Raw genomic sequence first — 51678 nt, 5'->3', positions numbered from 1 at the left:
GGGCGGGGGCGGGGGGCCCGGAGGGGGTGGAGATGGTGGTGGCGGGCCGCGCCCCGAGCACCTCGCCCGAGGCCGCACCGGCCACCGCCAGGGTGACGGCGAGTGCGGCGAGCGGGGTGCGGGTGGAGCCGCCCTGGGTCTCGTGGCGGGAGACGGCGGTGACGGCGTAGGTGTGCGCCCCGAGCAGGGCGGCGGACGGCAGGGCGTGGAGGGCCCGGTGGTGGGGTCCGCGGTTCCCGCCCGTGGAGGCCGTCGCGCCCAGGAGGAGGTCGAGGGCGCGGGCCGTGGCCATGGTGCCGGGGCCCGCCGGGGTGTGTTTCAGGCCGAGGTCGTAGGCCCAGACCGTGGCGGCGAGGGCGGTGGCGACCGCGAGGGGCGGGCGGCCCGCGCGGGAGGCCAGGGCCAGGCCCGCCGCCGTCAGGGCCGCCGAGGCGGCGAGGGCGGCGCTCGGGGCGATGCGTCCGGAGGGCAGGGGGCGGTGGGGGCGTTCTGCGGCGTCCTCGGCCCGGTCGGCCCAGTCGTTGAGGGCCATCCCCGCCTCGTACAGGCAGAGCGAGGCGCCGATGGCGCAGAGCGTGCCCCGGCCGGGGCGTACTCCGGCCGCCGCGGCGCCCGCGAGGGCGTCGCCGGGCACCGAGAACAGGGCCGATACGCGCAGGAGTTCCGCCCAGGCCTGCGCCCGGCCGGTGCGCCGCCGCGTCATCGGGCCGTCCCCGTCCGCGCCTGTCCCGACCCGGTGTCTCCCGGGTCCGCGTCCGCCGGCTCCGCGTCCGTCGGCCCCGCGTCCGGCGTTCCCGCGTCCAGCGACCCCGCGTCCGCCGTCTCCGCGTCTGTCGGCCCCGGGTGGTCGCCCAGGGTGCGGCCGAAGGTCAGCAGGCGGTCGTACTGGTCCGCCAGTGCGGCCGGTGGGGTGCCTTCCGGGTCCTTGAAGTAGAAGGCGAGGTCCTCCAGGGGTCCTGTGACGCCCTTCTCGTGGGCGCGGGCCGTGAGGCGTGCGAGGTCGAGGACGAGGGGGGCCGCGAGGGCGGAGTCGCAGCCCTGCCAGAGGGTCTGGAGGATCATGCGGGTGCCGAGGAAGCCGTCGAAGGCGATGTGGTCCCAGGCGGTCTTCCACTCCCCCATCGCGGGGACGTCGTCGATGTGGACCTGGCCTTCGACTCCGTGGCCGAGGGTGTCGGTGAGGACGCGTTCCTTCCCGGCGTTCTTGGCGGCCGCGGCCGCCGGGTCGGCGAGGGCGGCTCCGTCGCCGCCGCCGAGGAGGTTGCTGCCGGACCAGGCGCGTACGGTCAGGGCGCGCTGGCGGAACATCGGGGCGAGGACGGCGCGGAGCAGGGTCTGGCCGGTCTTGCCGTCGCGGCCCGCGTGCGGGAGCCGGCTCGCGGCGAGCGGGGCGGCGAGGGCGGGGTGGCGGATGCCGGTGGACGGGGTGAAGTTGACGTACGGGCATCCGGCGCGCAGTGCGGCGGCGGCGTACAGGGTGCTGGGTGGGAGCCCGACGCCCCCCGACGCCGGCTCCGTGGATGCCACATTGACGACCACGACGCGGTCCAGGCCAATGCGGCGGCGGAAGTCCGTCAGGTCGTGGGTGAAGGCGGTGATGAGCTGTTCGTCGGTGCGGGTGTCGCCGGGGGCGGGGCCGCCTGGGCGGATCTCGCGGTCGGCGGCCTCGAGCTCGCGGGTGACGGTCCGGGTGAGGCCGTACGGGAGGACGCCGGCGGTGGTGAGTTGTTCGGCGCGTTTGGGGAGCGGGCAGTCGGTGGTGTCGTGTCCGCCGAAGACGAGGTGGGCGAGTGGGGGCAGGCCGGCGTCGGCGAGTTCGGGGGTTTCGGTGGCCATGCCGGTGGGTGGGTGGAGTCCGGCGACGAGAGCGGCGCAGCCGACCATGGTGGTGGTGGCGACGGAGCCTCTCGCGCCTATGAGCCAGATTCCGGTGCGGGGTGCGTGGGTCATGGCGTCGGCCTCCCTGCTCGTCCAGCGGAATGCGGGGTGGGGGTGGTGGGGGTGGTGACGGTGGGCGGGGGGTACGGCGCCGCCCCGCCCACCGTCGTGCGGGGGCTCCCGTCAGCCGGGTGCGGGAGCCGGTCGGGGGAGCTCCGTCAGGAGGGGAGTTCCTTGAGTCGGATGTCGCGGAAGGCGGCCTGGTCGGCGGCTCCGTGGTTCTGGATGCCGATGTGGCCGCTGGTGAGGCTGCGGGCGGGGTCGGTGTTGGTGAAGTCGTTGATCTTGATGCCGTTGAGGAAGACCTGGAGGCGTTCGCCCTGGACGCGGATCTCGTAGGTGTTCCATTGGCCGGGCGGCCGGAGGGCCTGGTCGCGGGCCTTGAGGTTGGCGGACTTGAAGCCGTAGACGGCTCCGGTGGTGCGGTCGGCGGCGTCCGTGGCGTCGATCTGGATCTCGTAGCCGTTGTTCACGGCGGACCAGGGGTCGTCGCTTGCGGGGAAGCCGACGAAGACGCCGGAGTTGGAGTCGCCGGTGAGTTTCCAGTCGAGGGTGAGGGAGTAGGAGCGGAGTTCCTTGGCCTGGTACCAGAGCATGCCCATGCCGCCGGTGGAGTGGAGTTGGCGGTCGGCGATGTCGAAGCCGCCGGGTCCGGCCTGCTTCCAGCCTTCGCGGGTCTCGCCGTTGAAGAGGTCGCGGTAGCCGGTCCGGGGTCGGCAGTCGGCCTTGACCTGGCCGGTGGCGTAGCGGAGGCCGCCCAGCAGGTGTCGGCGGAAGGCGGGCTCGGCGTAGGACTCCTTGGTGTGGCCGCCGCCGGTGTAGAAGGAGCGGCCTCCGCCGTAGGTCTGGCACCAGGCGATGGGGTGGTCGCCCTTCATGGTGCCGCCCTGGTAGGTGGTCTCGTCGAGGGTGGCGAGGACGCGGGCCTGGTCGCGGGGGTTGGTGCGGTAGTTGTACCACTCGTCGGTGCGCTGCCAGGGGCCGTCGATGTGGGCGGTGGCGGGGTGGGTGTGGTCCTCGGCGCGGACGGTGGCGGGCTGGATCTGCGGGTGGGACTGGAAGTAGGCGCCGACGAGTCCGCCGTAGAAGCTCCAGTCGTATTCGGTGTCGGCCGCCGCGTGGACGCCCATGTAGCCGCCGCCGGTGGAGACGTAGTTCTCGAAGGCCTTCTGCTGGTCGGTGTCGAGGACGTCGCCGGTGGTGGAGAGGAAGACGACGGCGTCGTAGCGGGCGAGGTTGCCGGTGGTGAACTGGCGTGGTTCTTCGGTGCTGTCGATCACGATGTTGCTGGTGGCGCCGAGTTCCTTGAGGGCGGTGATGCCGGTGCCGATGGAGTCGTGGCGGAAGCCGGCGGTCTTGGAGAAGACCAGGACGCGTTTGGCGTCGCGGTTCGCGGGGGTGCTGGAGAAGGTGAAGTCGTCGAGGTCGTAGAGGGCGCCGGTGCCGCCCTTGAAGACGAGGAAGAGTTCGGTGGTCTTGCGGGGCAGGTTCCGCAGGGGGACGTCGATGTCCTGGAAGGTCTCCCAGCTTCCGGTGACGGGGACGGGTACGGAGCCGTGGAGGGGTCCGGTGGGTGAGCCGGTGCGGACTTCGAGGAAGCCGCCGTTGCCGCCGGAGGAGATGCGGGCGGTGAGCTTGGTGGCTCCGGTGACGTTGTAGGGCTTGAAGGAGATCCAGTCGCCGTCGTTGATGTCGCCGACGGTGCGGCCGCCGTTGGCCTGGGTCTTGTCGTAGAGGTTGACGCCGTTCTGGGCGTCGAAGTGTTCGGCCTGGCGGTGGCGGGGCTGGAGTTTGGCCTGGTCGTGGGTGGTGAGGGCGGCCTGGCCGCCGCCTCCGCCGTCGGTGTACTCGGCGTCGAAGACGGCGAAGATGTTGGCGTCGTCGTCGTGGCCGCCGTCGGCGGAGGTCTTGATGGTGCCGGTGCAGCCGTTGGCGGTGGTGACGGGGTGGCCGTGGCTGTCGTGGCCGAGGACGTAGGTGACCTTGACCTTGGTGCAGTCGATGGTGCCGTCTTCGGGGTCGGTGACGGTGACCTTGAAGGGGATGTCGTCGCCGAAGGAGAAGAGGGCGCCTTCCGCGGGGAGTTCGAGGGTGACCTTGGGGGCGGTGTTGCCGACGACGACGTGGACGGAGGCGGAGCCGGTGCGGCCGGTGGTGTCCTTGGCCGTCACGGTGGCGGTGTAGGTGCCGTTCTTGCGGTAGGTGTGGGTGGGGTGGGCGGTGGTGGCGGTGCCGCCGTCGCCGAAGTCCCAGGTGTAGGTGAGGGTGTCGCCGTCGCCGTCGGTGGTGCCGGCGGAGGAGAAGGCGACCTTGAGGGGGGCGGTGCCGGAGGTCTTGTTCGCGCTCGCTTCGGCGACCGGGGAGCGTCCGCCGGTGGCGTTCTCGATGCGGTAGAGGCCGGAGTTGTGGTCGCCGCCGAACCAGGCGGTGCCGTAGTCGAGGACGTAGAGGGCTCCGTCGGGGCCGAAGGCCATGTCCATGATCTGGGTGCCGGTCCAGGGGACGTCGTTGATGGAGGCGACGGTGCCGTCGGCGTCCTGGTCGACGCGCTTGATCCAGCGGCGGCCGAACTCGCCGGCGAAGAAGTCGCCGTCGTAGGCCTCGGGGAACTTGACCGGGGAGGGGTTGGCGGGGTCGTAGCGGTAGACCGGGCCGCCCATGGGTGATTCGGAGCCGGTGCCGAACTCGGGTACGGAGCCGCCGTTGTAGGGGATCCAGGCGGGTTCGGCGGGCGGCAGGTCGACGAGTCCGGTGTTGTACGGGGAGTCGTTGGTGAGGGCGGCGCAGTCGTAGCGGGCGCCGGAGGTCTTGGTGGCGAAGTCGTAGTCGACGTAGGGGTCGTTGTCGCCGGTGCAGAAGGGCCAGCCGAAGTTTCCGGGCTTGGTGACGCGGGCGAACTCGACCTGTCCGGCGGGGCCGCGCAGGGGGTCGGCGGCGCCGGCGTCGGGGCCGTAGTCGCCGACGTAGAGGATGCCGGTGGCCTTGTCGACGCTGAAGCGGAAGGGGTTGCGGAAGCCCATGGCGTAGATCTCGGGCCGGGTCTTGGCGGTGCCGGGGGCGAAGAGGTTGCCTTCGGGGACGGTGTAGGTGCCGTCGTCGGCGACCTTGATGCGGAGGATCTTGCCGCGGAGGTCGTTGGTGTTGCCGGAGGTGCGGCGGGCGTCGAAGGCGGGGTTGCGGCCGGGGCGTTCGTCGATGGGGGTGAAGCCGTCGGAGGCGAAGGGGTTGGAGTCGTCGCCGGTGGAGAGGTAGAGGTTGCCCTGGGCGTCGAAGTCGATGTCGCCGCCGACGTGGCAGCAGATCCCGCGGGTGGCGGGGATGTCGATGACCTTCTTCTCGCTGGCGTTGTCGAGGGTGCCGTCGGCCTTCAGGGTGAAGCGGGAGAGGCGGTTGACGCCGTCGTACTGCGCGAAGTCGGCGGCGGTGCCGTTCTCGGGGGCGTCGCCGGCGGGGGTGTCGAGGGGCGGGGCGTAGTAGAGGTAGAGGGCCTTGTTCCGGGCGAAGTCCGGGTCGAGGCCGATGCCCTGGAGGCCTTCCTCGTCGTGGGAGTAGACGGGGACGGTGCCGATGACGGTGGTGTTGCCGGCGGCGTCGGTGCGGCGGAGTTCGCCGTTGCGGGAGGTGTGGAGGACGCTGCGGTCCGGGAGTACGGCGAGGGACATGGGTTCGCCGACTTCCTCGCCGCCCTTGGCGAGGGTGATCTGCTGGAATTCCTCGGCGGCCGAGGCGGCCGAGGCGGCGGAAGCGGCCGGGGCGGCGGATGCGGCGGTTCCGCCGGGGGTGGGGCCTTCGGGTTCGGCGGCGAGGCCCTGGGGGGCGCCGAGGGCGAGCAGTCCGATGGTGAGCAGGGCGAGCGACTTCCTGGCGCGGAGTCGTTTTCTGTGCACGGGTGTCCTCCGGATTCGGGCCGGGTGTGCGGGTGGTCCGGGGACCGGCGTGCGCCGTCACGCTGGTCTCATCTCACTGTTACGCCATGTACACATCAGGGACCGTAGCCGGGTTCGTCCACCACGGAAAGCCCTTGCGCACCAGCGCGGTCGAACTTTTCCCCGCGACAGGACAAAGCCTCTCGCGGGCAGCGCGGACCGGCCGGGCGGCACCTCGCCGCCCGGCACGGACCTGCGCCTTCACCTCAGTCGGCGGTCCCGAAGGCCGCGTCGAAGGAGGCGGCCGGGGGATCGAAGTCGTACCGCTTGAGGAAGGACAGCGCCTCGGGGGCACCGGTCAGCCGGTCCATGCCGGCGTCCTCCCACTCCACGGAGACGGGTCCCGCGTAGCCGATGGACCGGAGCATCCGGAAGACGTCCTCCCAGGGCACGTCGCCGTGTCCCGCTGAGACGAAGTCCCAGCCGCGCCGGGGGTCGCCCCAGGGCAGATGGGAGCCGAGCCGGCCGTTCCGTCCGTCGAGCCGCTTGCGGGCCTCCTTGCAGTCCACGTGGTAGATCCGGTCGCGGAAGTCCCACAGGAAGCCGACGGGGTCGAGGTCCTGCCACACGAAGTGGCTGGGATCGAAGTTGAGCCCGAAGGCGGGACGCCGGTCGACGGCGTCCAGGGCCCGCTGGGTGGTCCAGTAGTCGTAGGCGATCTCGCTGGGGTGGACCTCGTGCGCGAAGCGGACGCCCTCGGCGTCGAAGACGTCGAGGATCGGGTTCCACCGTTCCGCGAAGTCCTCGAAGCCGCGCTCGACCATGCGCTCGGGGACCGGCGGGAACATCGCCACCAGATGCCAGATGGAGGAGCCGGTGAAACCGATGACGGTGTCGACGCCGAGCGCGGCCGCGGCCCGGGCGGTGTCCGCGAGTTCGCGGGCGGCCCGCTGCCGGACGCCCTCGGCGTCGCCGTCGCCCCAGATCCGGGCGGGCACGATCGCCTGGTGGCGCTCGTCGATCGGATGGTCGCAGACGGCCTGCCCCACCAGGTGGTTGGAGATCGCCCAGCACTTCAGCCCGTACGCGTCGAGCAGTTCGCGCCTGCCCTTGACGTACGCCGGGTCGGCGAGGGCCTTGTCGACCTCGAAGTGATCGCCCCAGCAGGCGAGTTCGAGGCCGTCGTAGCCGAAGTCGCGGGCGAGCCGGCAGACCTCCTCCAGGGGCAGGTCGGCCCACTGGCCGGTGAAGAGCGTGAAGGGTCGTGGCACGGTCGGGCGCCTCCTAGCTCGGTACGGATGTGTCGGCGTGCGTCTCGGGCGGCGTCGCGGCTGATCCGTCGGCAGCAGCGTGGACCGGGAAGCCGACCGGGGTGTAGACCGCGTTGCTCCGGGCGCTCTCCTCCACGGCGGCCAGGACCCGCTGGACCTGGAGGCCGTCGGCGAAGGAGGGCGCCGGGGCGATGCCGCTCGCCACGGCGTGGACCAGGTCGCGTGCCTGGTGGGCGAAGGTGTGCTCGTAGCCGAGCGCGTGACCGGGTGGCCACCAGCCGTCCAGGTACGGGTGGTCGGGTTCGGTCACCAGGATGCGGCGGAAGCCCGCCGTGACCGCCGGTTCGGTGTGGTCGTGGAAGGACAGTTCGTTGAGCCGCTCCAGGTCGAAGGCGAGCGAGCCGCGCTCCCCGTTGATCTCCAGCCGTAGCGCGTTCTTGCGGCCGGCGGCCATCCGGGTGGCCTCGAAGGAGGCCAGCGCACCGGAGGCGAGCCGCCCGGTGAACAGGGCCGCGTCGTCGACGGTGACCTGCCCGTACGCCTCCGATCCCGCTCCCCCGGCGAGACCGCCCGCGGTGACGCCCGACAGCAGCGGGCGCTTCCGTACGAAGGTCTCGGTGAGCGCCGAGACGCCGACGAGCGGCTCCCCCGCCAGGTACTGGGCGAGGTCGACGGCGTGCGCCCCCAGGTCTCCGAGCGCGCCGGAGCCGGCGTGTTCTCGTTCCAGGCGCCAGGTGAGCGGGAAGGCGGGGTCGACCAGCCAGTCCTGGAGGTAGCTGACGCGGACGTGCCGGAGGGTGCCGAGGCGGCCGTCGGCGATGAGCTGCCGGGCGTACGAAAGGGCGGGCACGCGGCGGTAGTTGAAGCCGACCATGGCGATCTGGCCGCGGGCGGCGGCCGCTTCGGCGGCCGCCGCCATGGTCTCGGCCTCGGCGACCGAGTTGGCGAGCGGCTTCTCGCACAGCACGTGCTTGCCGGCCTCCAGGGCGGCGACGGCGATCTCCGCATGGCTGTCGCCCGGGGTGCAGACGTCGACGAGCTGGACGTCGTCGCGGGCGATCAGCGCGCGCCAGTCGGTTTCGGCGGCGGCCCAGCCGTGCCGTCGGGCGGCGGCCCGGACGGCGGTGGCGTCACGGCCCGCGACGGCGGCGAGGACGGGTCGCAGCGGCAGGTCGAAGACGCGGCCCGCGGTGCGCCAGCCCTGTGAGTGGGCGGCTCCCATGAACGCGTAGCCGACCATGCCGATGCCGAGCGTCGGCGGTGCGGCCCCGCTCTCCGTCTGTTCCATACGGTTCCTCCGTTTCGTGGTGCGGCGAGTTGCTGCTCCCCGGGGCGGTCGGGCCGCCGGGGACCGGTCCGGCCGGACGGCCCGGGGGGCCGCCCGGGTGCGGGCTGGCGGGACCCGGCGGCCCGGTCGGTCAGCTGAAGCCGGTGGGCAGGTACTCGTCGACGTTCTCCTTGGTGACGACGGCCGAGTAGAGGGTGATCGAGGCGGGGATCTCCAGCTCGGACATGCCGCCGACGCCCTTCTTCTGGCCGAGGGCGCGGGCGAGGTCGATCGCGGAGGCGGCCATGGTCGGCGGGTAGAGGACGGTGGCCTTGAGGACTCCGGTGTCGGCCTTGATGGCGTCCATGGCGGACTTGGCGCCGGCGCCGCCGACCATGAGGAAGTCCTTGCGGCCGGCCTGGGCGACGGCTCGGAGCGCGCCGACGCCCTGGTCGTCGTCGTGGTTCCACAGGGCGTCGAACTTCGACTGGGCCTGGAGGAGTTGGGCCATCTTCGCCTGTCCCGACTCGACGGTGAAGTCGGCGGCCTGGCGGGCGACCTTGCGGATGTTGGGGTAGTTCTTGAGGGCGTCGTCGAAGCCCTGGGTGCGCTGCTTGGTGAGTTCGAGGCTGTCCATGCCGGCGAGTTCGACGACGGTGGCGTTCGGCTTGTCCTTGAGCTGTTCGCCGATGAAGTTGCCGGCGTTGAGGCCCATGCCGTAGTTGTCGCCGCCGATCCAGCAGCGGTAGGCCTGCGGGGAGGCGAAGATCCGGTCGAGGTTGATGACCGGGATGCCGGCCTTCATGGCCTGGAGGCCGATCTGGGTGAGGGCCTTGCCGTCGGCGGGGAGGATGACGAGGACGTCGACCTTCTTGTTGATGAGGGTCTGGACCTGGCCGATCTGGGTGGCGGTGTCGTTGGAGCCCTCGGTGATCTCCAGGGTGACGTCGGAGTACTTCTTGGCGCGCCGCTCGGCGTTGTCGTTGATGGCGTTGAGCCAGCCGTGGTCGGCCTGCGGGCCGGCGAAGCCGATGGTGACGGGGGTGCCGGGCTTGTCGTCGGCGGCCGGCGCGGCGCTCCCGACGGGCGACTGGTTCTTCGGCTCGTTGCTCGTACAGGCCGTGAGCAGGGCGCCGGCGGAGACGGCCGCGCCGCCGAGGAGGAGGTGTCTGCGGCTGGTTTCGGGCATGGCGGTGGATCCCTTCCGAGCGGGTGGTGGTGAAGGGGGTGGTGGTGAGGGGCGGGTTTTCGGCGGTGGTCCGGGGGGTTTTCGGCAGTGGTCCGGGCGGGTTTTCGGCGGTGGTCCGGTCAGGTTCCGTCGCGGACCGTGCGGCGCTGGAGCAGGACGGCGGCGACGATGATCGCGCCCTTGGCGATCTGCTGGACGTCGCTCTGCAGGTTGTTGAGCGCGAAGATGTTGGTGATCGTCGTGAAGACGAGGACGCCGAGGACGGAGCCGACGATGGTGCCCCGGCCGCCGCTGAGGAGGGTGCCGCCGATGATGGCGGCGGCGATCGCGTCCAGCTCGTAGAGGTTGCCGTTGGTGTTCTGGCCGGAGCCGGCGAGCACGATGAGCAGGAAGGCGGCGATGCCGCAGCACAGTCCGGAGAGCAGGTAGAGGAAGAGCCGCTGGCGGCGTACGTCGATGCCGGCGAGGCGGGCGGCCTCCGGGTTTCCGCCGACGGCGATGGTGCGGCGGCCGAAGGTGGTCCGGTTGAGGAGGAGCCAGCCGGCGGCGGTGACGGCCGCGAAGACGAGGACGAGCGGCGGGATGCCGAGGACGTAGGCGTCGGGGAGGCCGAGGTCGAGGACGGAGGGGACGGTGACGATCTGCGTCTTCCCGTCGGTGATCTGGAGGGCGAGGCCGCGTGCCGAGGCCAGCATGGCGAGGGTCGCGATGAACGGGACCATGCCGCCGTACGCGACGAGGACGCCGTTCACGAGGCCGCAGCCGAGTCCGACGGCGACGGCCGTGAAGAGGATGCCGGCGAAGCCGAACTCCTGGGTGGCGAGGGTCGTGGCCCAGACGGAGGCGAGGGCGACGATGGCGCCGACGGAGAGGTCGATGCCGCCGCTGGTGATGACGAAGGTCATGCCGACGGTGACGACGCCGATCACGGAGGCCTGGGTGAGCACGAGTTGGAGGTTGGAGGTGGCGAGGAACTCGGCGGGACGGGTGAGGCCGCCGACGACGATCAGTACGGCGAGGACGCCGAGCAGCGACAGGTTGCGGACGTCGGCCCTGAGGCCGAGGGTGCGCCAACGTCCCTCCCGGGGCGGCGCCTTGGCCGGGGTGGTGAGCGTCATGCCGCAGGGCTCCCTTCCATCACGAGGTCGAGTACGCGGTGTTCGTCGAGGTCACGGGCGGGTGCCTCGTGGACGACCCGGCCCTCGCGGAGGACCAGGACGCGGTCGGCGAGGCCGAGGACCTCGGGGACCTCGCTGGAGACGAGGAGGACGGCGAGGCCGTCGTCGGCGAGCCCGCGGATGACCGCGTACAGCTCGGCGCGGGCGCCGACGTCGACGCCCCGGGTGGGTTCGTCGAGGAGGAGGACGCGGCAGCCCCGGAGGAGCCAGCGGGCGAGCACGGCCTTCTGCTGGTTGCCGCCGGAGAGGGTGCGGACCGGGACGTCCGGGAGGTCGGGGCGCAGGGACAGGGTGCGGGTGGCGGTCCTGGCGGTCTCGCGTTCGGTGGCGCGGTCGATCCAGCCGGCCCGGGAGAAGCGGGCGAGGGAGGAGACGGAGACGTTGCGGGTGACGGATTCGAGCAGGAGCAGGCCCTGGGCCTTGCGTTCCTCGGGGGCGAGGCCGAGTCCGGCGGCGACGGCGGCGGGGACGCTGCCGGGGCGCAGGGGGCGTCCGTCGACGGTGACCCGGCCGGCGGTGGGCTTCCGCGCGCCGTAGACGGTCTCCAGGATCTCGGAGCGGCCGGAGCCGACGAGCCCGGCGAGGCCGACGATCTCGCCGGGGCGGAGTTCGAGGTCGAGGGGTTCGAACTCGCCTTTCCTGGCGAGTCCTTGGACACGGAGTACGGGTTCGCCCGTCGGCGGGCGGGTCGGGCGTTCGGGGAACACGTACGGGACGTCGCGGCCGGTCATGAGGGCGACGACCTCACGGGTCGGAGTGGTGGCGGCGGGCAGTCCGCGGGCGACGGCGCGGCCGTCCTTGAGGACGGTGACGCGGTCGCCGATGCGGCGGATCTCCTCCAGGCGGTGGGAGATGTAGACCACGGCGACGCCGTCGGCGGTGAGGTCGGCGACGATCCGGAAGAGGTTGGCGACCTCGTCGGGGTCGAGGGCGGCGGAGGGTTCGTCCATGACGATGAGGCGGACGTCGTGGGAGAGGGCGCGGGCCATGGAGACGATCTGCTGCTGGGCGGCGGAGAGCGCGCCGACGCGGCGGGCGGGGTCGATCTCGGGGTGGCCGAGGCGTTTCAAGAGGGCGGTGGTGGACTCTCTCACGTCGCGGGTGCGGACGAATCCGGCGGTGGTGGGCTCATGGCCGAGGTGGACGTTCTCGGCGACGGTGAGGCCTTCGACGAGGTCGAGTTCCTGGTAGATGGTGGCGATGCCGAGGCGGACGGCGGCGCTCGGGGAGCGGAGGCGTACGGGTGAGCCGTTCCAGGTGATCCGGCCCTCGTCGGGCTGGTGGGCGCCGGCGAGGACCTTGATGAGGGTGGACTTTCCGGCGCCGTTCTGGCCGAGGAGGCAGTGGACCTCGCCGGGCGCGACGTCCAGGTCCACGCCGTCGAGGGCGCGGACGCCGGGGAAGGACTTGGTGATGCCGGACATGGTGAGGAGGGGCGGGTGCCCTCGGGGTTCTTGTCGTTCCTGGGGCTCTTGGTTCTCTTGAGGCTCTTGAGATTCTTGGGGCTCTAGGGGTTCTTGAGGCATGGCGGAGGTCCCCTCGGCGGGTGCGGGTGGCGCCGGAGCGGGTGGACGTGGGCCCGGCGGTGCGGGCGGGTGGTACGGGCCGGTGGTACGGGCCGGTGGTACGGGCCGGTGGGGGCGTGCGCCCACCCGCTCCGCCCCGGGCGTCCCGGACGGGGTCCGGGGCCCGGGAGGAACGAATGCCGCGCACCGCCGGCGGGAAGCCGACGAGCTGCCCTGAGGTGTTACGCCGGGGAGAACAGGTGGTCGCTGATGAGGCGGGCCGCGCCCGTGACACCGGCCGTCTGGCCCAGTTCGCCGAGGACGATGGGCAGGTTGCCGGTGGCCAGCGGCAGTGACTGCCGGTAGACCTGGGTGCGGACGCTGGCGAGGAGGTTGTGACCGAGGCCGGTCACTCCTCCTCCGATCACCACCAGACCGGGGTTGAAGAAGCTGACGAGTCCGGCGATGACCTGCCCGACCCGGTTTCCGCCCTCACGGATGAGGGCGAGCGAGGTGGCGTCTCCGGCGGCGGCCGCCGCCGCGACGTCGGCGGCGGTGAGGTGGCCCGCCGCGGCGAGCCGGGCGGCGAGCTCCTCCGACCCGCCGCCGCGCGCCGCGTCCTCGGCGTCGCGGGCCAGCGCGGCGCCGCTGAAGTGGGCCTCCAGGCAGCCGTTGTTGCCGCAGGCGCAGGGGCGGCCGTCGGGTTCGACCTGGATGTGTCCGATGTCGCCCGCGCTGCCCGTCGTACCGCGGTAGACCTCTCCGCCGACGACGATGCCGCAGCCGATACCGGTGCCGATCTTGACGCAGAGGAAGTCGCCGACCGAGCGGGCGACGCCGGCGTGCTGCTCCCCCATGGCCATGAGGTTCACGTCGTTGTCGACCATGACGGGGCAGCCGAGTTCCTGGCTGAGTGCCTCCCGTACGGGGAAGCCGTCCCAGCCGGGCATGATCGGCGGCGCGACGGGGACGCCCTCGGGGAAGCGGACGGGGCCGGGGACGCCGATGCCGGCACCGTCGAAGCCTTCGGCGAGCCCGGTGGAGCGGAGCTTCGCCGCCATCGACAGGGCCTGTTCGAAGACGGCGACGGGGCCCTCGCGGACGTCCATGGGGTGGTTGAGGTGCCCGAGCACCTCCAACTCGGCGTTGGTGACGGCGACATCGATGGAGGTGGCGCCGATGTCGATGCCGAGGAAGCGGAGTTCGGGCGCGAGCCGGATGTTGTGCGAGCGGCGGCCGCCCCGGGAGGCGGCGAAGCCGTCGGCGACGACGAGACCGGTCTCCAGGAGCCGGTCGACCTCGACGGCGAGCTTGGAGCGGGAGAGATCGATCTGATCTCCCAGCTGTGCGCGGGAGTTGGGCCCTCCGTCGCGCAGCAGTCTGAGAAGTCGCGCCTGATGCCGGTTGGCAGGTCGTGCCGTCATGCGTCTCACGCGCCCCTCCCTCTCGTACGTGCTCGCCTTCGTGCTTTCGAGGGGAACGTAGCAGCGGTGTACCGGAGTGGGAAGAAGTTGCGCAGGAATCCGCCCCGACTTTTTCCCGGTTGGGGACAAAGAAGGGGGCGTGGGCGGGAGAAGAGTCAGCGGACCTCGACCAGGCGGGCCGAGACCACCACGTTGCCCGCATAGCCGTTCTCCTCGGTGAAGGCGCCGCCGCAGGTGATCAGGCGCAGCTCGGGCGCGCCGGCGTCGCCGTAGACCCGGTCGGCGGGGAAGCCCTCCTTGGGGACGACCTCCACCCCGTACACGGCGAAGACGGCGGTCCTGCCGTCGCGGCGCGCGATCTCCACGCGGTGCCCCTTGCGGAGGGCGCCGAGGTCGTAGAAGACGGCCCGGCCGCCGGGTACGTCGACATGCCCGACGACGACGGCGGTACCGCGCTCGCCGGGGGTGACCGCGCCGGTGAACCAGCCCGCGAGCCGGTTCTCCTCGGGCGGCGGGGCCTCGATCCAGCCGTCGGCGTCGAGCCCGACCTTGGTGACCGGCGCGTCGATCCGGACGGCCGGGACGCGGACCCGCAGCGGGGTCGACGGGGGCAGCGGGTCGGGTGTGGAGGCGGGGACGAGCGCCGCTTCGGCGCGGCTGCCGTCGGGTGCGGCGGCGGAGAGCGGCTGCGGGGGCCCGTCGGCCCGGATCTCGTCCGTGCCGCCGCGCACGAGGTGGACGCCGACGAGGAGGACGACGGCGACGAGCCCCCACGCGCCGTGCCGCCCCGTCGTGTCCGACCGCCCCACGCCCGCTCTCCTCCTCGCGCGTCGTCCGTCCGTCGCCCGTGCCCTGGCTCGCGTGCGTCGCCCGTGCCCTTGGCCGCGTGCTCTGACCGCGTGCTCTGACCGCGTGCTCTGACCGCGTGCCCGGCGGGCGCCCGTGCGCGGGCGCCCGCCGGTTGTGGCGCCCCTCCGTCCCGGACCTCGTCACACCGGGGCGGAGGGGCCGTTTCGGACCTGGCCGGTCCCGGCCGTCAGAGGCGGCCGTCGGTGGCGCGGCGGCGGGTCAGGACGACGGCGGCGCCGAGCGCCCCGACGATGAGCAGCACACCCGTGACCACCTCGGTGACACCGAGGCCGTCGGTGTCCGCGCCGGAGGCGGCCGCGGTGCCGTAGCCGGCCTTCACGCCCTTGTGCGCTCCGGGCGGCGGGCTCTCCTCGTGCCCGGTGGGGTGACCTCCGGTGCCGCCCTGGGAGATGGTGAGGGTGGCGGTGCCCCGCTCGCCCTTGCAGTCGAAGGTGATCTCGTACTGGGCGCCGGCCTTGGCGTCGATGTCCACGGTGGCGTTGCCGGAACGGCCCTCGTTGAGGGTCACGGTGTCGAACACCCCGGAGGTGACGGTCACCGACGGCACTTCGCAGCCGTCGGACTTCAGCGTCACGCTGCCGCCGGGGGCGACGGTCTCGGGACTGACGGAGAAGCCGAACGACGTGACGTTGTGGTCGTCCTCGCCCGCCATGGCGGCCGGCGCGACCGTGGCGACCACGGCGGCGGCGCTCAGCAGGGCGGCGGAAGCGGCACGTATCGCGCGCATGACGGTCCTCCAGATCACGGGAGGGATCGGCCACGGAGCGATTCCGTGCCCGGAATACGACGACCCTCACCGCGATCGAAGCTAGGTCCGCCACCGGCGCGCCGCCAACGGGGCGCCGCCGAACGGGGCACGGCGGACGGGGCTCGGCGGACGGAGCACGCGGGACGGACCCGGGCGCCGACCGCGGACCGCGACGGCCTCGCGCCACGGCACCCGGGCTCGGCACGGAACGGCCTCGCGCCACGGCACCCGGGCTCGGCACGGAACGGCCTCGCGCTACGGCACCCGGACGACCTGGCCCGCGTACGACAGGTTGCCGCCGAAGCCGAAGAGGAGGACCGGGGCGCCGGAGGCGAGTTCGCCGCGTTCGACGAGCTTGGCGAGGGCCAGCGGGATGGAGGCCGCCGACGTGTTGCCGGAGTCGACGACATCGCGGGCGACGATCGCGTTGACGGCGCCGATCTTGGCGGCGAGCGGCTCGATGATCCGCAGGTTGGCCTGGTGCAGGACGACGCCCGCGAGCTCCTCGGGGCCGATGCCGGACCGCTCGCAGGCCTGCCGGGCGAGGGCGGGCAGCTGCTGGGTGGCCCAGCGGTAGACGCTCTGGCCCTCCTGCGCGAAGCGCGGCGGGGTGCCCTCGATGCGGACGGCGTGGCCCATCTCCGGGACCGAGCCCCACAGGACCGGGCCGATGCCGCGCACGGCCCCCGGCTCCTCGTCGTCCACGGCCTCGACGATCGCGGCGCCCGCGCCGTCGCCGACGAGGACGCAGGTGGTGCGGTCGGTCCAGTCGGCCACGGCGCTCATCTTGTCGGCGCCGATCACCAGCGCGCGGCGGGACCCGCCGGCCCGTACCGCGTGGTCGGCGGTGGCCAGGGCGTGGGTGAACCCGGCGCAGACCACGTTGAGGTCCATGGTGGCCGGCGAGGTCATGCCGAGGCGGGCGGCGACGCGGGCGGCCGTGTTGGGCGAGCGGTCGATGGCCGTGGAGGTCGCGACGAGCACGAGGTCGATGTCGTCGGGGGTGAGCCCGGCGGCGGCCAGGGCCTTGCCCGCCGCGTGCGCGGCGAGCTCGTCGACGGGTTCGTCGGGACCCCCGATGTGCCGGGTGCGGATGCCGACCCGGCTGGTGATCCACGCGTCGTCGGTGTCGACCAACTCCGCGAGGTCGTGGTTGGTGAGCACCTTGGCGGGCTGGTAGTGCCCGAGCGCGGCAATGCGAGTGCCCGTCATCCCGGGACCCCCTCGGTGGTTCGATCGTCCGGCAGGATTTCCCAGTGTTGCCAGCGACTGATGGGTAACAGGTGACGTAAACCACCAAGATTCACCCGTACCCCTTGGCCGACCGTGACAAGGGCCCGTACGCCCCACGGGCCCCACGGCATCGTGGGGGACCCGTGGGCGGGGTCAGTTCTTCGGCGGGTCGATCATCTGGAGGGCGAGGGTGGCCGGGGGCGGGGCGATGCCGGGGCCGCCGGCGGCCGTCCAGGCGAGGATGTCGTCGAGGGAGTCCTGGTCGAGGGTGAAGGCGACCCAGGCCGCCCGGCCGCCGCGCCGCCGGCCCTCGGTGGAGGGCTGGACGACGACGATGTTGGCCTGTGCGCAGGGGCCGAGGCAGTCGCTCGTACGGACGGCGAGCCGGCCGCCGGAGGCCGCGGCGGCCTCGCGGAGGCGGGCGAGCTGCCCGGCGTGGTCGGTGCCGGGGTTCTTGCGGGCGTCGCCGCAGCAGCAGCCCCGGCAGACGACGAGGGAGCAGGGGCGGGCCCCGTAACGTATCGGGACCGGGGTCACGCGCGGCCGTCCGGGGTGCTGGCGGAAGCCGGACCGTCCGAGGTGCTCGCGGAGGCGGGCGCGTCCGGGGCACCGGCGGAAACGGGCGCGTCCGAGGCACCGGCGGAGGCGGCCCCGTCCGGGGTGCTCGCGGAGGCGGAGGGTTCCAGGGTGATCTCGGCGACGGGGGCGACCGTGCCGAGGCGGGGGAAGTCGAGGTCGACGGAGGCGCGGTGCTCGTCGGCGGTGAGCGCGCTCATGGCGTCCTCGGCGAAGACGAGGTCGTAGCCGAGGTCGCCGGCCGCGCGGGCGGTGGACTCGACCCCGAGGTTGGTGGCGATGCCGCCGAGGACGAGGGTGGTGGCGCCGAACCCGGTGAGGAGTTCGTGGAGGCCGGTGTCCTGGAAGCCGCCGATGGTGCGCTTGACGACGACGGGCTCGCCGTCCCGGACGAGGTCGGCGACGAGTTCGCTGCCGGGCGGCTGGGACTCGACGTTCGGGCGTTCGACCCGGATGTGGACGACGGGCGCGTCGGCGGCGCGGAAGGTGTCGGCGAGCCGGGCGGCGGCCGTGAGGACGTCGGTGCCGGGGCGGGGCGCGAGGGGCAGCGCGACGATGCGTTCCATGAGGTCGACGAGGACGAGCGCGGTGCGGCCGGAATCGAGTGCGGGCATGGGAGCACCGTAGCGGCCTGGATGATCATCCCGGGGTGGTCGTGGGTGTGATCCGGCCTACGGACGGGGTCGTGGCGGGAGCCTCCGCGGTCCCGTCCGTCCCGGGGTCCTCGTCCGCGTCACGGGCGCGGCGCTTCGCGATCACGGCGCAGACCATCAGCTGCATCTGGTGGAAGAGCATCAGCGGGAGCACGGCGAGCGCGGCCTGGGGGCCGAAGAGGACGCTGGCCATCGGCAGCCCGGCCGCCAGGCTCTTCTTCGAACCGGCGAACTGGATGGCGATCCGGTCTGCCCGGCCGAAGCCGAGGCGCCCGGCTCCGTACCAGGTCAGGGCCAGCATCGCCGCGAGCAGGACGGCTTCGGCGGCGAGCAGCAGGGCGAGCCGGGCCGGGGTCACCAGGTGCCAGATGCCGGCGACCATGCCCTGGCTGAAGGCGGTGTAGACGACGACGAGGATCGAGCCCCGGTCGACGTATCCGAGGACCTTCTTGTGGCGGACGAGGAAGCCGCCGACCCAGCGTCGCAGGAATTGTCCGGCGAGGAACGGTACGAGGAGCTGGAGCACGATCTTCATGAGCGCGTCGGCGGAGAGGCCGCCCGCGCTGTTGCCGAGGAGCAGTGCGGCGAGCAGCGGGGTGAGGACGATGCCGGCGAGGGAGGAGAAGGAGCCCGCGCAGATCGCGGCGGGGACGTTGCCGCGGGCGATCGAGGTGAAGGCGATGGAGGACTGGATGGTGGACGGCACCAGGCAGAGGAAGAGGAGGCCGCTGTAGAGCTGGGGGGTGAGGACGGTGGGGACGAGGCCGCGGGCGGCGAGTCCGAGGAGCGGGAAGAGCAGGAAGGTGCTGCCGAGGACGGTGAGGTGGAGCCGCCAGTGCTTGAGGCCGTCGAGCGCCTCGCGGGTGGAGAGCCGGGCTCCGTAGAGGAAGAAGAGGAGGGCCACGGCTCCGGTGGACGCGCCTTCCGCCACGTGGGCGGCGGCGCCGGACGCGGGGAGGAGCGCGGCGAGGACGACCGTGCCGAGGAGCGCCAGGATGTACCCGTCGACGGGGAGCCAGGAGGGCAGCCGGAGGGTGCGGCGCGGGGCGCCGGGGCGGCTTCGGCGCGGGGCGGGGGCGGGCGTACGGGCGGTCATCGGCTCCACTGCTCTGTGCTCGGCGAGGGGTGCCTCGCGCCGTTCCATCCTGGCCCAGGGTCCGGTGATCGGGAATCCCGCACAGGGCACTGACTGTCATCGCGTTCCGCGATGAGCAGGGCCGTGAGGCGTTACGGTCGTCGTGTGTACGAGCCCACCCATCTGCGCACCTTCCTCGCCGTGGCCCAGACGCTGAGCTTCACCCGGGCCGCGGACCGTCTCGGGCTGCGGCAGTCGACCGTCAGCCAGCATGTGCGGCGCCTGGAGGAGGCGACGGGCCGGCCGCTGTTCACCCGGGACACCCATCGGGTGGCGCTGACCGAGGACGGGGAGGCGATGCTCGGTTTCGCGCGCACGATCCTCCAGGCGCACGAGCGGGCGGCCGCGTACTTCGGCGGGACGCGGCTGCGCGGGCGGCTGCGCTTCGGGGCGTCGGAGGACTTCGTGACGACCCGGCTGCCGGAGATCCTGGAGTCGTTCCGGCGCGAGCACCCGGAGGTCGACCTGGAGCTGACGGTCGAGCTGTCCGGCACGCTCCAGGCCCGGCTCGCCGCGGGCCGGCTGGATCTGATCCTGGCCAAGCGGCGCGGCGGGGAGAGCGAGGGGCGGCTCGTGTGGGAGGACTCGCTGGTCTGGATCGGGGCGCCGGGGCTCCGGCTGGATCCCGACCGTCCCGTCCCGCTCATCCTGTACCCGCCGCCGGGGATCACCCGGGCGCGGGCCCTGGAGGTCCTGGAGGCGCAGGGCCGGGCGTGGCGGATCGCGTGCACGAGTTCCAGCCTGAGCGCGAACGTGGCGGCGGCCCGTGCGGGGCTCGGCGTGATGGCGCACACGAGGGGTCTGGTGCCGCCGGGGCTGGTGCCGGTGGCGGGGCTTCCGGAGCTCGGCGACGTCGGCTTCGTGCTGCGTGCGGGGCGCCGGGGCGGGGCGGTGCAGGAGGCGGCGGACGCGCTGGCGGAGGCGATCCTGGCGGGCGGCGACCGGCTGCACCGGCCGGGCTGACCGGGCCCCGCGCGTGCAGGTGCGGTGCCTCGTCGGGTGGCGGCGCGTGAGCGGCCGGTACAGATTCCGTGGAGATTCCCGCCCGGTGGACGTACCGAGCGGTCGGTAACGCCCCCGCAGTACCGGTGACTTGACTCTGCCACCCATCCTGACCTGTGCGAACACGGAATGTCCCGGCTTGGTGAAGGCCCTCCCGCCGGGCAGTCGGGTGGGGTACCGTCACCCGCGCTGTACGGAGCGCTACAACGAGCTTTTCCAGCCACCGAACGGTCGAGGAGCAGGTCAGTGCGCGAGTTCACCGTGCCGCCCGTCGAGGCGGCGCCTCAGGTCGGCGGTCTGGCGGACGCCGTGTTCGAGCGTGCCCTGGCGGAGCCGGACCGGGTCGCGTTCGGCCGGAAGGATCCGGACGGCACGTGGCGGGACGTGACCGCCGCGCGGTTCCGGGACGAGGTCCTCGGCCTGGCGAAGGGACTCATCGCGGAGGGAGTGCGGTTCGGCGACCGGGTCGCCGTCATGGCCCGCACCCGCTACGAGTGGACGCTCTTCGACTTCGCCCTGTGGACGCTCGGCGCGCAGCCCGTGCCGATCTATCCGACCTCCTCCGCCGAGCAGGTCTTCTGGATGCTGCACGACTCCGAGGTCACGGCCTGTGTGGTGGAGCACGAGGACCACGCCATGACGATCGGTTCGGTGATCGACCGGCTGCCCCTGCTCCGGCGTCTGTGGCAGCTGGACGCGGGCGCGGTGGCCGAGCTGACCGCCGCGGGGGCGGACATCGACGAGGACGTCGTCCACCGGCACCGGAGGGCGGTGACTCCGGAGACGGTGGCGACGGTCATCTACACCTCGGGGACGACGGGCCGCCCCAAGGGCTGCGTGATCACCCATTCCAACTTCATGTTCGAGACGGACATGCTGGTGGGGCGCTGGGAGTCGGTGTTCCGTTCCCGGCCGGGCGAGGAGGCGTCGACGCTGCTGTTCCTGCCGCTCGCGCACGTCTTCGGGCGGATGGTGGAGGTGGCGGCGGTCCGGACCGGGGTGAAGCTGGGGCACCAGCCGGTGATGGCGGCGGCGGAGCTGATCCCCGACCTCGCCGCGTTCAGACCGAGTTTCGTGCTCGCCGTTCCGTACGTCTTCGAGAAGGTCTTCAACGCGGCGCGGCGCAAGGCCGAGCGGGAGGGGAAGACGGGCCCGTTCGACAAGGCCGTGGAGGTGGCCGTCGCGTACGCGGAGGCGCTGGAGCACCGGGCCTTCGGCACCGGCCCGGGGCCCTCGGCGGCGCTGCGCGTGCAGCACCAGTTCTTCGAGAAGACGGTGTACGCGAAGGTCCGCGCCGCCCTCGGCGGACGGCTGCGGCACGCGATGTCGGGCGGTTCCGCGATGGACCGACGGCAGGGGCTGTTCTTCGCGGGCGCGGGAGTCACGGTCTTCGAGGGGTACGGCCTGACGGAGTCCTCGGCGGCCGCGACCGCGAACCCGCCGGAGCGGACGCGGTACGGCACGGTGGGGCAGCCCGTACCGGGGACGACGGTGCACATCGCGGAGGACGGCGAGGTGTGGCTGCACGGCGGCCAGGTCTTCTCCGGCTACCTCAACGCCCCCGAGGCGACCGCGGCCGTCCTCAACGACGGGTGGCTGGCCACCGGGGACCTGGGCTCCCTCGACGAGGACGGCTATCTGACGATCACCGGGCGGAAGAAGGAGATCCTGGTGACCTCGGGCGGCAAGAGCGTCGCGCCGACGGCCCTCGAGGAGCGGGTGCGGGCGCATCCGCTGATCGCCCAGTGCATCGTCGTCGGCAACGACCGGCCGTACATCGCGGCGCTCGTGACCATCGACCAGGAGGCGGTGGAGCACTGGCTCGCGATGCAGGGGCGTGCGCCGCTCAAACCGGCGGAGCTCGTACGCGATCCGTCGCTGGAGACGGAGATCCGGCGGGGGGTCGTGGCGGCCAACACGCTGGTCTCGCAGGCGGAGTCCATCCGCACGTTCCGGATCCTCGCGCATCCGTTCAGCGAGGAGCACGGGCTGCTCACCCCGTCCCTGAAGCTGAAGCGGAAGGCGATCGAGCGGGCGTACGCGGCGGAGGTCGCGGCGCTGTACGGCTGAGCCGCGCGGGCACCCGCCGGGCAGGGCGACCCCCGGGGCGGAATGCGGGACCGCCCCGGATCGTTCAAGGTGGGAGCAGTAAGAACAGGACCCCTGACGACGTAAGGATCCCCTCCACGTGAGCACGGACAGCAAGGTTCCCTCGGTCACCCTGAACAACGGCGTGCGGATGCCGCAGCTGGGCTTCGGTGTCTGGCAGGTGCCGGACGACGAGGCCGCGGAAGCCGTGGCGACCGCCCTGGAGGCCGGCTACCGCTCGATCGACACCGCGGCGATCTACGGCAACGAGGAGGGCACCGGCCGTGCCGTCGCCGCGTCCGGCATCGCCCGCGAGGACCTGTTCGTGACCACCAAGGTGTGGAACAGCGAGCACGGCTTCGACGCGACGCTGAAGGCCTTCGACGCCTCGCTCGACAAGCTGGGCCTCGACTACGTCGACCTCTACCTGATCCACTGGCCGGTCCCCTCGCAGGACACGTACGTGGACACCTACCGCGCGTTCGAGAAGCTCTACGCGGACGGGCGCGCCAAGGCGATCGGCGTCTCGAACTTCCTCCCGGAGCACCTGGAGCGGCTGATCGGCGAGACGTCGGTCGTGCCCGCCGTGAACCAGATCGAGCTCCACCCGCAGCTCTCCCAGCAGGCCTCCCGCGAGGCGCACGCCCGGTACGGCATCGCCACCGAGGCCTGGTCGCCGCTCGGCTCGGGCAAGGGGCTGCTGGACGTGCCGGCGATCGTCGCGATCGGCCGCAAGCACGGGCGCACCCCGGCCCAGGTCGTGCTGCGCTGGCACCTGCAGCTGGGGAACGTGGTGATCCCGAAGTCGGTCACCCCGTCCCGTATCCAGGAGAACATCGACGTGTTCGGCTTCGAGCTCGACGCCGAGGACCTGGCCGCGATCGCCGCCCTCGACGAGGACCGCCGACTCGGCCCGGACCCGGCGGAGTTCGGCGCCTGACGGGTCGCGCTCCAGCGGTCGTACGGACGACGGCGCCGAGGTCCACGCGGACCCGGCGCCGTCGTCATACCCGGGGCGCCCGTCGTCGTACCTCGGCGCCGTTGTCGTACCCCCGGCATAGAGTCGGCGGCGGACCGTGAAGCCGTGGGGCGAGCGGCGGACGAGGGAGTCGATGCGGTGAGTGGTGGGTCTCCGATGCCCGTCGAGGAGGGCCTCTACCGGGTGCGGAACGTGGCCAGCGGGCTGCTCCTCGAGGTGTACGAGGGGTCGAGCCGCAGCGGCGCCAACGTGCAGCAGGGCACCGAGAGGGGCACGCCGGGGCAGCACTGGCAGATCACCTCGGTGCCCAACGGCGGCGGGCTCTACCACCTGGTCAACGCGGCCAGCGGCAAGCGGCTCGACGTCGCCAACGCATCCACGGAGAACGGCGCCAACATCCAGCAGTGGAAGGCGAACAACTTCGGCGCACAGGAGTGGATCATCGAGCAGGACCTCCAGTCTCCGGGGACGGTCGCCCTGGTGAGCTTCATCAGCGGACTGTTCCTGGAGGTAGCCGACGACTCGAAGGACGACGGCGGCAACGTACGGCAGTGGGAGGACACCGACTCCCCGTTCCAGTGGTGGCGGTTGGAACCGGTGTCCTGACCTGCCGGGGTACGGCCGCCGGGCGCGGCGGCCGTCAGCCCTTGCGCGCGGTGTGGACCGTGCGGGCCGCGAGATAGAAGAGGTCGGTGCGGTGGTGCAGCGACCTCTCGTCGGCCGGGTCGAGGAGCCGGTCGAGCGTCGCGCGGTCGTCCGCGTCGAGCCGGTCCGCGAAGCCGTCCCGGACCCGCCCGAAGTGGGTGAGGGCCAGCTCCCGTACGACCGGGGACACCGGCGCGGGCACGTCGGTGAGGAAGGTGCGGGTGCCGGCGGGGGTGAGGCCCGCGTCGGCGAGCAGGGAGCGCCAGTCGTCCGGCTCGTCCTTGTGTCCGGGGGTCTCGGCGCGCATCTGGGCGAACCGGTCGGCGTTGGCGGCGTCGAGGCGCGCCTCGAGGCCGGGACGGCCGAAGCCGATGTGCCAGGGCAGGTGCCGGGCGGGCAGCCCGCCCTCGACGAGGACCATCAGGCCACCGGGGGTCAGCAGGCCCGCGAACTCGACGAGCGCGGCCCGCTGGTCGCCGATGTGGTGCAGGGAGTTCCCCGCCCAGATCACGTCGGCCCTGCCCAGCTCGGCGATGCCTGCGGGGAGTTCGGTGTGGAGAGTGGAGATCCGGGCGCCGAGGCCGCGTTCCCGGGCGCGCTCGCGGGCGCGGGCGAGGAGCTCGGGGCTGCCGTCGACGGCGACCGCCTCGGCCGCCGGGAAGGCCTCGGCGAGGACGCCGGTGACGACTCCGGGGCCGCTGCCGATGTCGAGGACCCGGCGGACGCCCTGCGCGGGGGTGAGCGTGCCGAGCCAGGCGGCGGCGTCCGCGTAGGCGGAGCTCTCGATCTCCGCCTGGCGCTCCAGGAGCGGGGCGATCTCGTTCCAGTCGAGCGGGGCTCCGTCGTGGTGGGAACCGTGGGTGTGCCGGTGCCCGGAGGTGTGCGGGTCGCCGTGAGTGTGCTGGTGGCCGTGCCCGTCGCCGTGCGGGTGGCCGTGCTGCGTTGCGGTGTGCTGGCTCATGGGTCCAGCGTGCGGGGAGTCGGCGGCGAGCGCGAGACGCGTTGCCGTTCTGGCAAGAAAATCGATCCTGTGTTGCTCGTATCGTCATACTCCCGCGCTTGTGACCTGCTCCGGTGTGCCGCCGGGGCAGGTCACGTCGGGCCCCGCCCCGCGGCCGGCCGCGTGACGCCCCGGCGCGTCACGCCCCGGCGCGGTGTTCCTGCGGGCTGACGCCCCTGACCCGCTTGAACGCGGCGCTCAGCGCGAAGGCGCCGCTGTAGCCGACCTGCCGGGCGACGGACTCGACGGTGGCGTCGCTCTCGCGGAGCAGATCGGCGGCGAGCGCGAGCCGCCAGTCGGTGAGGTAGGACATCGGGGGCTCGCCGACGAGTTCGGTGAAGCGGCGGGCGAGCGCGGCCCGGGAGACGCCCGTCTTCGCGGCGAGCGAGGCGACGGTCCAGGGGTGGGCGGGGTCGTCCTGCAGCAGGCGCAACGCGCGGCCGACGACCGGGTCGCCCATCGCCCGGTACCAGGCGGGGGCCTCGGCGCCCGGCCGGGAGAACCAGGCGCGGACTCCGGAGATCAGCAACAGGTCGAGGACCCGGTCGAGGACGACGGTCTGGCCCGGTTCGTCGCGGGTGATCTCCTCGCCGAGGAACGGCATGAGCGGGCAGTTCCAGGCGTCGGCGGGCAGGTGGAGCAGCCCCGGGAGGGCGTCGAGCAGCCGGCGGCCGACCTCGCCGTCCATCCGGTACGTGCCGACGAGGACCGTGGTGCCGCCGTCGGGCGCGTTGCCCCAGGTGCGGACGCCGAGCCGCATCCGGTCGGCGAGCGGCTCCCCGCTGAGAGTGGTGCAGACGCCGTCGGGCCCGATCACGGCGGTGGGCGGGGCGTCGGGGGTGTGGGCGACCGTGTACGGCTCCGGGCCGCGGACGATGGCGATGTCCCCGGGCCGCAGCACCACGGGTTCCCCGGTGTCGGGAACGACCCAGGCCTCGCCCTCGGTCACGCACATCACGCAGATCGGGGCGCCGTCCTCGATGCGCACCGACCACGGCGGCTCCATGACCATGCGGAGCAGGAAGGCGCCCCTGGCGCGGGGGCCGTCGAGGAGTCCGGCGAGTGCGTCCATGGGACAACAGGGTAGGCGGGCCGGTGAGACGCAGGCACAGGGGTGTGAGACGGCGGAGCATGGGCGGCGGGCGCCGCGGGCGGGAGTCTTGACCCATGACGAACCGGACGAGCAACACGCGGAACGAGCAGGGCATCGACGAGCAGGGAGTCGACGAGCGGCGGGTCGACGGGCAGGGAGCGGGTGGTGGGAACGTGACCGTCCTGGTGACGAGCGCCACCGGCAAGACCGGACGCCGGGTGGCCGAGCGGCTCACGGCGCGCGGGGCGACCGTGCGCGCCGGGTCCCGTTCCGGCTCGACGCCCTTCGACTGGGAGGCCCCGGAGACCTGGGGCCCGGCGCTGCGGGGCGCGGACGCCGCGTACGTGGCCTACTACCCGGATCTCGCTGCGCCCGGCGGGGTCCAGGCGATGGAGACCTTCGGCCGGCTGGCGGCGGAGCACGGCGTGCGCCGGCTGACGGTGCTGTCCGGGCGCGGGGAGCCCGAGGCGGTCGTGGCGGAGGAGGCGCTGCGCGCGGCGGCCGTCGGGGTGGAACTGACCGTCGTACGGGCGGCGTTCTTCGCCCAGAACTTCTCCGAGGGGCTGCTCGCGGAGGGGGTGGCGGAGGGCTTGGTCGTCTTCCCCGCGGGCGACACGGCGGAGCCGTTCATCGACGTCGACGACCTCGCGGACGTGGTCGTCGAGACCCTGACGACGGACGGTCACGCGGGCCGGGTGCACGAGCTGACCGGGCCCCGGCCGATCGGCTTCGCGGAGGTGGCGGCGGAGATCTCGCGTGCCTCGGGGCGGCCGGTGGCCTACCGGCCCGCCTCCCGGTCCGCGTACGCGGCGATGCTCACCGACTTCGGCCTTCCGGCCCCGGAGGCCGTATGGCTGGCGGCCCTGTTCGCGACGCTCCTCGACGGACACAACGCCTCGGTGACGGACGGGGTGAAGCGGGTCCTGGGCCGGGAGCCGCGCTCCTTCGGCGCGTTCGCCGACGCGACCTGGGCCGGCGAGGAGGCCTGAGCCGCGGGCCCGCGGGCGCCGTCTCAGCCCTGCCGGACGAAGCGGGCGAGCCGGTAGCGGGGATCGGCACGGGGACGGTCCTGGTCCGGGAGGGCGGCGAGCGCGGTGGCGAGCGTGTCGACGGCCGCCGCGTCACCGGGGAACCAGGAGGGGAAGTACCCGGCGCGCAGCTTCCGTACGGTGTCGCGCGGGGTGCCGCCCTGGCCGTGGCCCGTGAAGTGGGCGCCGGAGGCGGGCGCGAGGCCGTGGGCGGCGGCGTGCCGGGTGATGAGCGCGGCCCGGTCGGTGGCCGCCCCCGCCGAGCGGTACGGGCGGAGGACCGTGTCGATGTCGCTGCCGACGTCGTGGGCCGCGTCCTTGTCGACGGTGGCGATCAGGACGCCGCCGGGGCGCAGGACGCGGGCGGCCTCGGCGACGATCTCCGCCGCGAAGGGGACGAGGTGGAGCAGCCAGACGGCGCCGACCGCGTCGAGGGAGGCGTCGGGGAACGGCAGTCGCCTGGCGTCGGCGCGGACGACCCTGCCGGGTACCCGTCCGCCGGCGACCCGCAGCATGGCGTGGGCGGCGTCGGCCCCGTAGACGCGGAGTCCCGGCCGGGTGAGCCGTTCGGTGACGAGGCCGGTGCCGCAGGCCAGGTCGAGCAGGGTCCGGGCGCCGGGCGGCACGAGGCTCAGCACGGCCTCGGCCGCGGCGCCGGCCCGGGGCACCCCGCCCCGGGTCCGGTCGTAGTGCGCCGCTTCGGTCTCGTAGTCGAGCAGGGTCTCCGCCATGCCGACGATCGTACGAGGGGGCGCGGATGACCGTGGGTCAGGCGGCCCCGTGGCCCGGGGCGATGCCCTCCACCCGCTCGGCGAGCCCGAAGTCCTTGTCGGTGACGGCGCCACCGGCGGAGTGGGTGTTCACGGACAGGGCGACGGTGTTGTAGCCGAGGGTCAGATCCGAGTGGTGGTCGAGCTCCTGCTGGATCCTGGCCACGTGGACGACGAACGCGGTCGCCGCGAAGTGGTCGCCGAGCCGGTACTCGCGGGTGAGCCGGTCCTCCTCGACGGACCAGCCGGGGAGCTCCCGCAGTCGGTCCTCGATCTCCTTCTGCGACAGCGGCTGTGTGGGCACGGCGGTGCTCCCTCCGGTCGGGTGGCGCGGGTGACGGACAGGGGTCCCCGGGGAAAGCTACCCGGGTCCCCCTCTGGGATACCGTCTGGCCATGACAACGGTCGTGAACGACACGGGAGTGGGGCCGCTGCTGCGCGGTTGGCGTGAGCGGCGGCGGCTGAGCCAGCTGGAGCTGGCGCTGCGCGCGGACTCCTCGGCGCGGCACATCTCGTTCGTGGAGACGGGCCGCTCCCGGCCGAGCGAGGAGATGGTCCTGAGGCTGGCCGAGCACCTGGAGGTGCCGGTACGCGAGCAGAACGCGCTGCTGCTGGCCGCCGGGTACGCGCCCCGGTACGCGGAGTCGCCGCTCGACGCCCCGCGCCTGGAGACGCTGCGGGCGGGCATCGAGCAGCTGCTGCAGGGGTACGAGCCGTATCCGGCGCTCGTGGTGGACGGCTCGTACACGGTGGTGGCGGCGAACCGGGGCATCGGGCTGCTCCTGGACGGGCTGCCGGAGCACCTGCTGACGCCGCCGCTGAACGCGATGCGGATCACCCTGCACCCGGAGGGGCTCGCGCCGCGGATCAAGAACCTGCCCGAGTGGCGCGGGCATCTGATGCACCAGATGGAGCGTCAGATCGGTCTGGCCCGCTCGGAGTCGTTGCGGGCGCTGTACGCGGAGGTGACGGCGTATCCGGCGCCGCCCGGCTCGGACGGCGACGACGAGGTCGGCGCCCCCGGCCCTGACGAGGTGTACCCGTACTTCGCGCTGCCGCTGCGGATCGAGCACGACGGGCACGTGCTGTCGTTCGTGTCGTCGATCTCGACGTTCAACACCCCGCTGGACGTGACGGTCGCCGAGCTGGCCATCGAGACGTTCCTCCCGGCCGACCCGGCGACGGTCGCGTACCTGCAGGCCCTGCCGCCGTTCAGCGACTAGCGGCGACGGCCCGGAGGGCGGCCCACTGCGCGAGGGCGAAGCCTCCGACGGTGGCCGCCTGCAGGGGCGTCCACACCATGCCCGCGGTGGTCGGCTCCAGCCAGGCGACGAGGGCCACGATGCTGAGGACGGCCCAGATCGCGTTGATGTCGACGACGAGCTTCACGCCGAGCGCCGGAGGCTGCGGGCGGCTCGCGAGCCAGGCGACGCCGGCGGCGTACAGGGTGAGCAGGAGGCCCAGTTCGAGCAGGAGGCCCGCGTCGACGCCGAGGAACTCCCCGAGCGGGCCGGAGGCGACGGCGTAGGCGATGCCGTTCGCCCCGGTGACGACGGCGTCGAGGGCGAGGAACCGGCGCACCGCGGACTGCGGACGGGTGGTGCGGGCAAGACCGGCGAGCAGGGCCTGGGACATGGCGGATCACCCTCCATGGGGGACGTTCGCGCTGATGGTGGACCCGGAGCCCGAGCGGAGTGCGCCGCCCGGGTTCCGGTGTCTCCGAGCATGCCGGGCGGGTCGGCGGGGGTCGATTACGCGCGAGGTAATGCGACCCCTCCCCCGGCGCTTCGGCAGGTCAGGACATCCGTCTCCGGGCGCGCCAACATCGTTGTTCGTGGGCACAGTTGGGCCGGTCGGACCCTCGTCCCCACGTCCGGGGCCGGGCGTGAGTATTGTTCGCGCCGGGGTGGCCGGGAGTGGTCTCCCCGGAGGGGGAGAGACACATGGCGTGGAACAGGGAACGGGCCCGCATGGTGGCCACCGGGGACGATCACGCGGTGACGCCCGCGGAGCTCTTCTTCGACCTGGTGTTCGTGTACGCGATCACGCAGGTCACCGCCCTGATGGCGGCCGAGCCCTCGCCGGTGCGGGTGGTCGGTGCGATGGTGGTGCTCGCGCTGCTGTGGTGGTGCTGGTGCTGCTTCGCCTGGCTGGGGAACGTCGTACGGGCGGACTCCGGGGCCCTGTTCGGGGTTCTCGTCACGGTCATGGCCGTCGTCCTGGTCGTGTCGCTCGCCGTCCCTTACGTGTTCGCGGACCCGCCGGGCGGGCTGTCGGTGCCGCTGGTGTTCGTGCTCTGCTACGGCGCGGTGCGGGTCCTGCACCTGGCCTCGTACTGGATCTCCAGCCCCGGCGACCCCGCCCTGCGCGCCACCCTGCGCCGTACGGCGCTGACGTCCGTCCTCCCGCCGCTGGTGCTGCTCCTGATCGGCAGCACGTACAGCGGCCGGGTCCAACTCCTGCTGTGGCTGGGGGCGGTGGCCGTCGACTACCTCGGCATCTTCGTCACCGGCGCGTCCGGCTGGCGGGTCAACTCCCCCGGCCACTTCTCGGAGCGGCACGGCCTGATCGTGATCATCGCGCTCGGCGAGTCGATCGTCGCCATGGGCGTCGGCGTCGCGGGACTCCCGCTCACCTACGCCGTGCTCGGCGCCTCCGCGGCCGGGCTGCTGCTCTCGGCCGGGCTGTGGCGGCTGTACTTCCGGCAGCTCGGCGAGGCGGCCGAGCACCGGCTCGCCGGTCTCGACGGCGACGACCGCACCCGGTTCGCCCGGGACGTGTACACGTTCCTGCACCTGCCGCTGGTCGCGGGCGTCGTGCTCACGGCGCTCGGGATGAAGAAGGTCCTCCAGCAGGTCGCCGACACCGGGCACTACGGCCTGGCCGAGCCCCTCCACGGGGTCGTCGCCTGGTCGTTGACCGGGGGCGTCGGCGTGTACCTGCTGGGCGCCGCCGCGATCGTGCTGCGCACCACGGGCCGGCGGCCGACCGCTCTCGCCCTGGGCGGGGTGTGCTGCCTGGCGGCGGGCCCGCTCGTCGGGCTCGTCCCGGCCCTGGTGGCGCTCGTGTCCCTCGCGACGGTCGTGGCCGCCCTGGTGTGGCTGCACGGCCGGCGCCGTGCGGAGCGGCCGTTCGAGGCCGTCGAGGCGGCCTGAGAGGGAGGGAGCGGCGGCCGCCCTCCGACTTCGGCTCCGGATCCGAAACTGCGGCTCGGGATCCGAACCTCCGGCTGCGTGCTCTCCCCGGTCTTCGCCGGACTCCGGCCCCCGTGCGGTCAGTACGCCGCCGCCCGGTGGGCGATGAAGGCGCGCAGCCGGGTGGTGTCGGCGGTCGTCCAGCCGGGCGGGGGGAGGACGGCCGCCCAGCCGTCGACGGCCCCGGCGCCGTAGCGGTGGCCGTGCGGGGCGTCGACCCCGTACGAGACGGCCATGTCGACGGAGGTCTGCCAGAAGGCGACGAAGGGGAACCAGGTGATCTCGGGGGTGATGTCGGGCCCGAGGGGTTCGTCCAGCCAGGCGGGCTTGTCGAGGAGGAGGTCGGGCGACCACCAGACGACGGGGTCGGAGGCGTTCTGCAGGTAGACCGCGCGCGGGTGGGCCCATGCGGCGGGCGGGCGCGCGAGGTCGGTCTCGGGGAACTGGGCGAAGCGGATGTGGGCACCGCCCCGGTACTGGGGGCGCCAGACGGGGCTGCCCGGGTCGCGGTCGCGGCGGATCTCACGGGAGATCGGGGAGAAGTCGGGGGCGCCGAGCAGCAGGGCTCCGTCGGTGGAGGCGAGGAGGTCGTCGGCGCTGTCGAACGAGGCCTCGACGGCGTAGGCGCCGAGGCTCTCGCCGGTGACGACGAGCCGGGGCCGGTGGCCGGCGGGAAGGCTGTCGAGCCGGGCGCGTACGGCGTCGAGGAGGGCCCGGGTGGCCTGGCCCGCCTTCTCCTTGTCGACGAGGAAGGAGACCCAGCTGGGGAGGTACGAGTACTGGACGGCGACGATCGCGGTGTCCCCCTCGTACATGTACTCCAGGGCCTCCGCGACGTTCGGGTCGACCCAGCCGGTGCCGGTGGTGCCGGCGACGGCGAGCACCGCGCGGTCGAAGGCGCCGGTGCGGTCGAGTTCGCGGACGGCGAGCCTGGCCTGGGCGGCGAAGGGACTCTCGTCCTGGAAGGCGGCGGGCAACGCGGACGGTATGTAGACGCGTACGGGATCGCGGGCGGGGCGGCCGGTCCAGGCGGTGAGGGTGGCGCGGGTGGGGGTCGAGCCGGCGAAGTTGCGGCCCTGGAATCCGAGGTCCTCCCAAGGGATGAGGGAGCCCGGTCCGCCGGAGGCGAGCCGGGAGGCGGGGCGCCGGATGCCGTCCTTGGTCCCGTCGTTGGCGGCCTCGGCGATGCGGTCGGCGATGTCGACGACGCCTCGGTCGAAGACGATGTCGCGGACGCCGACGAGGACGAGGAGGGCGGAGACGACCGCGCCGACGGCGTACGCGGCGGGCCGGGGCATGAGCCGGCCGAGCTGTCGTATCAGGGTGGCGGAGCCGAGGCGGACGGCGCGGGCCACGAGGAGCGCGGCGAGCAGCAGGCCGAGGGCGATGAGGGCGATCATCGGGGTGTGCCAGGTGAGGGAGGGCGGGAGTCCCTGGAGGACCCGGAGCTGACGCTGCATCCGGGCGCTCTCGGAGATGAACCAGACCGCGAGGACCGGGCTGAGCAGCCAGTACGCCTGCCAGCAGCGGGTACGCAACCGGTCGGGCTGCCGCCACGGGGCGACCGTGCGGCAGAGCCAGCCGAGGCCGGAGCCGAGGGCGTATCCGATGACGGCGGTGATCCCGCCGACGAGGCCCTGGAGGTACCAGGGGCGGGGCACGAGCGACGGGGTCAGGCTCGACCAGAAGAAGACCGTGGCGCAGCAGAGCGCGGTGAGGTCGGGCCAGCGGCGGATGCGGTACGAGGGATCCGGGCGGTCCCGGTACGGGCGGCGCGCGAAGGCGAGGAGCCGTTCGGCGGCGCGGCGCGGGAGGGGCGGACGAGGAGGGGGGCCGGCGGTGGCCCCGGGTCTCCGCTCCGCCCCCCGCTCCTCGCCGGACGCGGGTCCGGCGGACCGATCGGGTCCGGTGTTCCGGTCGGTCGAGGTCATCGGAACACCCTCGTACGCCCGGATGCCGGTACGCAATCAGATTTCGCCGTGGCCCGCGTCGGGGCGTGACGGGGGGTCAGCGGAGGCGTTCGTCCCGGTACGCGGGCGGCTCGGGCGCCGGGTCCTTGACGGGCTCCGCGGCCGGGGCGGCGGGCTCGGGCGCCCGGCGTTCGGGGCGCTGGGCCCGGGAGGCCTCGGCGCGCAGCAGGGCCTGGAGAACGGCGAACGGGTCGACGGGCATGGCGAAGCTCCTCGTGGTGCGGGGGTGATGTCGGGTCTGCGGAGAGGCGTGGGCCTCTCAGCAGCGCATCACCACGCACCGGAGCGCGTCGCCGCGCGGGCCGGGGACGGGGGCGTGGGCCGGAGTGCGGCGCCGGTCGCGGGCACGGTACGGAGGGCGGTGCGGGCGCCGGACCGGGCGGATGCCCGTCCGGTGCCGGCGGGTGCGGCCGGGGAGTCCGGCCTCGGTGCCGGCCGGGTCGTGGGTCTCGCCGCCGCCCGGGTCGGAGGCCGGGGAGGCCGCGGCGGGCCGGAGTTCCGCCCCGCCGGTGATGACGCCGGACCCGGTGCCGATCAGGGCGGTGAGGACGAGCAGCAGGACGACCCAGAGACGGCGGCCGGGGGCCGGGCAACGGCCTCGCCACCCCGGCAGAGCGCGCCCCTGGCGGGTGCGTCCCTGGCCGGCGCATGCCTGCCGGGTGCGTCCCTGGCAGGTGCAGCCCTCACGAGCGCGCCCCTGGCAGGTGCGTCCCTCACCAGTGCCCCCGTGCTGGGCGCACCCCTCCTTCGCGCACCCCGGCCTCGCGCGCGCCGGGCGGCCCGCCGGGGTGGCGGGCGGCGCGGTGGTCGGCTCGGGCGCGGGGCTCACGGTGATCCGTACTGCCCCGCCGGGGTCCCGACACGCGTGTCCGGACCGAGATCCGCCCGAGCGGCCTACGGGTGGGCCGGTGATTCACCGGTTCACCGCACGGGCGGCGATCGCCCCGGTCAGGAGCTTGTCGCCACCTCCTCGGCGGCCGCGCGCCGCCTGCGGGCCGACATGCCGGCGTACACGAGCACGCCCACGAAGAGGAACAGCACGCCCTGGTAGACGGCCGCGTAACCGGAGCCCGCGACCAGCCAGAGGGAGAAGCCGAACGCGGCGAGGGTGAGGACGGTGTCGCGGATCAGCCGGGGCCGGTGGACGCGGTCGGACTGCCCGGAGAGCAGGAAGAAGAACTGCGCCGCGGAGGAGAGCAGATAGGGCACGGTGGCGGTGAAGGTGGTGACGAGGACGAGGGTCTCGAAGACGCCCTCGGTGCCCGCCGTGTAGTTGTAGACGGTGAGGAGCGAGGCGAGGACGACGGTCACCAGGACGCCGACCGTGGGGACCCCGCGCCGCTTCCTGGCGAAGGCCTTCGGGAAGAGTCCGTCGCGGGCCGCCGCGTACGGCGTCTGGGCGCTCAGCAGCGTCCAGCCGTTGAGGGCGCCGAGCATGGAGACCAGGGCCATGCAGGCGACGGCCGTGCCGCCCCAGGAGCCGCCGAACATGAGGTCGACGGCGTCCGTGAAGGGGGCGCTGGAGGCGACGAGCCGCTCGTGCGGGACGGTCCCGAAGACGGACAGGGTGGTGAGCAGGTAGAGGAAGGCGGCGGCCAGGGTGCCGAGGACGGTGGCGCGGCCGACGTTGCGGCGCGGGTCGCGGACCTCGCCGGCGCTGACGGCGGCCGACTCGACGCCGAGGTAGCTGAAGAGCAGGATCGCGGCGGAGGCGGAGACGGCGCCGAGTGCGCTCTCGCCGTCGGCCCGGAACGGCCCGAGGTGGGAACTGTCGAAGAAGAGGAGTCCGCCGACGGCGACGAGCAGCAGGGGGACGAACTTGAGCACGGTCGCGACGATCTGCACGGCGCCGACGTAGCGGGTGCCGGCGAGGTTCGCGAGGGCCGGGAGCCACTGGACGAGGAGCGCGGCGGCGAGGGTGGCGGGCGTCGATCCGTGGAGCGGGATGAGCACGTCGAGGTAGCCGACGGCGGCGACGGCCAGGGCGGCGTTGGAGACCCAGGCGGTGATCCAGTACGACCAGGCCGTGAGGAATCCGGCGAAGTCGCCGAAGGCCTCGCGGGCGTAGACGTACGGTCCGCCGGTCCTGGGGTGGCGGTGGGCGAGGCGGCCGAAGACGAGGGCGAGGGCGATCGCGCCGAGGGTGAGGATGCCGAAGGCGACGAGGCTGATGGTGCCGTAGGGGGCGACGGAGGCCGGCAGCAGGAAGATTCCGCCGCCGATGATGTTGCCCATGACCAGGGCGGTCGCGACGGGGAGCCCGAAGCGGCGGGAATGCTTGCCGTCGGCCCCGGAGGTCCCGGGGGTTCCGGTCCCGGTGGCTCCGGGGGTTCCGGTCGTTCCGGTGGCCGCCTCGGCGGTCCCTGCGGCTCCGGGGGCCCCGGTGTCGCTCTGTGGAGTTGTGGTGGCCGTGCTCATGCGGTGGTGCGCCTTCCGTCGTACATTCCGGGTCATCGTCCGGTAACGGCGAACAGGCGTCCAAATCAGCGGTTTTTGTCCTGCGTGACCGGCCCGTCAACCGGAAGAAGTGATTCCGATTCATCCGTGGACGGCGAAATCTCCAGTGGGACCTGCGGCCCCGAGCACTCCCGCAGCCAGCGCCGCAGCACCCGGTGCACCTGCTCCGCGCCCACCAGCTCCTCCCCCGGGCCGACCGGCGGCGACAGCTCGGGCGGCGAGAGGAGGAAGGGGTGCGACTGCTCGCCGCCGAGGCCGCCGTGCGAGCCGATCTGCTCCTCGAAGGCGTGCACGGTGCCCGTCGCCGGGTCGTACATCGAGTTGACCATGATGTCCGCGACATGCGGGAAACCGTCCGTGCGCCGCACCGCCCGCGCCGCGCCCCGGCCGAAGACGGCGAGCGGCCCCCCGTCGTCGAGGTCGTCGACCGGCACCTCCACCCCGTCGCGGGCGAGCACCACCGAGCCGTGCTCGGCGCTCGCCACCAGCACGAAGCCGATGCCCGGATGGTGGGCGAGGGCACGGAGCAGGGCCGGGTGGCGCCGGTCGATCTCCTCCCGGGTCATCCGGTGCGGCACGTCGGGGAACGAGATGAGCCCGAGGTTGCCGGAGGCGAGGACGAGCGGCTCGGAGGGCCGGGCGGGCAGCTCCTTCGCGGTCTCGCCGGTCTCGTCCACCGGCCGGTGCAGCGCGAGGCGCAGCGCGTCCCTGGCCGCGTCCCGCGCCTCCGAACCTCCCCCGGACTCCGTCCGGATCCTCCGCACCCGGCGCGGCACGGGAAGCCCGCACCCGGCCCTGACCAGGTCCTTGAGCGTCAGTCCGTACGCGCCCTCGAAGGTCTCGCCGGGGCTCTGGCCGTGGTCCGAGAGCAGCACGATGCGGTACGGGCGGGGGGCGTGCTCGGCAACGGTGGCGATCAGCGCGATCGAGCGGTCGAGGCGGCGCAGGACCTGGTCGGTGTCCCGGCCGTGCGGGCCCGAGTGGTGGGCGACCTCGTCATAGGCGACGAGATCGGCGTAGACGGCGGTCCGCCCGGCGAGCATGTCCCCCATCACCGCGGAGACGACGACGTCCCGCTCCACGACCGTCGCGAAGGCGCGCACGAACGGGTACGTGCCGCCGCGCGAGACCCGCGGGGTCTCGCGGCGCAGCAGGGCCCGGGTCGACTGGAACATCTCACGGCCGCACTCGGCGACGAGCGATCCGGCGGTACGGACGGCATTGGCGGGGTCGGAGAAGTAGGCGAAGTAGCCGGCGCGCGAGCGGTTGCGCGGGCCGCGCCGGGCGGCCATCGACAGGACGAGCGCGAGCTGGTCGGCGCCGCCGCTGAACAGGTTGCCGCGCGAGGCCCCGTCGACGGTAAGCAGCCCCCCGTCCCCGGTGCGGTGCACGGCCCGGCGCTGGAGCTCCACGGCACTGGCCGGGCGGTTCGACACCATGAGCCTGCCGGTGTCCTTCTCGTACCAGCGGAAGGCGGGCACGTCCTCGTTGGAGCCGTGCAGGATGCCGAGCTGGCTCGCGCCGGTCTGGCTGGACCAGTCGGTGCGCCACGGGGTGAGCCGGTGGCCCGCGTCGATCCAGGACGCCACGGTCGGCATGAGTCCGTCGGCGACGGCGCGGCGCAGGACGTGGTGGCCGACGCCGTCGAGCTGGAGGAAGACCGTGCCGGGTACCTGCCCGGGCACCTCGTCCGGGCCACGGGGCCGGGTGCGGCCGGTCAGCCGGTAGATCCGGCGCCGGTAGGCGTCGTCGTCGCGGACGGCGAGGGCGGTGGAGGTGGCGGAGGCGACGGCGGACATGACGGCGGCGACCACGACGGCGGTCTCGGGGTTGGCGGTGCCGCGCCCGTCGGGGATCAGCCAGAGCGCGACGAGCAGCATCGAGCCGTTGAGGAAGAACACGAGCAGACCGAGCACGAGGGCGGGGACGAGCAGCAGGCCCCGCACGATCACCGGCCACACGAGCGCGCTGAGCAGACCGAAGGCGCCTGCGGCGGCGGCGGCGGTGAGCGCCGTCCTCGTGAACGTGTCGCCCCCGGTGGACTGCAGCTCGAAGTCGGGGAGCAGCCCGGCGAGGACCAGCATGGTGAGCGTCGACACCGCCCACACCACGATCACGCGCCCCAGCGCCCTGCCCGCGGACCGCCAGCGGTCGGCGCCACCCCATCGCCCGTCACCCACGCCCGCTACACCTTTCACCCGTTTCCTGCCTCAAGCGTGGCACAACGCCCACAGTCGGCGGAGAGAACGGGTGACGGCGATCGGCCCGGGTGTGTCAGGTCGCGGGTGACGACGTAGGCCGGATCGCGCGGGACGACGTAGGCGCGGTCGCGCGGAAAGACGTACGAGAAGTCGTACGAGCGGTCGGGAGCGAGGCCGTGCGTGAGGGCGGGGGCGCCCGTGCGAGAGGTCGGGCGCGAGGCCGTGCGAAAGGTCGGAGGCGCGGCCGTACGTGCGGCCGTACGTGCGGCCGTACGAGAAGTCCGGGGCGGCGTCAGCAGCCGTCGTACCCGGCCGTCGGCATCGACAGCCGCCGGTGGACCCCCGCCTTGGCCGCGGCGTCGTACTCCGGCTCGCACGCCGGCCCGTCGGAGCAGGCGGTCTCCACCCGCACCCCGCGCCGCGCGCACTCCGCGCGGAAGTCCGGCACGGAGGTCAACGCGCGCGCGAGGACCCGCTCGTTGGCGGCGACGAACAGGTCGACCGCCCCCGCCTCCACGTCCACCCACAGGGCCTCGTGATCGGGCCGTATCCCGTAGAACAGCAGCCGGCGGGCGACCACGTACCCCTGGTCGTCGGCCCAGCGCGCGCACACCGCGTGCTGGCGGCGCGTGTCCACGAGGAAGGGGTCGCTGTCCAGCTCTTCGAGCGGGGTAAGGCTGGCGATCGCCGCCACCCGAACGTCGTCCATGGGCCGACCCTACTGCGGGACGGGACGCCCGAACATCCTCCGGCACCCGCTCCGGACATTTACCCTCGATACGGAGTGAGGGTACGAGCGCGGACATCGTGAACGGCGGTGGACGACGGCCGGAACCCGAGACGACGGAGGGCGGCATGCCGGTGGAGGTCACCTGGTGGGGTCACGCGACCTGCACGGTCGAGGACTCCGGGGTCCGCTTCCTCACCGATCCCCTGTTCACGCGGCGGCTCGCGCACCTGCGGCGGCGGCGCGGCGCCCTGCCGCCGCCCGAGGCCGCAGTCGCCGAGGCCGTCCTCGTCTCGCACCTGCACTCCGACCATCTGCACCTGCCGTCGCTGGCCCGGCTCGCGCCCGGGACACGGCTCGTCGTGCCGCGCGGCGCCCCCGCCGCCGTACCGGGGCTGCGCAGGCTCGACGGGAACGGGCTGCGGCTCACCGAGGTGGAGCCGGGCGACACGGTGACCGTCGAGGGCGTGACGGTACGGGCCGTGCCGGCGCTCCACGACGGACGGCGGCTGCCGGTGGGGCCGCACCGCGCCCCCGCGCTCGGGTACGTCGTCGAGGGCGAGGCGCGGACGTACTTCGCCGGGGACACCGGCCTCTTCGACGGGATGGCGGAGGCGGTGGGCCCGGTGGACGTGGCGCTGCTCCCGGTCGGCGGCTGGGGCCCGTACCTGGGGCACGGGCATCTCGACGCGGGCCGGGCGGCCGAGGCCCTCGCCGCCCTGTCGCCCGCGGCAGCGGTCCCGGTCCACTACGGCACGTACTGGCCGATCGGGCTCGACGGAATCAGACCCCACGAGTTCCACGCGCCGGGCGACGAGTTCGTACGGCACGCGGCGCGGCTGGCGCCGAAGGTGGCGGTCCACCGGCTCGGGCACGGCGAGCGGGTGCGTCCGGAGGTGGCCCGGTGAGTGAGGCGACGCGGGGCGGACCGGTGAGTGGGGGGACGCGGGGCGGACCGGCGGCGCGGCCGGGGGGAGGTCGGTGATCCACGGACTCACCGGGGTCGTGACGGCGGTGCGGGAGCTGCCGCCCGAGTCGACGCAGCAGGCCGTCGGCTACCCCTCCCTGTTCCTCCTCGTGGCGCTCGGCGCGCTGGTGCCCGTCGTGCCGACGGGCGCGATCGTCAGTTCGGCGGCGGTGGTCGCCTTCCACCAGAGCTCGCCGCTCTCGCTGCTCGTCGTCTTCCTGGTGGCGGCGTTCGCGGCGCTCCTCGGCGACACCGCCCTGTACTGGCTGGGGCAGCGCGGGGTGCGCTCGCGCAACGGCTCGCGGTGGCTCGCCGCGCTGCGGGGCCGGGTGACGCCGGAGCGGCTGGCGCTCGCGCAGGAGCGGCTCGAGACCCATCAGGTGTCGGTGCTCGTCCTGTCCCGGCTCGTGCCGGCGGGGCGGATCCCGGTGATGCTGGCGTGCCTGCTGTCGGAGATGCCGCTGCGGCGGTTCGTGCGCGGTGACCTGGCGGCCTGTCTGGCGTGGGCGGCGACCTACCAGCTGATCGGGATCCTGGGCGGCTCGCTGTTCCCGGAGCCCTGGCAGGGGGTCGTCGCGGCGGTGGGCCTCACGGTGCTGGTCAGCGCGGTCCCGGGGCTGTGGCGGCGGTTCAGGGGGCCGCGGGCGAAGGCCGGCGGGGCCCCGGGGCACGCCGCGTCAGGGCACGAGCACCCGTGAGCCGCCGACCGGCAGGTCCCACAGGTCCTCGCGGCGCAGCCCGGCCTGCTCCCAGGCGGTCCTGACCCGGGTGAGGGGTTCGAGGACGGGCTCCGAGGACAGCACGAAGGTCGCCCAGTGCATGGGGGCCATCCGCCGTGCGCCCAGGTCCTGGTGGGCGCGGACCGCCTCCTCCGGGTCGGTGTGGACGTCGCTGAGCCACCAGCGCGGGTCGTAGGCGCCGATCGGGAGCAGGGCCAGGTCGATGCCGGGGTAGCGGCGGCCGATCTCGCCGAACCAGTGGCCGTACCCGGTGTCCCCCGCGAAGTGGACGCGCCGCCCGGACCGGTCGGTGAGCACCCAACCGCCCCACAGGGAGCGGCAGGTGTCCAGGAGGGTGCGCTTGGACCAGTGGTGGGCCGGGACGAAGTCGAAGCGGACGCCGTCGAGTTCGGCGGCCTCCCACCAGTCGAGCTCGGTGACCCGGCTGAACCGGCGGCGGGTGAACCAGCGGCCGAGGCCGGCGGGGACGAAGACCGGGGTGTGCCGGGGAAGCCGCTTGAGGGTGGGGGCGTCGAGGTGGTCGAAGTGGTTGTGGCTGATGACGACGGCGTCGACGCGCGGCAGGTCCTCCCAGCGCACGCCGACGGGGGTGAGCCGGGCGGGGGTGCCGAAGATCCGGCGGGACCAGACCGGGTCGGTGAGGACGGTGAGCCCACCCATGCGCAGCACCCAACTGGCGTGACCCGCCCAGGTGAGGGCGAGGGTGTCGGGTCCGGCGGGCGGCAGCGGGCCCGGCTCGAAGGGCAGCAGCGGGATGTCGCGGAGGCCTTCGGGGCGGGGCCGTACGGCGCCCTCGCGGGCGAGGCGGGCCAGGGCCCGCACGCCGGGGAGGGGGGCGGTGAGCCGGTCGGCGAAGCTGCGGGGCCAGTCGAGGCGGAGCCGCCCGACGGGATGGAGGACGGGAGCGGGCGCCTGTGTGGGGGAAGCCGCGGGAGGCGTGGTGGTGTCGGGCTGTTGCGGGGCGCCCCGGTCGGCCCGCGCGGGGGGTGCCGTCCGTTCCGTCATCTGCGGGCTCCGTTCTGCGCGGATGGTTCGGCTCGTACGGCGCTCACGACTCTCATGGCGCGTACGGCCGGTACGGCTCGGGCTCCCGCGGGGTGCGCGGATCGCCTCGGCGGGCGGCCGACCGCAGCCGCCGTCACCGGAGTTCCTCCAGGATTCCTCCGAACTCCGCCAGCCTCGCCGCCACATGGGGCAGCGTCTCCGGGTCCCGCGCGCCGAGCGTCTCCGCCCGCTCCTCTTCCGTACCGCCCAGGAACAGGTCGGTTCCGAACCTGACGCGCAGGGCGCCGAGTTCGTCGCCGAAGCGGTGCCCGCCGGTCGCGGGAGCGCCGAGGCGGGCGGAGAGGTGACTCTCCAACTCCAGGGAGTCGGTGACTCCCCGGGCGGCGAGACCGGCCCTGAGCGGCCCGAGGTCGGCGTAGAGGTGGCGGCCCGCCTGCGGCGGCCGGGCGAGGGCTCCGGCGGCGAGGACCGCGCGGTGCGCGGCCGCGGCCAGGCGGCCGTGGACGGCGGCGGCGCGGCGGGCCCGTACGGTGACGTCCTCGGGTTCGTCGAGGGCGTGCGCGGCCGCGGGGGCGACGGGCCCGGGGACGACGGCGCCGAGAGCGGTGAGCACGTCGAGGACGCGGGCGCGGCGGTCGGTCCAGCGGTCCGCGCGGGACGGATCGGTGGGCGGGAAGCGGGCGACGGCGCAGGGCCAGGCGGCCGGGGTGAGGGCGCCGCCGAGGTCGGAGAGGACGGTCACGTCGTCCGGGCACATCTCGGCGGGGCTGAGGAGCACGGTGTCCTCGGGGTGGTGGCGGGTGTCGCGCCAGGTCTCGTCGCTGATGACGTGCAGCCCCTCGGCGACGGCGGCCTCGCACGCCTCGCGGACGAGTTCGGGCGGGGCGACGGTGGCGGTGGGGTCGTCCGCGACGGAGAGCAGGAGGACGCGCGGGGTGCCGCCCTCGGCGCGGATCCGCCGGACGGTCTCCAGGAGGGCGTACGGGTCGGGTACGCCGCCGGCCTCGGCGGGGGTCGGCACGTGCCAGGCGGGTCGGCCGAGGAGGCGGGCCTGCGGGGTCCACCAGGCGGGGCAGGGCCGGGGCAGCAGGAGGTCACCGCCGTGGGCGGCGATCAGGGCGAGCAGCAGCGCGGGGGCGCCGGGACCGGCCACGACGTCCTCGGGGTGGGTGCGGAGGCCGCGCCGCCACCAGTAGCCGGAGGCGGCCTCGCGCAGGACGGGGCCGCCGCCGGGCGGCTCCGGATCGGTCCGTCCCGCGGCGGCGGCGAGGAGCCCGGCAAGTCCGGGCAGCACGGGCAGTCCGGTGTCGGGGGCGGGAGGGCCGTAGCGCACCGGGCCGCGGCCCTCCGGAGCCGTCTGCCGCATGTCCCGTACCTCCTGAGCGCTCGGGGGCGCCGGCACGGCACCCCCGTGCCCTTTATACGAAGGTTCGGCCGATTCCGCCGCTCCAGGGGTCGGTTCAGGCGACGGTCACGGGGTGCCGTACGACCGCGTTGAAGAGGTAGCCCTGGGTGTTGTGGACGGCCCGCTCGGGCTGGGTGTTGCCGGCGGCGTCGGTGGTCCGCGAGAGCAGGGTGGCCGGTCCGGTGACGCGCGGGAGCCACGGCGTGCTCCAGCGGACCCAGCCGTCCCGCCGCGGGATGTCGTGGAGGTGGGCCCGCCGCCAGTGCGCGCCGCCGTCGGTGGACACCTCGACCGTCCGTACGGGCGCGTGCGCGGACCAGGCCCTGCCGGTCAGCCGGTGGACACGGCCGGCCTCCAGGGTGGCGCCGAAGGGCAGTTGGTAGCCGGACTTGAGGGTCTGGCGGCTGATCGGGGCGCTGCCGCCGGCCGGGTGGGCGTCGCCGAAGAGGCGGTACCAGTCCGTGGACCAGGGCGAGCTGAGCGGCCGGGTGGAGACCTCGATGTCGCCGAGCCACTTGATGGAGGCGATGCCGACCCAGGAGGGGACGACGAGCCGCACCGGATGGCCGTGGTCGTACGGGAGGGGCTCGCCGTTCATCTCGTACGCGAGGATCACGTCGTCGAAGGCCTTGGCGACCGGCAGCGGGCGGCGGACCCGGCCGTAGTCGATCCCGCCGGAGACGTACGGGTCGTCGAGGCCGCGCGGCAGGAGGTCGACGGCGTCGCGGGCGATCCCGGCCCGTCGCAGCACGTCGGCGAGGCGCACCCCGCGCCAGCGGGCGGCGCCGACGGCGCCGAGGGTCCAGGCGGTGCCGGTGACCGGCTCGCCCTGCTGGCTCGTGTAGTAGCTGCGCCCGTTTCCGGCGCACTCGATCAGGGCCGTCCGGGTGACGGAGGGCAGGTCGCGGAGCTGCCCGTAGGTGAAGTGGACCGGGCTGCGGCCGTGCAGGCCGTCGCCCCAGAGGGTCAGGCGCCAGTCGGCGGCGTCGAGGACGGGGGTGGTGGTGTGGTTGCGGACGAAGAAGCGGTCGACGGGGGTGAGGAGTCCGGTGTCCCCGAAGCCGTCGAAGCGCGCCTCGGCGTTGGTGCTCCTGACGGTGAAGTGCGCGGCCGGGAGGGCTTTGACGATGCCGGGCGCGGCGAGGGGGACGGCCGGTGCGGGTGCGGCCGGTGCGGTCGCGGCAGGTGCGGCGGGGCGCGCGGGGGCGTGCGCGGCCGCGGCGGAGGCCGTGGTGACGGTGGCGAGCCCGCCGAGGGCGGAGACCGCCGGGGCCGCCGCGAGGACCTTCAGCACGGAACGGCGGGCGGGCGCGGGCGAGTTCGGCACAGGACTCCTCGGCAGGTGGGAGAGCGCGCCACCGGGCGGCGGCGCGGCCGATCCTAGGGTCGGAAGGGCGGCCGGGACGGCCCGTTCATCGTGCTGTCACAGGGGGTTCGTCAGGTCGGGCCGGGCGGTGGCCGGGCGGGCGGACCGCAGGTGCGGAGGCGGATCCGGCAGGGGGCCGGAAGTGTGAAGGAGAGTCCGGGCGGCGGCCCGTATGTGCGAGGTGGGCGGGTGCCGTCCGCGGGTCCGAGGGGCGGACGCGGCCGAGGGCGAGCGGAGGCGGCGCACCACGGTCGGAGGGGCGGATGCGGCCGAGGCCGGGCGGAGGGGCCGCCCCACGGCTGGAGGGGCGGACGCGGTCAAAGATCCGGGTCTCGGGGGGCGTATTGGAGGGGCGGCCGGGGAGCCGCCCGGCGGACAATGCGGCATGCCGATACGAGAAGCCCTCCCCGAGGACGCGGCGGGCATCGCCACCGTGCACGTGCTGTCCTGGCGGGCCGCCTACCGCGACCTGCTGCCCGGCCCCTATCTGGACTCGCTGGACGTCGAGGAGCGCACCGCCACCTGGCGGGCCCGCCTCACCGCCCCGGAACGGTCCGCGGTGCTGGTCGAGACGGGCCCCGACGAGCGGGTGCGGGCGTTCTCCTGCTTCCGCGCCTGGCCGGACGAGGAGTTCGACCGGCGGACCACGGCCGAACTGGCCGCCCTCTACGCCCTGCCGGAGGTGTGGGGCACGGGCGTCGGACGGGCCCTCCTCGCGGCCTCCGCCGAGGCCCTCGTGGCGACCGGGTTCCGCACGGCGGCGCTGTGGGTGTTCGCGGGGAACGCCCGCGGGCGCCGCTTCTACGAGGCGGCGGGCTGGCGCGCGGACGGGGAGGCCGTGCGGGAGGAGACGGGAGGCCGCATGCTCGAAGAACTCCGTTACCGGAGGCACCTGTTCAGCTGAGGAACAGCTCGCGTCATGTCCACATCCCAAGACGCGTATCTCATCATGCGACATCGGTGCGTACGGTGGTGAGCACGCACCCACACCGAGGGAGTCGCTCCGATGACGCATGCCTCCACCTCCTCCGCGCAGCCCGCGGGCCACGAGACGGCCCACGAGACGGCCGTCTACACCCACGGCCACCACGAGTCGGTCCTGCGCTCGCACAACTGGCGGACCGCCGCCAACTCCGCGGCCTACCTGCTGCCCTCGCTGTCCGCGGGTCTGGACGTCCTGGACGTGGGCTGCGGACCCGGCACCATCACCGCCGACCTGGCCGCCCTGGTCGCCCCCGGCCGGGTGACGGCGGTCGACGCGGCCGAGGAGGTCCTGGTGAAGGCCCGCGCCGCGGCCGCCGAACGCGGCCTGCGGAACGTCGAGTTCGCCGTCGCCGACGTACACGCCCTGGACTTCCCCGACGACTCCTTCGACGTGGTCCACGCCCACCAGGTGCTGCAGCACGTCGGCGACCCGGTGCGGGCGCTGCGCGAGATGCGGCGGGTGTGCCGCCCCGGCGGGATCGTCGCGGCCCGCGACAGCGACTACGGTTCCTTCACCTGGTATCCCGAACGCCCGGTCCTGGACGGCTGGCTGGACCTGTACCGCCGGGTCGCCCGGGCCAACGGCGGCGAACCGGACGCGGGACGGCGACTGTTCTCCTGGGCGCGGCAGGCCGGCTTCACCGACATCACGACGACCGCCGGCACCTGGTGCTTCGCGACGCCCGAGGAGCGCGCCTGGTGGAGCGGCCTGTGGGCGGACCGTACGACCGGCTCCGGCTACGCCGACCTCGCCGTGTCCGGCGGCCACACGACCCAGGCCGAGCTGGAGGAGATCGCGGAGGCCTGGCGGGAGTGGGGCACCCGGGAGGACGCCTGGTTCATGGTCCCGCACGGCGAGATCGTCTGCCGGGTGTCCTGACCACGGCACACCCCGACGCGGTCACGCACCGGGCCCGGCACCGTCATCCGTCGCGCCCGGTGTGGTCGGCGCCGAGGCCGAGCCGGTCGGCGAGCGCCCGGTGGCGGGCGCGCCGGGCCTCGTCGACGGGGACCGCGTACGTGTCCAGGAGGTGCAGGAGGAGGCGGAAGCCGAGGTCCGGGTCGACCGCGGTGACCACGCCCTCCAGGACCCGCGCCACCCCGCGCACCTGCTCCGCGTCGGCGTGCACCGCCTCCCGCACCTCGCGGAGCACCTCCTCCGTGAGATCGGTCCTGGCGGGCGCGAGGTAAGGCGCGTAGGCGGGATCGACCTCCGCGAGATGCGCGTGGCACACCTGGGAGACCTGCTCCAGCCAGGCCCGCCCGTCGGCGTCGAAGTCGTCCTCGTCGAGGACGTGCAGGCGCCCGGCGGCGGTCCGCCAGAGAAGTCCGACCGCCTCCCCCGGCAGGGCGGAGTCGAGGATCCGCCAGGCGTCGTCGAGGAGCACCGCGGCGTACGCCCCCGGCGGGTGTCCCGGCCCGTCGTCGGCGACCCGCTGGATGTGTTCGCGCGGGGTGCCCCCGTACGTCCATTCGGTCCCGCGGAGTGCGGACGCGAGCGCCGGCAGCCCGAACCGGCCGGGTGCGAAGTCGCGGCGGCCCGGGTCGAGCGGCCGCCAGCGCACGGCCAGCCCCTCGTGGACGACGGCCGGCGGGTAGGCCAGCGCGTCCCCGAGAGCGAACAGCCGGTCGTACGCGTCCGCGCCGACCGGCACGGAGTACGCCTTGAGCGCCCTCAGGAACAGCCGGAACCCGAGGTCGGCGTCCGCCTCGCGCACGACACGGAGGAGGGCCGGGACGATTCCCAGTACGGCGACGCGGAGCTCAAGACCGACGGTGGCCGACTCGATCTCGGCGGCCACGGCAGCCCGCAGCTCCTCCTCCGGCACGGCGGGCCGCCGCGCGTCCAGGGACCGCAGCTCGTACGGGTCGCGCTCCGGGGCGCGCGGCGGGCACAGCTCGGCGACCCCGTCCAGCCAGCTCCGGGTGTCCGTGCCCTCTTCGGCGGGGTCGAAGCAGCGGCGTACGGCCGCCAGCCACACGGTGCGGAGCACGTCGTCCGGCAGCGGGGACCCCAGGAGGAGCCGGGCGTCCGCGCCGAGCCGGTGGTCGTCGTCCTCCGCCTCGGACTCGGCGATGTCGAGGACCACCGGTCCGTCGAGGCGGAGGGTCGACCGGGCACACAGGGTGCCGGCGAATCCGCTGAGCCCGAAGTCGGCCGCGTAGTCGTAGACGTAGACCTCCCGCGTCCGCGCCACTCCCGTGCCTCCTGCCTCCCGGGCGGTACGAGCACCCGCCGGCGCGCGGGGTGCCCCCTCCCATGATCGGCGCTCGGCGCGTCCGGCGCCCTTTCCGGCGGGCGCGGCCGGGGCGAGGACCCGGTCGAAGCCCGAGGCGACGCCCGGGGCCGGTCAGGTCGTGGCCTGTGAGTCGTGGCCGGTCAGGTCGTGGCGGGCCGGTCGTCGTGGGCCACCGTCGTGCCGCCCACGAACGGCAGCAGTCGGTGCGCCTCCTGCTCCAGGGCCGTCCGGTCGGTGGCGCGGAGCGGGCGGAACGGGGCGAGTCGTAGTGTTCCGGCGTCGAGTGACCACGTTCCGTGCACCCGGCCGTCCACCAGGAAGGTGGGCAGGACCCGCGCCGAGCCCGGCATGACGCGGGGACGGTCCTCGTCGTCGATGATCCGGGTCCGGTCGGCATGGCCGAGCAGGACGTTGTCGAACGCGGGCAGCAGCCGCGCCGGGGCCGGGGTCTCGGGGTCGGGCAGCTCCGCGTCGGCCAGGTCGAACAGCTCTGCGCCTCCGGGGCCGGCGTAGCGGCGCAGCTCGGCACCCATGGTCGCGACGACCTCGCCCAGGCGGGTCAGGCCGCTCCAGGCCTGGACGTCCTTGACGCCGGCCGGGCCGAACGCGGCGAGGTAGCGGCGGATCAGCTCCCTCGCCGCTTCGCCGTCGCCGGTGGCCGCGGCCGGTCGTCCCAGCCATGCCGCGGCGGGCGTCACGGAGATCGCCGAGCGGTTGCCCCAGGAGCCCCAGGAGGCCGTGGCGGGATCATGGACGAGCGGGGTCCGCAGCTCGACCTCCCCCGCCAGGATCCGTCCGTCGTGACCGGGGTGGCGTTCGGCGAGTCGTCGGGCCAGTTCCCTGCGGGGCAGCGTCCGGCCGCCGAGCAGGGCGAGCCCCTCAGCGACGAGGGACGCCGCGTCCAGGCCCGTGCCGTGCCCGGAGGCGCTGTCCCGGGCGGCGCGGTTCCGGGTGAAGTACGACGAGCCGGCGGTGCGGTCGAGCACGGGCTGAAGCAGGGGCCGCATGCGGAGGAAGTCGTCGGCCGTGGTGAGGTGCTGGGTGCTGCGGAGCAGGGCGGACCGCACGACCTTCCGGTCCTCGACGAGCGCGGTGAGTTCCGCCCGGGTGAAGTCGTGGATCCTGCTCCACAGGCCGACGTAGGGCCAGTTGGGCTCCTGGGCCTGGAGGGCGGCCAGGCGTCCGATCACGTCGAGCGGCGTTCGGTCGGTGCGCGCGAGCAGGAACTGCCGGTCGAGGAGCGCCCGGTTGAGGGCCCGGAGGGAGAGCGCGGTCACGACAGCCGCACCGAGACATCGCCGGCCCGCGTCGGCTCCAGGCAGGTCGGGACGCCCGCGCCCCGTGCGGCCGGCGCGATCTCACGAATGATCATTTCCTGGTCCTCACGTCGACCCATGGTGTCCTCGACATCGACCCTAGGGAGCCTTCCGGTCACTTTCCGGCCGGAAGGCCGGGCAGTATTCCGGCATGGCGAACACCAGCTCACGGACCCTCCGGCTGCTCTCCCTGCTGCAGACCCACCGCCACTGGCCCGGTCCTGACCTGTGCGAGCGACTCGGGGTGTCCGAGCGGACCCTGCGCCGCGACATCGACCGGCTGCGCGAGCTCGGCTATCCGGTCGGCGCGGCCCGCGGCACCGACGGCGGCTACCAGCTCGCGCCCGGCGCCGTCCTACCGCCGCTCCTGCTCGACGACGAGGAGGCGGTGGCCCTCGCCGTCGGCATCGGCGACGCGGCACAGAGCGGGATCGTGGGGATCGAGGACGCGTCGCTGCGGGCGCTCACCAAGGTGGTGCGGGTCCTGCCGCCCCGGCTGCGGGCCCGGGTGGACGCCCTCCGGGCGGTGACCGTCTCCGCCGGTGCGTCCGGCCCGGCGGTCGCGGCGGGGGTGCTCACCGCGGTCGCCCAGGCGTGCCGGGACGGGGAGCGGCTGCGGTTCGACTACACCGCCCGGGGCTCGGCGGCCTCCGGGCGCGAGGTCGAGCCGCACCGCGTCGTCGCCCTCGGCGGGCGCTGGTACCTGGTCGCCTACGATCTGGACCGGCAGGACTGGCGCAGCTTCCGACTCGACCGGCTGACCGGGCCGGAGGCGACCGGAGCCCGCTTCCGGCCGCGTCCGCTGCCGGCCGAGGGCGCCGTGGCCTTCGTGCGGGCGGCGAGCGGGGCCCCGGTGCCGCACACGGTCGAGGTCCTCGTCCACGCGTCAGCCGCCCGGGTGCGGCGGACGGTCGGCCGGTGGGGCACGGTCGAGCCGGCCGGCCCGGACAGCTGCCGGCTCACCATGACGTCGACGTCCCTCGACTGGCCGACGCAGGCGCTCGGCAACGTGGGGGCCGAGTTCGAGGTGCTGGGGCCGCCGGAGTTCGCGGCGCACGTCCGGGAATGGGGTGCCCGCTTCCTCCGCGCGACCTCTCAGTAGACGTCGTGGAACCCGAGGCAGTCCGGGTCCTGGAGGGGGCAGCCGGGGTGGGGTGTGCGGTCCGGCTCCGGCGGCGGGGGCGGTTCGTCCGCGAGGGCCGGAGCCGGGGGCAGTTCGAAGGATCCGCACAGGCAGCCGCCGCAGGTTCCCGAGAACCGGGGTTCCCCGTGCCGGAAGCGGGGATGCCCGCACCGGCACTCCTGTGTCGCCCACGCCGCCATCCCCGGACCTCCGCTCCCCCACGGTCTCCGTCCCCTCCAGGGTAGCGACCTCACCCCCGGACGGGGCCCTGCCCTCAGCTCGGTCGCATCCTGAACTCGTAGGCGTCCGGCAGGAGTTCGTCGGTGAACCGCCGCCAGAGCTCGCCCAGGACCTCGGCGCCCTCACGCAGGTCCGCGACCTCGAAGCCGGCGTCGAAGACGGCCCGTGCCTCGTCCGGCCGGCGCTCGGCGAGCAGCAGCCGTACCTCGATCAGCCGGAAGGCCCCGCGCCGCCGGGCGGAGTCCGGCAGCCGGTGCCAGAGGGCCCGCGCCCGGTCGGGCCGGTCGACGGCGAGGAGCGCGTCGAGCGCCTCGCGGCCGAGCGCGGTGGCGAACAGCGCGCGCCCCTCGTCCTCGTCCGCACCGGCCGTCGTCGTCCCGGGGCCGGTGGCGGACTCCGCGCCGCCCGCCGTCGCCTCGTGGTCGGTGAAGGCCTCCTCGAAGTGGTCGGCGGCGCGTTCCGGGTGGCCGTCCTCCCGGTCGGCGACGGCCAGGCAGTACAGCAGGGGCCAGCGCGTTCCCGCCTCCTTGAGTCCCCGCTCCCAGCTCCGTACCGCCTGCGCCCGGTCGCCCGCGTGCCACTGGGCGATGCCGAGCTGGTACTCGGTGGTGGGGTCGGCGGGCGCGGTCTCCAGCATGTCCCGCCAGGGGGAGGCGACCAGCGGCGCGATCAGAGGGGCCGCGCCGGTCACCGGGGCCGGCAGGACGCCGGTGCGGAGCAGTTCCCGCCACGGCTCCTGCTCGGGTCCGAGGGTGGACTCCGGGAACGGCGTACCGGGCAACTCGTGTCCCCCGCGCAGCACTTCGAGCGCTCCCCAGCCGGATCCGGCCGCGAGGACCTCCTCCGGAGCGAGGTCGGCCGCCCGCTCCCGCCAGGCCGTGTACGCGGCGTCGACGGCGGCGCGGGGCAGTGCGCCGGACAGGCTGCGCTCGACGTCGGCGCGGGCGGCGCTCCAGTCCTCGCCGAGCGCCGTCGCGGGGTCGGCGGCGAGCGGTCCGTACGCCTCCAGCCAGCTGAACTCCGCTCCGGCCGCGAGCTCCAGGTGCTCCAGCTGGGTGCGGGCGAGCCCGGCCTGGATCTCGGCGTAGCCGGGGGTGCCGGGTTCCGTCAGCCACTCCTGCCAGCGCCGGCCGCCGCGCCCGGTGCCCCACACGAAGAGCTTGCGGCCGCGCAGCGGGTCGGTGGAGGTCTGGACGAGCCCGGTGCCGTCCGCGTCGAGGGCGGCGATCCAGCGGCGCCGGCCCTCGGGCAGGTCGTAGAACCAGTCGGCGGCGTGGGTGCTGTTCAGCGGGTACGTGCGGTCGGTGCCGTCCTCGGTGACCGGTACGGGGACCCGGCTCAGGCCGCGCTCGTAGCCGTGGTGCCAGGCGGCGTCGGCGGGCGCGAGGACACGCCGGTCCTCGGGGACGGCGATGTTGGACCACCAGTAGACGGGGGCGGTCCGCTCGTGGGGGTTGCGTATCCGGACCCCGACGTACAGGAAGTCGGAGCCCTCCGGGAGCCAGAGGTCCACCTGGAAGGGCAGGTCGCGCAGTCGCTCCCACTCCCACAGGCGGAGCATCGGCCCGCCGTCGGGGGCACGGACGGTCGCCGCGTGCAGAGGCGAGCAGGAGAGGGTGGTGTGGCCGGTGGCCCCGATGTTCCATTCGACGCCGCCGGAGAACCAGGCGCCGTTGAGGGCGAACGCGGCCGGCTGGAACACCGGGTTGCGGTAGAGCAGTTCGCGTCCGGTGGGCTTGTGGTGGAGCGAGTGGACGCGACCGCCGAGACCGGGCAGCACGGTCACCCGGAGCCGGTCGTTCTCGATCACGATCGTGTCGAGGTCCGCGGGTGTGCGCTCGCGGCCGTAGCCGTCGCGCACGGGGGCGGGCAGGAGGCTGCGCAGCGGGTCCCGGCCGATGCCCCTGGCCATGTCGCGCGGGAGTTCCGCGAGGGTCCGCGGGTCGACCGCGTGGGCCCCGGCGCCGGCGGGGGCCCGCAGTGCGGGAAGGGGGTTGTCCGGGCCCAAGGGGGCGGCGGGCAGCGTCAGTACGGCACGTCGTACGGTCGTCATCGCCCCATGGAACACGCCCGGGGGCCTTCCTGACCAGGGGTTCTCCGCCTCGGGCTTCGGCCGGTCCCGAGGCGCGGGGCCAGCCGGAAATTCCGGGCGGACCGGGCGGCCGCCGCCGTAGGGTGGCAGGTCGGTACGCCGTCGGGCGGCCGGAGAACCAGGGCACAGGGAGTACGAGGAATGGGCACGCAGCACACCTACCGGGTCATCGTGCGCGGCACCTTCGACGGAC

General features: G+C 74.1%; 44 protein-coding genes and 1 pseudogene (1 of these 45 only partly in view). 14 read left to right on the top strand and 31 right to left on the bottom strand.

All coding sequences use genetic code 11. From position 1 onward, the window contains the following. The 15 genes and pseudogenes from AMK27_RS07890 to AMK27_RS07815 all read right to left on the bottom strand — a co-directional run. Positions 1-703, bottom strand: a 703-nt coding sequence (locus AMK27_RS07890) for an SCO3242 family prenyltransferase (RefSeq protein WP_079188292.1), incomplete at its 3' end; no start/stop codon positions are given. Further along, positions 700-1950, bottom strand: coding sequence for an inositol-3-phosphate synthase (locus tag AMK27_RS07885; RefSeq protein WP_107425512.1), 1251 nt, complete (start codon positions 1948-1950; stop codon positions 700-702). The genes AMK27_RS07885 and AMK27_RS07890, both read right to left, overlap by 4 nt. Positions 1951-2096: 146 nt before the next feature. Continuing rightward, complete coding sequence (locus tag AMK27_RS07880) at positions 2097-5825, bottom strand: ThuA domain-containing protein (protein ID WP_073904225.1); 3729 nt, start codon at positions 5823-5825, stop codon at positions 2097-2099. A 245-nt stretch (positions 5826-6070) separates the two neighbouring features. Next, the gene (locus AMK27_RS07875; protein WP_073904223.1) at positions 6071-7075 is read right to left on the bottom strand and encodes a sugar phosphate isomerase/epimerase family protein; all 1005 of its coding nucleotides are present in this window, start codon (positions 7073-7075) and stop codon (positions 6071-6073) included. Positions 7076-7088: 13 nt separating this feature from the next. Next, a complete protein-coding gene (locus AMK27_RS07870; protein ID WP_241847383.1) occupies positions 7089-8363 on the bottom strand; it encodes a Gfo/Idh/MocA family protein in 1275 nt (424 codons plus the stop codon). A 130-nt stretch (positions 8364-8493) separates the two neighbouring features. After that, positions 8494-9531 (bottom strand): substrate-binding domain-containing protein, encoded by a 1038-nt coding sequence (locus AMK27_RS07865; RefSeq protein WP_073904221.1) that lies wholly within the window; start codon positions 9529-9531, stop codon positions 8494-8496. 119 nt (positions 9532-9650) lie between these two features. Next, on the bottom strand, positions 9651-10649 hold the full coding sequence (locus AMK27_RS07860) for an ABC transporter permease (RefSeq protein ID WP_073904220.1): 999 nt from the start codon (positions 10647-10649) through the stop codon (positions 9651-9653). Beyond that, positions 10646-12133, bottom strand: coding sequence for a sugar ABC transporter ATP-binding protein (locus AMK27_RS07855; RefSeq protein ID WP_073904219.1), 1488 nt, complete (start codon positions 12131-12133; stop codon positions 10646-10648). The genes AMK27_RS07860 and AMK27_RS07855 overlap by 4 nt, the downstream gene beginning before the upstream one ends. Positions 12134-12456: 323 nt before the next feature. Continuing rightward, positions 12457-13638: an ROK family transcriptional regulator gene (locus AMK27_RS07845; RefSeq protein ID WP_073904217.1), complete on the bottom strand. Its 1182-nt coding sequence runs from the start codon at positions 13636-13638 to the stop codon at positions 12457-12459. 155 nt (positions 13639-13793) lie between these two features. Beyond that, a complete protein-coding gene (locus AMK27_RS07840; protein WP_073904216.1) occupies positions 13794-14447 on the bottom strand; it encodes a class F sortase in 654 nt (217 codons plus the stop codon). Between the two features lie 227 nt (positions 14448-14674). Beyond that, entirely contained in the window at positions 14675-15235 is a 561-nt protein-coding gene (locus AMK27_RS07835; protein ID WP_073904215.1) for a hypothetical protein, read from the bottom strand. A 276-nt stretch (positions 15236-15511) separates the two neighbouring features. After that, the gene (locus tag AMK27_RS07830) at positions 15512-16468 is read right to left on the bottom strand and encodes a beta-ketoacyl-ACP synthase III (RefSeq protein ID WP_073904214.1); all 957 of its coding nucleotides are present in this window, start codon (positions 16466-16468) and stop codon (positions 15512-15514) included. Between the two features lie 174 nt (positions 16469-16642). Beyond that, positions 16643-17026: a hypothetical protein gene (locus AMK27_RS07825; RefSeq protein WP_030320224.1), complete on the bottom strand. Its 384-nt coding sequence runs from the start codon at positions 17024-17026 to the stop codon at positions 16643-16645. Between the two features lie 152 nt (positions 17027-17178). Then, a pseudogene (locus tag AMK27_RS07820) lies at positions 17179-17679 on the bottom strand (isochorismatase family protein); the annotation flags it as partial. A 25-nt stretch (positions 17680-17704) separates the two neighbouring features. Further along, positions 17705-18814, bottom strand: coding sequence for a bile acid:sodium symporter family protein (locus AMK27_RS07815; RefSeq protein WP_073905821.1), 1110 nt, complete (start codon positions 18812-18814; stop codon positions 17705-17707). A 144-nt stretch (positions 18815-18958) separates the two neighbouring features. On the opposite strand from AMK27_RS07815, the gene AMK27_RS07810 reads away from it, so the two are divergent. From AMK27_RS07810 to AMK27_RS07795, 4 genes are all read left to right on the top strand, one after another. Continuing rightward, positions 18959-19816: a LysR family transcriptional regulator gene (locus AMK27_RS07810; RefSeq protein ID WP_073904212.1), complete on the top strand. Its 858-nt coding sequence runs from the start codon at positions 18959-18961 to the stop codon at positions 19814-19816. A 285-nt stretch (positions 19817-20101) separates the two neighbouring features. Continuing rightward, a complete protein-coding gene (locus AMK27_RS07805) occupies positions 20102-21925 on the top strand; it encodes an AMP-dependent synthetase/ligase (protein ID WP_073904210.1) in 1824 nt (607 codons plus the stop codon). Between the two features lie 169 nt (positions 21926-22094). Beyond that, complete coding sequence (locus AMK27_RS07800; RefSeq protein WP_073905819.1) at positions 22095-22883, top strand: aldo/keto reductase; 789 nt, start codon at positions 22095-22097, stop codon at positions 22881-22883. Positions 22884-23078: 195 nt separating this feature from the next. Next, entirely contained in the window at positions 23079-23528 is a 450-nt protein-coding gene (locus tag AMK27_RS07795) for an RICIN domain-containing protein (RefSeq protein ID WP_073904209.1), read from the top strand. Positions 23529-23562: 34 nt separating this feature from the next. Here AMK27_RS07795 and AMK27_RS07790 read toward each other — a convergent pair whose 3' ends face one another. Together AMK27_RS07790 and AMK27_RS07785 are read right to left on the bottom strand one after the other, a co-directional pair. Continuing rightward, on the bottom strand, positions 23563-24528 hold the full coding sequence (locus AMK27_RS07790) for a class I SAM-dependent methyltransferase (protein WP_073904207.1): 966 nt from the start codon (positions 24526-24528) through the stop codon (positions 23563-23565). 178 nt (positions 24529-24706) lie between these two features. After that, a complete protein-coding gene (locus tag AMK27_RS07785; RefSeq protein ID WP_073904205.1) occupies positions 24707-25639 on the bottom strand; it encodes an AraC family transcriptional regulator in 933 nt (310 codons plus the stop codon). 95 nt (positions 25640-25734) lie between these two features. Between AMK27_RS07785 and AMK27_RS07780 the strand changes: the two genes are divergently transcribed. Then, on the top strand, positions 25735-26649 hold the full coding sequence (locus AMK27_RS07780; protein WP_241847382.1) for an NmrA family transcriptional regulator: 915 nt from the start codon (positions 25735-25737) through the stop codon (positions 26647-26649). Between the two features lie 23 nt (positions 26650-26672). Here AMK27_RS07780 and AMK27_RS07775 read toward each other — a convergent pair whose 3' ends face one another. Both AMK27_RS07775 and AMK27_RS07770 read right to left on the bottom strand, forming a co-directional pair. Then, the gene (locus AMK27_RS07775) at positions 26673-27407 is read right to left on the bottom strand and encodes a class I SAM-dependent methyltransferase (RefSeq protein ID WP_073905815.1); all 735 of its coding nucleotides are present in this window, start codon (positions 27405-27407) and stop codon (positions 26673-26675) included. A 49-nt stretch (positions 27408-27456) separates the two neighbouring features. Next, positions 27457-27762 carry a 4a-hydroxytetrahydrobiopterin dehydratase gene (locus AMK27_RS07770; RefSeq protein WP_073904203.1) on the bottom strand — a complete coding sequence of 102 codons (306 nt, stop codon included), beginning with the start codon at positions 27760-27762 and terminating at the stop codon, positions 27457-27459. A 91-nt stretch (positions 27763-27853) separates the two neighbouring features. Here AMK27_RS07770 and AMK27_RS07765 point away from each other — a divergent pair, with 91 nt between their 5' ends. Then, positions 27854-28681 carry a helix-turn-helix domain-containing protein gene (locus AMK27_RS07765; protein WP_073904201.1) on the top strand — a complete coding sequence of 276 codons (828 nt, stop codon included), beginning with the start codon at positions 27854-27856 and terminating at the stop codon, positions 28679-28681. On the opposite strand, the gene AMK27_RS07760 is transcribed toward AMK27_RS07765, so the two are convergent. After that, positions 28671-29093 carry a hypothetical protein gene (locus tag AMK27_RS07760; RefSeq protein ID WP_073904199.1) on the bottom strand — a complete coding sequence of 141 codons (423 nt, stop codon included), beginning with the start codon at positions 29091-29093 and terminating at the stop codon, positions 28671-28673. The genes AMK27_RS07765 and AMK27_RS07760 overlap by 11 nt on opposite strands. A 308-nt stretch (positions 29094-29401) precedes the next feature. Here AMK27_RS07760 and AMK27_RS07755 point away from each other — a divergent pair, with 308 nt between their 5' ends. After that, the gene (locus AMK27_RS07755) at positions 29402-30613 is read left to right on the top strand and encodes a low temperature requirement protein A (protein ID WP_073904198.1); all 1212 of its coding nucleotides are present in this window, start codon (positions 29402-29404) and stop codon (positions 30611-30613) included. A 119-nt stretch (positions 30614-30732) separates the two neighbouring features. Here AMK27_RS07755 and AMK27_RS07750 read toward each other — a convergent pair whose 3' ends face one another. Further along, the gene (locus AMK27_RS07750) at positions 30733-32583 is read right to left on the bottom strand and encodes an alpha/beta hydrolase (RefSeq protein ID WP_073904196.1); all 1851 of its coding nucleotides are present in this window, start codon (positions 32581-32583) and stop codon (positions 30733-30735) included. A gap of 76 nt (positions 32584-32659) precedes the next feature. After that, positions 32660-32824: a hypothetical protein gene (locus AMK27_RS42955; RefSeq protein ID WP_198955816.1), complete on the bottom strand. Its 165-nt coding sequence runs from the start codon at positions 32822-32824 to the stop codon at positions 32660-32662. A gap of 27 nt (positions 32825-32851) precedes the next feature. Here AMK27_RS42955 and AMK27_RS44505 point away from each other — a divergent pair, with 27 nt between their 5' ends. Next, positions 32852-33673 carry a pentapeptide repeat-containing protein gene (locus AMK27_RS44505; RefSeq protein ID WP_445194840.1) on the top strand — a complete coding sequence of 274 codons (822 nt, stop codon included), beginning with the start codon at positions 32852-32854 and terminating at the stop codon, positions 33671-33673. Here the strand turns inward: AMK27_RS44505 and AMK27_RS07740 are convergent. The 3 genes from AMK27_RS07740 to AMK27_RS07730 form a co-directional block, all read right to left on the bottom strand. Next, on the bottom strand, positions 33571-35040 hold the full coding sequence (locus tag AMK27_RS07740; protein WP_073904194.1) for an amino acid permease: 1470 nt from the start codon (positions 35038-35040) through the stop codon (positions 33571-33573). The genes AMK27_RS44505 and AMK27_RS07740 overlap by 103 nt on opposite strands. Positions 35041-35105: 65 nt before the next feature. Next, positions 35106-37259: a phage holin family protein gene (locus AMK27_RS07735; RefSeq protein WP_073904192.1), complete on the bottom strand. Its 2154-nt coding sequence runs from the start codon at positions 37257-37259 to the stop codon at positions 35106-35108. Positions 37260-37572: 313 nt separating this feature from the next. Then, positions 37573-37989 carry a hypothetical protein gene (locus AMK27_RS07730; RefSeq protein ID WP_073904190.1) on the bottom strand — a complete coding sequence of 139 codons (417 nt, stop codon included), beginning with the start codon at positions 37987-37989 and terminating at the stop codon, positions 37573-37575. 146 nt (positions 37990-38135) lie between these two features. Between AMK27_RS07730 and AMK27_RS07725 the strand changes: the two genes are divergently transcribed. Together AMK27_RS07725 and AMK27_RS07720 are read left to right on the top strand one after the other, a co-directional pair. Next, positions 38136-38915, top strand: coding sequence for an MBL fold metallo-hydrolase (locus AMK27_RS07725; protein ID WP_073904189.1), 780 nt, complete (start codon positions 38136-38138; stop codon positions 38913-38915). 73 nt (positions 38916-38988) lie between these two features. Further along, complete coding sequence (locus tag AMK27_RS07720; RefSeq protein ID WP_079188291.1) at positions 38989-39672, top strand: DedA family protein; 684 nt, start codon at positions 38989-38991, stop codon at positions 39670-39672. Here AMK27_RS07720 and AMK27_RS07715 read toward each other — a convergent pair. The 3 genes from AMK27_RS07715 to AMK27_RS07705 form a co-directional block, all read right to left on the bottom strand. Then, positions 39652-40719, bottom strand: coding sequence for an MBL fold metallo-hydrolase (locus AMK27_RS07715; RefSeq protein ID WP_073904188.1), 1068 nt, complete (start codon positions 40717-40719; stop codon positions 39652-39654). The genes AMK27_RS07720 and AMK27_RS07715 overlap by 21 nt on opposite strands. Before the next feature lie 133 nt (positions 40720-40852). After that, entirely contained in the window at positions 40853-42085 is a 1233-nt protein-coding gene (locus AMK27_RS07710; RefSeq protein ID WP_073904186.1) for an aminotransferase class I/II-fold pyridoxal phosphate-dependent enzyme, read from the bottom strand. Positions 42086-42179: 94 nt separating this feature from the next. After that, entirely contained in the window at positions 42180-43451 is a 1272-nt protein-coding gene (locus AMK27_RS07705; protein WP_079188290.1) for a sulfite oxidase, read from the bottom strand. Between the two features lie 424 nt (positions 43452-43875). Between AMK27_RS07705 and AMK27_RS07700 the strand changes: the two genes are divergently transcribed. Together AMK27_RS07700 and AMK27_RS07695 are read left to right on the top strand one after the other, a co-directional pair. Then, positions 43876-44394 carry a GNAT family N-acetyltransferase gene (locus tag AMK27_RS07700; RefSeq protein ID WP_073904176.1) on the top strand — a complete coding sequence of 173 codons (519 nt, stop codon included), beginning with the start codon at positions 43876-43878 and terminating at the stop codon, positions 44392-44394. 102 nt (positions 44395-44496) lie between these two features. Then, positions 44497-45354: a methyltransferase domain-containing protein gene (locus tag AMK27_RS07695; RefSeq protein WP_073904174.1), complete on the top strand. Its 858-nt coding sequence runs from the start codon at positions 44497-44499 to the stop codon at positions 45352-45354. Positions 45355-45397: 43 nt separating this feature from the next. Here AMK27_RS07695 and AMK27_RS07690 read toward each other — a convergent pair whose 3' ends face one another. Both AMK27_RS07690 and AMK27_RS07685 read right to left on the bottom strand, forming a co-directional pair. After that, complete coding sequence (locus AMK27_RS07690; protein ID WP_073904173.1) at positions 45398-46672, bottom strand: hypothetical protein; 1275 nt, start codon at positions 46670-46672, stop codon at positions 45398-45400. 182 nt (positions 46673-46854) lie between these two features. Next, positions 46855-47991: a winged helix DNA-binding domain-containing protein gene (locus tag AMK27_RS07685; RefSeq protein ID WP_073904172.1), complete on the bottom strand. Its 1137-nt coding sequence runs from the start codon at positions 47989-47991 to the stop codon at positions 46855-46857. A gap of 190 nt (positions 47992-48181) precedes the next feature. Between AMK27_RS07685 and AMK27_RS07680 the strand changes: the two genes are divergently transcribed. Then, positions 48182-49132, top strand: a complete 951-nt coding sequence (locus AMK27_RS07680; protein WP_073904171.1) for a helix-turn-helix transcriptional regulator — start codon at positions 48182-48184, stop codon at positions 49130-49132. A gap of 295 nt (positions 49133-49427) precedes the next feature. Here the strand turns inward: AMK27_RS07680 and AMK27_RS07670 are convergent, their stop codons facing one another. Next, complete coding sequence (locus AMK27_RS07670; RefSeq protein WP_073904169.1) at positions 49428-51446, bottom strand: DUF5107 domain-containing protein; 2019 nt, start codon at positions 51444-51446, stop codon at positions 49428-49430. A gap of 180 nt (positions 51447-51626) precedes the next feature. Here AMK27_RS07670 and AMK27_RS07665 point away from each other — a divergent pair, with 180 nt between their 5' ends. Next, a protein-coding gene (locus tag AMK27_RS07665; protein WP_073904168.1) for a DUF6204 family protein crosses the window boundary here: on the top strand, positions 51627-51678 show its beginning. Its footprint extends 281 nt past the window's final position; the window shows 52 of its 333 coding nt (coding positions 1-52); the start codon lies at positions 51627-51629; its stop codon lies beyond the right edge, outside the window.

Source organism: Streptomyces sp. CB02009, from assembly GCF_001905825.1.
In the GTDB taxonomy this organism is placed as follows: Bacteria; Actinomycetota; Actinomycetes; order Streptomycetales; family Streptomycetaceae; genus Streptomyces.
The sequence above is the reverse complement of the archived record's forward strand: the minus strand, read 5'-3'. Positions and strand labels throughout refer to the sequence as shown.

Bases quoted from the DNA above. Each gene is read 5' to 3' on its own strand.
- AMK27_RS07885 (WP_107425512.1), bottom strand. From the start codon at position 1,950: ATGACCCACGCACCCCGCACCGGAATCTGGCTCATAGGCGCGAGAGGC.
- AMK27_RS07870 (WP_241847383.1), bottom strand. From the start codon at position 8,363: ATGGAACAGACGGAGAGCGGGGCCGCACCGCCGACGCTCGGCATCGGC.
- AMK27_RS07865 (WP_073904221.1), bottom strand. From the start codon at position 9,531: ATGCCCGAAACCAGCCGCAGACACCTCCTCCTCGGCGGCGCGGCCGTC.
- AMK27_RS07860 (WP_073904220.1), bottom strand. From the start codon at position 10,649: ATGACGCTCACCACCCCGGCCAAGGCGCCGCCCCGGGAGGGACGTTGG.
- AMK27_RS07855 (WP_073904219.1), bottom strand. From the start codon at position 12,133: ATGTCCGGCATCACCAAGTCCTTCCCCGGCGTCCGCGCCCTCGACGGC.
- AMK27_RS07845 (WP_073904217.1), bottom strand. From the start codon at position 13,638: ATGACGGCACGACCTGCCAACCGGCATCAGGCGCGACTTCTCAGACTG.
- AMK27_RS07835 (WP_073904215.1), bottom strand. From the start codon at position 15,235: ATGCGCGCGATACGTGCCGCTTCCGCCGCCCTGCTGAGCGCCGCCGCC.
- AMK27_RS07830 (WP_073904214.1), bottom strand. From the start codon at position 16,468: ATGACGGGCACTCGCATTGCCGCGCTCGGGCACTACCAGCCCGCCAAG.
- AMK27_RS07815 (WP_073905821.1), bottom strand. From the start codon at position 18,814: ATGACCGCCCGTACGCCCGCCCCCGCCCCGCGCCGAAGCCGCCCCGGC.
- AMK27_RS07800 (WP_073905819.1), top strand. From the start codon at position 22,095: ATGCCGCAGCTGGGCTTCGGTGTCTGGCAGGTGCCGGACGACGAGGCC.
- AMK27_RS07795 (WP_073904209.1), top strand. From the start codon at position 23,079: ATGCCCGTCGAGGAGGGCCTCTACCGGGTGCGGAACGTGGCCAGCGGG.
- AMK27_RS07790 (WP_073904207.1), bottom strand. From the start codon at position 24,528: ATGAGCCAGCACACCGCAACGCAGCACGGCCACCCGCACGGCGACGGG.
- AMK27_RS07785 (WP_073904205.1), bottom strand. From the start codon at position 25,639: ATGGACGCACTCGCCGGACTCCTCGACGGCCCCCGCGCCAGGGGCGCC.
- AMK27_RS07780 (WP_241847382.1), top strand. From the start codon at position 25,735: ATGACGAACCGGACGAGCAACACGCGGAACGAGCAGGGCATCGACGAG.
- AMK27_RS07765 (WP_073904201.1), top strand. From the start codon at position 27,854: ATGACAACGGTCGTGAACGACACGGGAGTGGGGCCGCTGCTGCGCGGT.
- AMK27_RS07760 (WP_073904199.1), bottom strand. From the start codon at position 29,093: ATGTCCCAGGCCCTGCTCGCCGGTCTTGCCCGCACCACCCGTCCGCAG.
- AMK27_RS07755 (WP_073904198.1), top strand. From the start codon at position 29,402: ATGGCGTGGAACAGGGAACGGGCCCGCATGGTGGCCACCGGGGACGAT.
- AMK27_RS07750 (WP_073904196.1), bottom strand. From the start codon at position 32,583: ATGACCTCGACCGACCGGAACACCGGACCCGATCGGTCCGCCGGACCC.
- AMK27_RS42955 (WP_198955816.1), bottom strand. From the start codon at position 32,824: ATGCCCGTCGACCCGTTCGCCGTTCTCCAGGCCCTGCTGCGCGCCGAG.
- AMK27_RS44505 (WP_445194840.1), top strand. From the start codon at position 32,852: ATGTCGGGTCTGCGGAGAGGCGTGGGCCTCTCAGCAGCGCATCACCAC.
- AMK27_RS07740 (WP_073904194.1), bottom strand. From the start codon at position 35,040: ATGAGCACGGCCACCACAACTCCACAGAGCGACACCGGGGCCCCCGGA.
- AMK27_RS07730 (WP_073904190.1), bottom strand. From the start codon at position 37,989: ATGGACGACGTTCGGGTGGCGGCGATCGCCAGCCTTACCCCGCTCGAA.
- AMK27_RS07725 (WP_073904189.1), top strand. From the start codon at position 38,136: ATGCCGGTGGAGGTCACCTGGTGGGGTCACGCGACCTGCACGGTCGAG.
- AMK27_RS07715 (WP_073904188.1), bottom strand. From the start codon at position 40,719: ATGACGGAACGGACGGCACCCCCCGCGCGGGCCGACCGGGGCGCCCCG.
- AMK27_RS07710 (WP_073904186.1), bottom strand. From the start codon at position 42,085: ATGCGGCAGACGGCTCCGGAGGGCCGCGGCCCGGTGCGCTACGGCCCT.
- AMK27_RS07700 (WP_073904176.1), top strand. From the start codon at position 43,876: ATGCCGATACGAGAAGCCCTCCCCGAGGACGCGGCGGGCATCGCCACC.
- AMK27_RS07695 (WP_073904174.1), top strand. From the start codon at position 44,497: ATGACGCATGCCTCCACCTCCTCCGCGCAGCCCGCGGGCCACGAGACG.
- AMK27_RS07680 (WP_073904171.1), top strand. From the start codon at position 48,182: ATGGCGAACACCAGCTCACGGACCCTCCGGCTGCTCTCCCTGCTGCAG.
- AMK27_RS07670 (WP_073904169.1), bottom strand. From the start codon at position 51,446: ATGACGACCGTACGACGTGCCGTACTGACGCTGCCCGCCGCCCCCTTG.